At 58.6% G+C, this 56,855-nt stretch carries 56 protein-coding genes, 1 tRNA gene and 3 pseudogenes (2 of these 60 cut by a window edge); 25 read left to right on the top strand and 35 right to left on the bottom strand.

Annotation, left to right across the window (positions count from 1 at the left end; translation table 11 throughout):
- Nucleotides 1–672, top strand: partial view of an alpha/beta hydrolase family protein gene (locus QP981_RS02605; RefSeq protein WP_284857788.1) — the 3' portion only. 96 nt of this gene lie to the left of the window's left edge; only the last 672 of its 768 coding nucleotides appear in the window; its start codon lies beyond the left edge, outside the window; its stop codon occupies nt 670–672.
- A 20-nt stretch (nt 673–692) separates the two neighbouring features.
- Entirely contained in the window at nt 693–1,655 is a 963-nt protein-coding gene (locus QP981_RS02600) for a cation diffusion facilitator family transporter (RefSeq protein WP_070706004.1), read from the top strand.
- Between the two features lie 29 nt (nt 1,656–1,684).
- Here the strand turns inward: QP981_RS02600 and QP981_RS02595 are convergent, their stop codons facing one another.
- Together QP981_RS02595 and QP981_RS02590 are read right to left on the bottom strand one after the other, a co-directional pair.
- A complete protein-coding gene (locus QP981_RS02595) occupies nt 1,685–3,514 on the bottom strand; it encodes an ABC-F family ATP-binding cassette domain-containing protein (protein WP_284857789.1) in 1,830 nt (609 codons plus the stop codon).
- Entirely contained in the window at nt 3,498–4,013 is a 516-nt protein-coding gene (locus tag QP981_RS02590; protein WP_284857790.1) for an NUDIX hydrolase, read from the bottom strand. The genes QP981_RS02595 and QP981_RS02590 overlap by 17 nt, the downstream gene beginning before the upstream one ends.
- A gap of 233 nt (nt 4,014–4,246) precedes the next feature.
- Between QP981_RS02590 and QP981_RS02585 the strand changes: the two genes are divergently transcribed.
- Nucleotides 4,247–6,295 (top strand): acyltransferase family protein, encoded by a 2,049-nt coding sequence (locus QP981_RS02585; RefSeq protein ID WP_284857791.1) that lies wholly within the window; start codon nt 4,247–4,249, stop codon nt 6,293–6,295.
- Between the two features lie 11 nt (nt 6,296–6,306).
- Here QP981_RS02585 and rsmA read toward each other — a convergent pair whose 3' ends face one another.
- From rsmA to metG, 4 genes are all read right to left on the bottom strand, one after another.
- Nucleotides 6,307–7,209, bottom strand: coding sequence for a 16S rRNA (adenine(1518)-N(6)/adenine(1519)-N(6))-dimethyltransferase RsmA (gene rsmA, locus QP981_RS02580; protein WP_284857792.1), 903 nt, complete (start codon nt 7,207–7,209; stop codon nt 6,307–6,309).
- Between the two features lie 65 nt (nt 7,210–7,274).
- On the bottom strand, nt 7,275–8,414 hold the full coding sequence (locus QP981_RS02575) for a resuscitation-promoting factor (protein WP_049193061.1): 1,140 nt from the start codon (nt 8,412–8,414) through the stop codon (nt 7,275–7,277).
- A 178-nt stretch (nt 8,415–8,592) separates the two neighbouring features.
- A complete protein-coding gene (locus QP981_RS02570; RefSeq protein WP_049171274.1) occupies nt 8,593–9,417 on the bottom strand; it encodes a TatD family hydrolase in 825 nt (274 codons plus the stop codon).
- Between the two features lie 15 nt (nt 9,418–9,432).
- Nucleotides 9,433–11,259, bottom strand: a complete 1,827-nt coding sequence (gene metG / locus QP981_RS02565; RefSeq protein WP_048733581.1) for a methionine--tRNA ligase — start codon at nt 11,257–11,259, stop codon at nt 9,433–9,435.
- Between the two features lie 115 nt (nt 11,260–11,374).
- On the opposite strand from metG, the gene QP981_RS02560 reads away from it, so the two are divergent.
- A complete protein-coding gene (locus QP981_RS02560) occupies nt 11,375–12,640 on the top strand; it encodes an aminodeoxychorismate synthase component I (protein ID WP_284797608.1) in 1,266 nt (421 codons plus the stop codon).
- Here the strand turns inward: QP981_RS02560 and QP981_RS02555 are convergent.
- A complete protein-coding gene (locus tag QP981_RS02555) occupies nt 12,637–14,313 on the bottom strand; it encodes a BCCT family transporter (RefSeq protein ID WP_049193060.1) in 1,677 nt (558 codons plus the stop codon). The genes QP981_RS02560 and QP981_RS02555 overlap by 4 nt on opposite strands.
- Before the next feature lie 158 nt (nt 14,314–14,471).
- Entirely contained in the window at nt 14,472–15,383 is a 912-nt protein-coding gene (rsmI, locus tag QP981_RS02550) for a 16S rRNA (cytidine(1402)-2'-O)-methyltransferase (protein ID WP_016423259.1), read from the bottom strand.
- A gap of 85 nt (nt 15,384–15,468) precedes the next feature.
- On the opposite strand from rsmI, the gene QP981_RS02545 reads away from it, so the two are divergent.
- Nucleotides 15,469–16,965 (top strand): dolichyl-phosphate-mannose--protein mannosyltransferase, encoded by a 1,497-nt coding sequence (locus QP981_RS02545; protein WP_502869559.1) that lies wholly within the window; start codon nt 15,469–15,471, stop codon nt 16,963–16,965.
- On the opposite strand, the gene QP981_RS02540 is transcribed toward QP981_RS02545, so the two are convergent.
- The 6 genes from QP981_RS02540 to QP981_RS02515 all read right to left on the bottom strand — a co-directional run bounded on the left by QP981_RS02540 (nt 16,962) and on the right by QP981_RS02515 (nt 22,870).
- A complete protein-coding gene (locus QP981_RS02540; RefSeq protein ID WP_101688063.1) occupies nt 16,962–17,744 on the bottom strand; it encodes a zf-HC2 domain-containing protein in 783 nt (260 codons plus the stop codon). The genes QP981_RS02545 and QP981_RS02540 overlap by 4 nt on opposite strands.
- Nucleotides 17,745–17,795: 51 nt before the next feature.
- A complete protein-coding gene (locus QP981_RS02535) occupies nt 17,796–18,200 on the bottom strand; it encodes a DoxX family protein (RefSeq protein WP_038629133.1) in 405 nt (134 codons plus the stop codon).
- A 236-nt stretch (nt 18,201–18,436) separates the two neighbouring features.
- On the bottom strand, nt 18,437–19,708 hold the full coding sequence (gene sepX, locus QP981_RS02530; RefSeq protein ID WP_070602791.1) for a divisome protein SepX/GlpR: 1,272 nt from the start codon (nt 19,706–19,708) through the stop codon (nt 18,437–18,439).
- 173 nt (nt 19,709–19,881) lie between these two features.
- Entirely contained in the window at nt 19,882–20,514 is a 633-nt protein-coding gene (locus tag QP981_RS02525) for a GNAT family N-acetyltransferase (RefSeq protein WP_048733595.1), read from the bottom strand.
- Nucleotides 20,515–20,544: 30 nt separating this feature from the next.
- Entirely contained in the window at nt 20,545–21,816 is a 1,272-nt protein-coding gene (gene glp / locus QP981_RS02520; RefSeq protein ID WP_005511382.1) for a molybdotransferase-like divisome protein Glp, read from the bottom strand.
- 79 nt (nt 21,817–21,895) lie between these two features.
- The gene (locus QP981_RS02515; protein WP_016423265.1) at nt 21,896–22,870 is read right to left on the bottom strand and encodes a UTP--glucose-1-phosphate uridylyltransferase; all 975 of its coding nucleotides are present in this window, start codon (nt 22,868–22,870) and stop codon (nt 21,896–21,898) included.
- A gap of 132 nt (nt 22,871–23,002) precedes the next feature.
- Here QP981_RS02515 and QP981_RS02510 point away from each other — a divergent pair, with 132 nt between their 5' ends.
- The 3 genes from QP981_RS02510 to mscL all read left to right on the top strand — a co-directional run bounded on the left by QP981_RS02510 (nt 23,003) and on the right by mscL (nt 24,997).
- Complete coding sequence (locus QP981_RS02510) at nt 23,003–23,677, top strand: 5-formyltetrahydrofolate cyclo-ligase (protein WP_284857794.1); 675 nt, start codon at nt 23,003–23,005, stop codon at nt 23,675–23,677.
- Between the two features lie 105 nt (nt 23,678–23,782).
- Nucleotides 23,783–24,328 (top strand): SAF domain-containing protein, encoded by a 546-nt coding sequence (locus QP981_RS02505; protein WP_224433571.1) that lies wholly within the window; start codon nt 23,783–23,785, stop codon nt 24,326–24,328.
- A 252-nt stretch (nt 24,329–24,580) separates the two neighbouring features.
- Nucleotides 24,581–24,997 (top strand): large-conductance mechanosensitive channel protein MscL, encoded by a 417-nt coding sequence (gene mscL, locus QP981_RS02500; protein WP_016423268.1) that lies wholly within the window; start codon nt 24,581–24,583, stop codon nt 24,995–24,997.
- 293 nt (nt 24,998–25,290) lie between these two features.
- Here mscL and QP981_RS02495 read toward each other — a convergent pair whose 3' ends face one another.
- From QP981_RS02495 to QP981_RS02470, 6 genes are all read right to left on the bottom strand, one after another.
- The gene (locus tag QP981_RS02495) at nt 25,291–25,836 is read right to left on the bottom strand and encodes a MogA/MoaB family molybdenum cofactor biosynthesis protein (RefSeq protein ID WP_016423270.1); all 546 of its coding nucleotides are present in this window, start codon (nt 25,834–25,836) and stop codon (nt 25,291–25,293) included.
- Nucleotides 25,837–25,932: 96 nt separating this feature from the next.
- Entirely contained in the window at nt 25,933–27,252 is a 1,320-nt protein-coding gene (locus QP981_RS02490; RefSeq protein WP_016423271.1) for a S1C family serine protease, read from the bottom strand.
- 158 nt (nt 27,253–27,410) lie between these two features.
- Nucleotides 27,411–28,967, bottom strand: coding sequence for a sensor histidine kinase (locus tag QP981_RS02485; RefSeq protein ID WP_070429951.1), 1,557 nt, complete (start codon nt 28,965–28,967; stop codon nt 27,411–27,413).
- Nucleotides 28,967–29,659: a response regulator transcription factor gene (locus QP981_RS02480; protein ID WP_005511429.1), complete on the bottom strand. Its 693-nt coding sequence runs from the start codon at nt 29,657–29,659 to the stop codon at nt 28,967–28,969. The genes QP981_RS02485 and QP981_RS02480 overlap by 1 nt, the downstream gene beginning before the upstream one ends.
- A 241-nt stretch (nt 29,660–29,900) precedes the next feature.
- Nucleotides 29,901–30,074, bottom strand: a complete 174-nt coding sequence (gene rpmF / locus QP981_RS02475) for a 50S ribosomal protein L32 (RefSeq protein ID WP_005511439.1) — start codon at nt 30,072–30,074, stop codon at nt 29,901–29,903.
- 21 nt (nt 30,075–30,095) lie between these two features.
- Nucleotides 30,096–30,362 (bottom strand): type B 50S ribosomal protein L31, encoded by a 267-nt coding sequence (locus QP981_RS02470; RefSeq protein ID WP_005511390.1) that lies wholly within the window; start codon nt 30,360–30,362, stop codon nt 30,096–30,098.
- 455 nt (nt 30,363–30,817) lie between these two features.
- Here QP981_RS02470 and rpmB point away from each other — a divergent pair, with 455 nt between their 5' ends.
- The 7 genes from rpmB to QP981_RS02435 all read left to right on the top strand — a co-directional run bounded on the left by rpmB (nt 30,818) and on the right by QP981_RS02435 (nt 35,335).
- Nucleotides 30,818–31,054 (top strand): 50S ribosomal protein L28, encoded by a 237-nt coding sequence (gene rpmB, locus QP981_RS02465; protein WP_016423274.1) that lies wholly within the window; start codon nt 30,818–30,820, stop codon nt 31,052–31,054.
- Between the two features lie 3 nt (nt 31,055–31,057).
- Complete coding sequence (rpmG, locus tag QP981_RS02460) at nt 31,058–31,222, top strand: 50S ribosomal protein L33 (protein ID WP_005511413.1); 165 nt, start codon at nt 31,058–31,060, stop codon at nt 31,220–31,222.
- A gap of 3 nt (nt 31,223–31,225) precedes the next feature.
- Nucleotides 31,226–31,531 carry a 30S ribosomal protein S14 gene (rpsN, locus tag QP981_RS02455; protein ID WP_005511414.1) on the top strand — a complete coding sequence of 102 codons (306 nt, stop codon included), beginning with the start codon at nt 31,226–31,228 and terminating at the stop codon, nt 31,529–31,531.
- A 14-nt stretch (nt 31,532–31,545) separates the two neighbouring features.
- A complete protein-coding gene (gene rpsR / locus QP981_RS02450) occupies nt 31,546–31,797 on the top strand; it encodes a 30S ribosomal protein S18 (protein WP_005511410.1) in 252 nt (83 codons plus the stop codon).
- 165 nt (nt 31,798–31,962) lie between these two features.
- Nucleotides 31,963–32,898 (top strand): AEC family transporter, encoded by a 936-nt coding sequence (locus QP981_RS02445; protein WP_147718946.1) that lies wholly within the window; start codon nt 31,963–31,965, stop codon nt 32,896–32,898.
- A 47-nt stretch (nt 32,899–32,945) separates the two neighbouring features.
- Entirely contained in the window at nt 32,946–33,671 is a 726-nt protein-coding gene (locus QP981_RS02440) for a TIGR03089 family protein (RefSeq protein ID WP_069359646.1), read from the top strand.
- 53 nt (nt 33,672–33,724) lie between these two features.
- Complete coding sequence (locus QP981_RS02435) at nt 33,725–35,335, top strand: FMN-binding glutamate synthase family protein (protein ID WP_048733621.1); 1,611 nt, start codon at nt 33,725–33,727, stop codon at nt 35,333–35,335.
- Nucleotides 35,336–35,355: 20 nt separating this feature from the next.
- Here QP981_RS02435 and purE read toward each other — a convergent pair whose 3' ends face one another.
- From purE to QP981_RS02415, 4 genes are all read right to left on the bottom strand, one after another.
- Nucleotides 35,356–35,832, bottom strand: coding sequence for a 5-(carboxyamino)imidazole ribonucleotide mutase (purE, locus tag QP981_RS02430; RefSeq protein WP_284857802.1), 477 nt, complete (start codon nt 35,830–35,832; stop codon nt 35,356–35,358).
- 114 nt (nt 35,833–35,946) lie between these two features.
- Nucleotides 35,947–37,236, bottom strand: coding sequence for a 5-(carboxyamino)imidazole ribonucleotide synthase (locus tag QP981_RS02425; RefSeq protein ID WP_284857795.1), 1,290 nt, complete (start codon nt 37,234–37,236; stop codon nt 35,947–35,949).
- Between the two features lie 30 nt (nt 37,237–37,266).
- Complete coding sequence (locus QP981_RS02420) at nt 37,267–37,728, bottom strand: PH domain-containing protein (RefSeq protein ID WP_049171313.1); 462 nt, start codon at nt 37,726–37,728, stop codon at nt 37,267–37,269.
- Between the two features lie 6 nt (nt 37,729–37,734).
- Complete coding sequence (locus QP981_RS02415; RefSeq protein ID WP_016423281.1) at nt 37,735–38,592, bottom strand: biotin--[acetyl-CoA-carboxylase] ligase; 858 nt, start codon at nt 38,590–38,592, stop codon at nt 37,735–37,737.
- A gap of 126 nt (nt 38,593–38,718) precedes the next feature.
- On the opposite strand from QP981_RS02415, the gene QP981_RS02410 reads away from it, so the two are divergent.
- From QP981_RS02410 to QP981_RS02400, 3 genes are all read left to right on the top strand, one after another.
- The gene (locus tag QP981_RS02410) at nt 38,719–40,359 is read left to right on the top strand and encodes an acyl-CoA carboxylase subunit beta (protein WP_284857796.1); all 1,641 of its coding nucleotides are present in this window, start codon (nt 38,719–38,721) and stop codon (nt 40,357–40,359) included.
- A gap of 106 nt (nt 40,360–40,465) precedes the next feature.
- Nucleotides 40,466–42,094, top strand: a complete 1,629-nt coding sequence (locus QP981_RS02405) for an acyl-CoA carboxylase subunit beta (RefSeq protein ID WP_016423283.1) — start codon at nt 40,466–40,468, stop codon at nt 42,092–42,094.
- A complete protein-coding gene (locus tag QP981_RS02400; RefSeq protein ID WP_016423284.1) occupies nt 42,091–42,351 on the top strand; it encodes an acyl-CoA carboxylase epsilon subunit in 261 nt (86 codons plus the stop codon). The genes QP981_RS02405 and QP981_RS02400 overlap by 4 nt, the downstream gene beginning before the upstream one ends.
- A gap of 136 nt (nt 42,352–42,487) precedes the next feature.
- Here the strand turns inward: QP981_RS02400 and QP981_RS02395 are convergent, their stop codons facing one another.
- Entirely contained in the window at nt 42,488–43,030 is a 543-nt protein-coding gene (locus QP981_RS02395; RefSeq protein ID WP_049193052.1) for a hypothetical protein, read from the bottom strand.
- A 2-nt stretch (nt 43,031–43,032) separates the two neighbouring features.
- Nucleotides 43,033–43,245: a helix-turn-helix transcriptional regulator gene (locus QP981_RS02390; protein ID WP_048733637.1), complete on the bottom strand. Its 213-nt coding sequence runs from the start codon at nt 43,243–43,245 to the stop codon at nt 43,033–43,035.
- Nucleotides 43,246–43,403: 158 nt separating this feature from the next.
- Here QP981_RS02390 and QP981_RS02385 point away from each other — a divergent pair, with 158 nt between their 5' ends.
- Entirely contained in the window at nt 43,404–44,006 is a 603-nt protein-coding gene (locus QP981_RS02385; protein ID WP_016423286.1) for a Maf family protein, read from the top strand.
- Between the two features lie 65 nt (nt 44,007–44,071).
- On the opposite strand, the gene QP981_RS02380 is transcribed toward QP981_RS02385, so the two are convergent.
- Nucleotides 44,072–45,130, bottom strand: coding sequence for a Cj0069 family protein (locus tag QP981_RS02380; RefSeq protein WP_016423287.1), 1,059 nt, complete (start codon nt 45,128–45,130; stop codon nt 44,072–44,074).
- Nucleotides 45,131–45,494: 364 nt separating this feature from the next.
- On the opposite strand from QP981_RS02380, the gene QP981_RS02375 reads away from it, so the two are divergent.
- From QP981_RS02375 to QP981_RS02365, 3 genes are all read left to right on the top strand, one after another.
- Entirely contained in the window at nt 45,495–46,379 is an 885-nt protein-coding gene (locus QP981_RS02375; protein WP_069359651.1) for a sulfurtransferase, read from the top strand.
- A 420-nt stretch (nt 46,380–46,799) separates the two neighbouring features.
- A complete protein-coding gene (locus tag QP981_RS02370; RefSeq protein WP_284857797.1) occupies nt 46,800–48,587 on the top strand; it encodes an acetyl/propionyl/methylcrotonyl-CoA carboxylase subunit alpha in 1,788 nt (595 codons plus the stop codon).
- A 117-nt stretch (nt 48,588–48,704) separates the two neighbouring features.
- Nucleotides 48,705–49,106, top strand: coding sequence for a hypothetical protein (locus QP981_RS02365; RefSeq protein WP_284857798.1), 402 nt, complete (start codon nt 48,705–48,707; stop codon nt 49,104–49,106).
- Nucleotides 49,107–49,136: 30 nt separating this feature from the next.
- On the opposite strand, the gene cobF is transcribed toward QP981_RS02365, so the two are convergent.
- Nucleotides 49,137–49,985: a precorrin-6A synthase (deacetylating) gene (gene cobF / locus QP981_RS02360; protein ID WP_284857799.1), complete on the bottom strand. Its 849-nt coding sequence runs from the start codon at nt 49,983–49,985 to the stop codon at nt 49,137–49,139.
- The gene (locus QP981_RS02355) at nt 49,936–50,217 is read right to left on the bottom strand and encodes a cg0963 family protein (RefSeq protein ID WP_016423292.1); all 282 of its coding nucleotides are present in this window, start codon (nt 50,215–50,217) and stop codon (nt 49,936–49,938) included. Before QP981_RS02355 ends, cobF begins: the two co-directional genes overlap by 50 nt.
- A 275-nt stretch (nt 50,218–50,492) precedes the next feature.
- Between QP981_RS02355 and QP981_RS02350 the strand changes: the two genes are divergently transcribed.
- A tRNA-Arg gene (locus tag QP981_RS02350) sits at nt 50,493–50,565 on the top strand.
- Between the two features lie 29 nt (nt 50,566–50,594).
- On the opposite strand, the pseudogene QP981_RS02345 reads toward QP981_RS02350, so the two are convergent.
- Nucleotides 50,595–51,812, bottom strand: a pseudogene (locus tag QP981_RS02345) (IS481 family transposase).
- Between the two features lie 387 nt (nt 51,813–52,199).
- On the opposite strand from QP981_RS02345, the gene QP981_RS02340 reads away from it, so the two are divergent.
- Nucleotides 52,200–53,060 carry a siderophore-interacting protein gene (locus tag QP981_RS02340; protein WP_201813159.1) on the top strand — a complete coding sequence of 287 codons (861 nt, stop codon included), beginning with the start codon at nt 52,200–52,202 and terminating at the stop codon, nt 53,058–53,060.
- Nucleotides 53,061–53,174: 114 nt separating this feature from the next.
- Nucleotides 53,175–53,889 (top strand): annotated as a pseudogene (locus QP981_RS02335) (IS6 family transposase).
- Nucleotides 53,890–54,017: 128 nt separating this feature from the next.
- Here the strand turns inward: QP981_RS02335 and QP981_RS02330 are convergent.
- From QP981_RS02330 to QP981_RS02310, 5 genes and pseudogenes are all read right to left on the bottom strand, one after another.
- Nucleotides 54,018–54,257: a DUF3923 family protein gene (locus QP981_RS02330; protein ID WP_284857800.1), complete on the bottom strand. Its 240-nt coding sequence runs from the start codon at nt 54,255–54,257 to the stop codon at nt 54,018–54,020.
- Between the two features lie 266 nt (nt 54,258–54,523).
- Nucleotides 54,524–55,141: a recombinase family protein gene (locus QP981_RS02325; protein ID WP_284857801.1), complete on the bottom strand. Its 618-nt coding sequence runs from the start codon at nt 55,139–55,141 to the stop codon at nt 54,524–54,526.
- Nucleotides 55,141–55,278: a hypothetical protein gene (locus tag QP981_RS02320; protein ID WP_162488989.1), complete on the bottom strand. Its 138-nt coding sequence runs from the start codon at nt 55,276–55,278 to the stop codon at nt 55,141–55,143. The genes QP981_RS02325 and QP981_RS02320 overlap by 1 nt, the downstream gene beginning before the upstream one ends.
- A gap of 329 nt (nt 55,279–55,607) precedes the next feature.
- Nucleotides 55,608–55,872, bottom strand: a pseudogene (locus QP981_RS02315) (transposase family protein); the annotation flags it as partial.
- Nucleotides 55,873–55,988: 116 nt separating this feature from the next.
- A protein-coding gene (locus tag QP981_RS02310; protein ID WP_070528177.1) for a SulP family inorganic anion transporter crosses the window boundary here: on the bottom strand, nt 55,989–56,855 show its 3' portion. The gene runs 693 nt beyond the window's last position; 867 of the gene's 1,560 nt are visible here — the last part of the coding sequence; its start codon lies off the right edge, out of view; it ends in the stop codon at nt 55,989–55,991.

Raw genomic sequence — 56,855 nt, 5'->3', positions numbered from 1 at the left:
TTTGGTCATTGCTTCACGTGTAATCGGATGGTGCCCGGCGCGTCACGCACCTGCAAGGCGCTGGCGAAGAAGGGCATTGCGGCATTCCGGTTCGACTTCACTGGCCTCGGGCAGTCCACTGGTGATTTCGGTGAGACGACGTTCCAGACCAACATCGATGACCTTAAGGCCGCCTACGAGTTCATGGAGGCAGAATTTGAGGCCCCCTCGCTACTGATTGGGCACTCGCTCGGTGGCGCAGCGGCGCTGAACGCCGGCCACGATATGCCGAAAATCAAGGCGGTAGCGACAATCGGTGCACCCTTCGATCCGGCACACTCGATTGTGCGCATCGCCGGTGACATTTCGACGGTCGATGAGCACGGCACGCAGGTTCTGCAGATTGAAGGTCGTGGCATTCCCATCTCCCGTGAGTTCTTGGAAGTGTTGGCGGACTACAACCCGGAGGTTTATCTCAGCCAGCTGCGCAAGCCACTGCTTATTCTGCACTCCCCGACCGACCAGACTGTTGGTATCGATAGCGCCCAGAAGATTTTCCAGGTCTCTCGCTATCCAAAATCCCTGATGAGCTTGGATCGCGCAGACCACTTGCTCACTCGCGCTAAGTCCGCCGCGCGCGCTGCTGACCTGATTTATGCGTGGGCGGATAGCTATCTTGCGGAGGCTGAATAGCCCTGTTATCATTAGGGGTTATGGACACAACTGAACACTCTGGCCACTCACACGGCCACGGTCATTCACACGGCCATGACCACGCTCATATTGACCCCGCGAATACTCCTGCCCGTCGCCTGCTCGCAGCTGCGGGTCTAACTCTTGTCGTATTTCTCGCCGAGCTCATCGGCGGCTTGGTCTCGGGTTCACTGGCGCTGCTGGCAGATGCCGGCCATATGGTGACGGACTCCGCAGGCCTGCTTATGGCAGTTGCCGGTTTGGCTATCGCCCAGCGCGGAGCCAATCACCGCGCGACGTACGGGTACCGTCGTGTTGAGGTTCTGACTGCTCTCGTCAACGGTCTGACAGTTTTCATCATTGCCGCTGTGATTCTCTGGGGCGCAATCCGGCGATTCGGGTCAGTGGAGCAATCTGAGATTCAAACCACGTCGATGCTCATCATCGCAGTCATCGGCCTGCTCACCAATGTGATTGCGGCGTTTCTGCTCGCCGGCGCTGCCAAGGAAAGCGTCAACGTCCGCGGCGCGTATCTGCACGTGCTTGTCGACGCCGCTGGTTCGGTCGCCGTCATTATCTCCGCTATCGCTATCGCATACACCGGCTGGACTGCCATCGACTCGGTGGTCTCTATCGTGATTGCGCTCTTCATCGTCCCCCGAGCCGCCGTTCTGGTGCGCGACTGTCTCCACGTGTTGCTGGAGTACACCCCGAAGGGCGTCGACACTGAGAGAATCACTGCTGACCTGTCTGACTTGGACGGAGTGGTCGATGTCCACGATCTCCACGTCTGGTCCCTCAACGGCAGCGACCTACTGGCATCTGTCCATCTCGTGCGCTGCGACACGCTCCCCAACGGCGACGAGCACGCATTGCTCGACCGCGCGCAGGCACTGCTTCACGACGTCCACGGGATTGAACACGCCACGGTGCAAATTGAAAGAACCGGGCACGCTGACCACGAGTACCCGGCTCATACCTAAAATGTTCGGCTAGTAGCTGAAGTAAGATGCTAGCCCTCGAGCTGCTCCCCTAGCTCCAGCCACTCCATCTCCAGCTCTGCCTTCTGCTCAACCACCTCCGCAGCACGGCGATCGAGGTCCGCCAGCTTTTGTGTGTCCAAGTTGGCTACATCAGCACTCGCTTCCGCCATCTGCGCATGCAGCTTACTTTCCTGCTCGCTCAGCTTCGCCATCTTCCGTTCCAGGGCGCTCATCTTCTTATGGAGAGCATGAGCCTCCGCCGCCGAGAGCTTCGAGGCATCCTCCTCTGAAGCTGCGCCACGGGTCTGCGGACTACCGGCATTTGCTTGAGAGGCCCCGCCACCTGCACCCCTGTCAGCCAGCTGTGCGCGGCGCTGGAGGTATTGACCAATCCCACCTGGCAGGTTCGTCAGCTCACCATCGCCGAAAAGGGCCCAGGTCGAGTCGGCAATACGCTCAATCAGGTAGCGGTCGTGCGAGATGACCACCAGCGTGCCCGGCCAATTGTCCAGCAGGTCTTCCAATTCCTGCAGCGTGTCAATGTCCAGGTCATTGGTCGGCTCGTCGAGCAGCAGGAAGTTCGGCTCACTCATCAACACACGCGTGAGTTGCAAGCGACGGCGCTCACCACCGGAAAGGTCTGCGATTGGAGTGCGTTGCCGTTTCGGGGAAAATCCCAATCGCTCAGCCAGTTGCGAGGCGCTAATCTGCTTCTTGCCCAGGTCAATATAGGTCGCGACGTCCTCCACAGCGTCGAGCACACGCATATCCAGCGGCAGATCATCGAGCTCCTGTCGCAGCCAGCCCAGGCGCACCGTCTTGCCCTCAATTCGCTTGCCATCGCTTAGGGGGTAGTCTCCCGCCAACGCACGCAACAAAGTCGTCTTACCCGAGCCGTTAACACCGACCAGGCCGATGCGCTCGCCGGGGGCCAGGCGCCACGTGACGTCGTTAAGCAATTCTCTACCGTCGGGCGTTTCCAGGGACGCATGCTCCAGCTCCACGACCACCTTGCCCTGACGACGCTGCGAAAACGCCATCAGCTCCACAGAATCGCGCGGTGCTGGCACATCAGCTATGAGCGCCTCGGCGGCTTCGATGCGGTAGCGAGGCTTCGAGGTGCGGGCCGGCGCACCACGGCGCAACCACGCGAGTTCCTTGCGCGCGAGGTTCTGACGACGCTGCTCGGCGGCATCGGCCTGGCGCGCACGCTCGGCACGCGCGAATGTCCAGTCGTTGTAACCGCCATCGTAAAAATCGACGGTACCGTCGTGGACTTCCCACGTCTTCGTGGCAACGGTATCCAGGAACCAACGATCGTGCGTGACGACGACCAGGGCTGCCCGGCGCGAAAGAACATGATCGGCCAACCACTGCACACCCTCAATATCGAGGTGGTTCGTTGGCTCATCGAGAATGAGCAGATCCAGATCGCGGACCAGTGCGGCCGCCAGGTTAACGCGACGGCGCTCACCACCGGAGAGATTGGCGACATTGGTATCCATACCGAGGTCATTGATACCGATGCCATCGAGGACCTCGCGGATGGAAGCGCTACCCGCCCACTCGTGTTCAGCGAGGCCGAGCGGTGCGATGACGCATTCAAACACGGTGGAGTTCGGGTCGAGCTCCGCGCCCTGGGTAACATGCGCCATGGCCATGTCGTTGGCTCGCGAAATACGTCCGGAGTCCGCCGGCTCCACGCCTGCCAGAATCTTTAGCAGTGTGGACTTGCCGCCACCGTTCAAACCGACAACGCCGATGCGGTCGCCCTCTTGAACGCCGAGGCTGACTCCATCGAGCAGAGTCTTGAGCCCGAAGGACTTAGAAATATTCTCGCAATTAATCAGATTCGCCATGATGAGTATTAATTGTGCCCCATTCGACGTTGCCAAGCACACGCCGGACGTACCAGGCCACCGGCAGCTCATCAAACTGCTCTCGGGTTACCCATCTGAACTCCGGATGCTCGCCACTGAGCTGAACAGTCTGCATGTCATCAGCCTCGCGCACTAGAAAGGTCACCGTGTGGAAGCGGAAGTTCTCCCCGCCCAAATCTGGATTGGAAAAGTGCGCAAACTCGCTGACCTCGGCTGCATCGAGGCCGGCCTCTTCACGCAGTTCGCGCACAGCGGCCTGCGCTGGCTCTTCCCCGGCATCGAGCTTGCCACCGGGCAAATCCCACTGGCCGCCGAGGAAGCCCTCGTATTCACGCAGCAGAAGCAGCAATCGGTCACCGCGGAAAACTATGCAGTTGCACACCCAGCCGTCGTCGTCAGGCCAGAACTTAGTCCAAGCCAAGCCGCGCGGTTCGCGCCGGCCGATCTCGGCCCCACTGGGGTTGTCATCACAGTGCATGAAGGGTGTTCCTGCCTTTGTAAGTGCTGCTTTTTGGCTCTCTTTTAGACGCTTCTTCCCACTTTAGCGGTGAGCTCACCACAAAAGGGTGTACTAGATGGATTCACCAATGAGGCTTGGTGAATGCCAGTAATTTATAATTCACGGATATTCTTTTGCCACTAAATTTTCCTGGTGCAGCGACAACACTTCGTCACGGCGCTTTTAGTTATTGAAAGAACTCCCCTACCTCTATGCCTCGTCCAGTAAAGCATCCCGAGCAGTATGTACCGGCTCTCGACGGAATCCGTACCATCGCCGTCGCACTCGTAGTCCTCTACCACCTGGCAGTGCCGGGCTTCGGCGGTGGTCTACTCGGTGTCGCTGTCTTCTTCACTCTGTCGGGCTACTTGATCACCACAAACCTGGCCAATTCCAAGCTGCGCCACGACACTTTCCGCCTAAAGACCTTCTGGTTCCGACGTTTCCGGCGACTCCTACCCGCCGTAATCACCACGCTGATTTCGGTTATGTTCCTCACCATCGCGTTTCGTCCCGAGGACGCCGCCAAGACTGGTTGGCAGGCACTGTCCGCGCTGTTTTACATGAACAATTGGCATACCATCGCTGCCGGTGAATCCTACTTTGATAAGTTCGCCGGTCTCGGCCCACTGGATCACATGTGGTCACTGTCCATCGAGGAACAGTTCTACATCATCTGGCCCATCATCCTGGTTGTGCTCTTTGCTGTACTGCGCGGTCGCCGTCGTATCGTCGCCGCTACCATCGCACTGACAGTCGCATCGTTCGCGCTGATGTGGGGGCTGGCATCCGCCGGCGCCGACCACACGCGCATCTACGAGGGAACAGACACCCGCGCAGGTGGGCTACTACTCGGCGCGGCACTCGCTATCGCCCTTGCTTTCCGACGTCACGAAGGCGTCACCGCAACCTTGAACCGCGGCCTGTCCGGGCTGCTGGGCTTAATCGGTCTCGCCAGCATTCTTGCGCTGGCCACGCAGACTTCGCAGCGGGGACTCTTCCTCTACCAGGGCGGTCTCATCCTCGTGACCATTGCGAGCGTGCTGGTTATCATGGCCGGATTGAATCGCGAGAGTCTCTTCAGCCGAGTGCTAGGAGCCGCCCCATTGCGTTGGCTGGGTGAGCGTTCCTACGGTATCTACCTCTGGCATATGCCCATCATTGCTTTCCTTCCCCGCCAGTGGCTGCCGGGGACTGCAGAGAGCCCCCTTGTCGCCTGGGCCAGCAGCACACTCGTATTCGGCGGTTCTATCCTGTTGTCCGCCATCAGCTGGGTGGTGCTGGAAGACCCGATTCGTCGTCACGGCATTGTCGAGCCGTTACGTGAACGCCTACAGGCACGCCGTGCACGCCGTGCTGGTAACGAGGACGCCAAGGAGTACGTGCCCCACTACATGGGCGCCATTCCCGCGACCTCGACTATTACGATGCTGGCACTGATTGTCATCGGTGCACCATTGCTTCTCAGCGGTACTGACAACCGTGGCGGTAGCAATGCTGGCGCTAGTGTAGCCATGGAACTGCCGAAGGACGCTTCGGAGAAGTCTAAGGCGGGCAGCAAATCAGCTGGGGGTACGAAGACTTCCGAGGATGCGCGGATGCGCTGCACAACAGTCGTGCATGTCGGCGACTCGACCTCCATTGGGCTGTTCGACCCGTACCAGATTCCGGAGGGAGCCGACACCGGGTTCCAGACTTACCTCGACCGTGGCGCAAACGAAGTGACAGACAGCGTATTTGGTGCCCGCGCGACCAACCAGGGTTACCAGGACTACCCTTCCGCCGTTCAGTCGGTCACCGAATTGCTGAACATGGGCCAGGATGAGGATACCTGCTGGGTCATTGCCACGGGTGTCAACGACGCGGCGAACTACGCTGCGCTGCCAGATTACGGCTACGAACAAAACCCTGAGGAAATCAAGGCAAATATCCGCACCATGCTGGACCTCCTCGAGGGGCAGATGGTCATGTGGAACACGGTCGGCACTTATCAGCCGGCAGACAGCTACTACGACAATGCCAACATGAAGCTGTTTAACAAGCTGTTGAAGGAAGTCGCCAAGGAATACCCGAATGTCGCGATTTGGGATTGGGCCTCGGAGGTATCGGAGCACAACGATTGGTTCATCCCTGGCGATGGCACACACTTCCTGCCGGAGGGTAACGCCGAGCGTGCGAAGCGCTTCGCCAGCGCTTTGGCCCATGCCTTTCCCGCGGACGGCACAGGCCACAAACCAGCTAAGAAGATTGTCAACAGCTAGTTCAGCTAGTTTTAGCGAGTGGCCTCAGCGAGGCGAACGAAGTCGGCAATTTCGAGCTTCTCTCCTCGCTGCTTCGGGTCAATTCCCGCTGCTATAAGCGCCTCTTCGGCTGCGGCACCAGATCCGTAAATCCCCGATAGGGCCGCCCGGAGGGTCTTGCGGCGTTGCGCAAAAGCAGCGTCGATAAGCGGGAAGAGGCGCGCGCGGAACTGCGGCGAGATTTCCCACGGGGCCTCGGGGGCACCGAAGACATCGGGAGTCTCTGGAGCGTCGGAGCGGGCGTAGCAGTCAATGCGCACGAGCCCGGAATCAACCTTGGGGACCGGCCAGAAGACGTGCGGGCCAATGGCGCCGGCGCGACGCACTGTGCCGTAGTAGGCGGCCTTGACACTGGGAACACCGTAAATCTTGGAGCCCGGCTGAGCCGCCAGCCGGTCAGCGACCTCAGACTGAACCATCACAAGCACGCGGCGGATGGTAGGTAGCTCGGCAAGCATGTGCAGCAGCACCGGTACAGAAACGTTGTATGGCAGATTGGCGACCAGAGCATCTGGGGCAGTCTGAAAGTCCTCGCGGCTGACCTTCAGCGCGTCTTTCTCAATGAGCTCAAGTGCGCAGCCTTCGGCGCGCTCATTGACTGTCTGGGGCAGACGCTCCGCCAGCCGCGGATCGATTTCAACAGCCGCGGCGCGGCCGCAGTGTTCGAGCAGCCCGAGTGTCAGCGAGCCCAAGCCGGGGCCAACCTCAACAGGGTAGGAATCCTCCGGCAAGTCCGCCGCAGCGACAATTCGACGCACGGTGTTGGCGTCGTGGACGAAGTTCTGCCCCAATTTCTTCGTCGGGACAATATCCAACTGCGCCGCCAAGTCGCGTACTTCGACCGGCCCCAAGAAAGAAACTTCTGCTTTAGTCACAGTTAGATACTACGGGGTCAACGCAAAAAATAGGTTTAGCTCGTTATGACTAGACGGAACTAGCTTTAACGAAGCCCCATGGAAGCGGTGCAAGCGGGCCAGGCTCCCCAACCCTGACCAGCCTGGACGCGCTCAGCGACAGCAATCTGCTGCTCGCGGGAAGCCTGCGATGCGCGCGGTGCATACTCAGTACCGCCGTAAGCTGCCCAGGTGGAATCGGTGAACTGCAGACCACCGGAGAAACCGTTACCGGTATCGATAGCCCAGTCGCCGCCGGACTCGCACTGAGCCAGCTGATCCCACACACCGTAGCCGGCAGCCGGAGCCGCAATGCGGGACTTAGTGCCCTGGCGGATAGTGGAGATACCCGGAGCCTTTAGCTCCTTTTCTTCCAGGACCTCGCGTCCGAGCTCTTCACCATCGCGAGACGTGACCTTGACCTGACGCTCTACCTGGCCCGGCTCACCCTCCTGCTCAACGATGCGCTCGTCTTCGAACATCGAATCATCTTCAATGATGTTCTCGTGAGCTGGAATCTCCTCAGTCTCGGTGATGGTTTTATCAATCAAACGAGACAGAGCGATGCGCATCCCCTCGGTGACCGGAGCATCCAGACCCGGCTCGACGGTGTCATCTTCACGCAGCTCAATGCCACGCTGAGCCAGCACATCACCGACGGTCATAGCCGGGACAGTAAGGTCGATGTCCTTGGCATCGTCGTGAAGCACAATATTCTTGGCTCGAACGACGTCGAGTTCGACCCCCTTAGCGGAAATCTCGCCCTTTTCGACCTCGACCTTGTCCTTATCGGAGATGAGCCCCTGCTTCTTCAGACCTTCAATCAGCTCATCGGTAGTGATGGCATTGGTCTTGTGCTCCTGCGGCTTGCCATCGACGATCATCGTGACCGGCTTGGCAGAGCGGTAGACCAGCTTGCCACCGTCCGTGAGATCACCCTGACGCTGAACCAGGTCGCCACCGGTGGTTTCAACACCAGCCTTCTGCAGAATGGCCTTGTCATCCTTGGACCAGGTTGCGATTTGCTCAACCTTGCCGTCGATTTCGACGGTGATGGTGTCATAGTTGGACGCTGCGACAGTGCCACCCAGAGCAACAGCAGCGACCAGACCGCCTGCGGCGATCTTGGACGAAGTGGAAACTCCGTCGTTAGCACGATTGAGATGACGCTTCTTCGCAGCACTCACGGGGTTCGTCACAGCCTTTCGGAGGATGGGCAGTTAGCAGATGAAAGAAATACAGTTTGTAACAGTACGGTAAAGATTCAGTGTTGTCTAAAATATATCGATAAAAGTGACGGGAAATACAACAAACCGCCCCGGCTGCATTTCCGCAGCTCAGGGGCGGCAATACGCCAGCACGTGCTTAAATGCCGTACACCCGACGTGCGTTATCCGTCAAAATCTGCGCCATCTCTTCCGCCCCGATTTCTCGGGCCGCAGCCATCGCACGTGCCTGATGACCGATAAAAGTGGACTCGTTGCGCGCACCTCGGAAAGGCTCTGCAGTCATGTACGGGGCATCGGTTTCCACCAGCAGCTGCTCCGCCGGCGCCTCAGCCACAGCCTGCCGCAGGTAATCATTGCGTTTGAAGGTCACGTTGCCGGTAAAACTCAGCAGGTAACCGCGTGCAATGGCTTCGCGGGCAACCTCGATAGGCGAAGAGAAACAGTGCAAAATGACCGTATTGTCGTAGCCGTCCAACGCCGCCATCAGATCTTCATCGGCGTCGCGGTTATGAATCATCAACGGCTTGCCGACGGTTGCTGCGAGCTCCATATGCCACTGCAACGCAGCCAGCTGTTCGCTCTTCGACGCGCAGCCGTCGAGAGAATCCAACCAGTACCAATCCAATCCCGTCTCCCCCACGGCCACGACTCTGGGGTCGGCAGCCATTTCGGTCAGACGGGCCTTGGCGTCGTCGTCAAGCTCGTGTGCGCGCGTCGGATGGATGGCGGCGGCGGCCCAGACGTTGGGGTGCGCGTGCGCGGCGGCAAAGGCCAGTTCGGTTTCCGGCATGCCGTCGCCGACCGTGCAGACTCCGACGACGCCCGCTGCGGCGGCCCGGTCCATGAGAGCCGCAATCTCCTCCGGAGTTTGCGCCCCACAGGACGCGAGATGCGTGTGGGCGTCAAACAGCGGAGTGAGATACTCCGCGGGTTCTGCAATCTTGCGTTTGCGCTTTCCCATACCTCTACTGTGCCCCTACTTCACCTGTGCCCACTCAGGGCCGTGCTCAGCCAACTCAGCGTCGAGCTTGGTGAAAATCGGCTTCGGCTTGGCCAGCGCCGTACCCGGCTCAATGTCGAAGCGACGCCAGGCGGCCTTCTGATTGACGTAGTCACCAGTGATGATTGGGTAGCTCCTGCCCTCTGCCGGCAGGTCAGCGCCGACCGGCTCGACCGGCATGTCGTCCTGGACTTCCTGCACTTCCGGCATTGCGGCCCAGATCCCCTCGCCGCCCAGGGTCTCGAAGACCTTCTGCGCGCTTTCCGGCAGGTACGGGGTCAGCAGCACATTGGCATCGCTGACTACCTGCAGTGCTGTCCACAGCACGGTGGCCAGGCGCTCGCGCTGAGACTCATCCTTGGCTAGCTTCCACGGCTCCTGCGCAGCAATGTAGGCGTTGGCCTCTCCGACCAGGTGCATTGCGGCAGTGATACCAGCGCGGAAGCGGGACAGTGCGAGTGCGTCGCCGACCTCGGCGAAGGAACGCTCAGCCAGGTCGAGCAGTTCACGGTCAGCGTCGGTGAGCTCGCCCGGAGTTGGCACCTCACCGAAGTTCTTGAAAGCCATGGACACGGTGCGGTTGACCAGGTTTCCCCAGGAGTTGGCCAGCTCGTTATTCACGCGGCGGACAAACTCATCCCAGGTGAAGTCGGTGTCCTGGTTTTCCGGACCAGCCATGGCGATGAAGTAGCGCAGCGGATCCGGACCGAACTCCGCCAGGAAATCCTTCACATAGATGACAACGCCCTTGGAAGAGGAGAACTTCGAGCCCGACATGGTCAGGTACTCCGAGGAGACGACCTCCGTCGGCAGGTTCAACTCACCGAGCTCCCCGACCTCGCCTCCGCGGGAGCCTTCGCCACGGTAGCCCAGCAGCTCAGCCGGCCAAATCTGGGAGTGGAAGGTGATGTTGTCCTTGCCCATGAAGTAGTAGGACAGCGCCTCCGGGTCATTCCACCACTTGCGCCACGCTTCCGGGTCACCGATGCGCCAGGCCCACTCGATGGAAGCGGATAGGTAACCGACGACGGCGTCGAACCAAACGTAGAGTTTCTTGGTTCCGTTTTCCGACCAGCCCTCCAGCGGAATCGGCACACCCCAGTCAATATCACGGCTCATTGCACGCGGACGGATGTCCTTCAGGATGTTCAGGGAGAACTTCAGCACGTTCGGGCGCCAGTCCTTGCGCTCCTGCAGCCACTCGGTCAAGGCCTCTGCCAGAGCCGGCAGGTCTAGCAGGAAGTGCTCAGTTTCAACGAATTTCGGGGTCTCGCCGTTGATTTTCGACACCGGATCAATCAGATCGGCCGGGTCAAGCTGGTTACCGCAGTTGTCGCACTGGTCGCCGCGGGCACCGGAAGCGCCACAAATTGGGCAGGTACCTTCGATGTAACGGTCCGGCAGGGTGCGACCGGTCGACGGGGAAATCGCACCCATCGTGGTCTGCTTGACCATGTAGCCGTTTTCGTAGAGTCCGCGGAAGAGCTCCTGGACAACGGCGTAGTGGTTGCGCGTGGTTGTGCGCGTAAACAGGTCGTAGGAAAGCCCCAGACCCGCGAGGTCCTGCACAATCTGGCGGTTGTAACGGTCGGCCAATTCCTGGACAGAAACGCCTTCCTTCTCTGCTTGCACAAGCAGTGGCGTGCCATGCTCATCAGTACCGGAGACCATCAGCACGTCATTGCCAATCATTCGCTGGTAGCGAGCGAAAACGTCCGAGGGGACTCCGAAACCTGCAACATGGCCGATATGTCGCGGACCGTTAGCGTACGGCCACGCAACTGCTGTGAAAATGCGAGACATATCTAACAGGGTAATAGATGACCTACCATCACGATGAACTGTGCCCTCATGAAGTCTTCCAAGAACTGTCCCCTAGCGTCATCGCGCGCTCGCGCAGTCACTACGCTTATGTCCTATGTCCACTCGGTCCACCTCCTCCGACTCGGCCGCTGACTTCACTTCGCGCGCGACCACTGCGCTAGCACGTCTTATCACTGCCGGTCATCGCCCCGCCGCACTCATCGGCTCCTGGTTCGGTTATCGCGCAGTTCTCGCCGCCAACGTCGAGCTCACCGCCTGCGATTCGACAGCGCTTTTCACCAGCCCCGGCTCCGATGCGTGGATATTTGGGTTCCGCCCCTACTCCGGCACCAGCGCGCACGGGGTCGCTGCCTGCGTCGCACTGCTTGCCGACGACGGCACGTGGCATTTCGACGGCCCCGGCGCCGGTGACCCCTTAAATCCGGATTTCCAAGCTCTTCAGGAGGCCATCACTTACTCGCACGAAAACACGCGTGACGACGCGCTCCCCGCGGCCTCACCACTGGAGTGGGATCAGGGCGACCGCGGCCGTCACCAGCGTGCGGTGGAGAACTGTAAGGAGGCAATTGCCGCAGGCGAGGTGTATCAAACCTGCATTTCCACACGCTTTCACGCGGGGCTGAATGCGGAATCGGGCACGGACGTCGATGTGGACAACGCTGCACTAGCCCACGCCGGCGCGTGGTTTTCCTCCCGCGTGGCGCGGTATCAGCCGGCTCGAGCAGCATTCTTGCCCGGCAACCTCGATGCTCGAATTCCAATTTTGGCCTCGCTGAGTCCTGAGGAGTTCCTCATTCGCGCGGGCACAAGCGTGACTGAAACTCCGATCAAAGGCACGATTCCCGCTGACCGGTCCCCGCATGAGCTGTTGCGCAGCGATAAGGATGTCGCCGAGAACATCATGATTGTCGACCTGGTGCGCCACGACCTCGGCCAGGTGGCCAAAACTGGCACTGTGAAGGTCACGGATCTGCTCAGTGTGCGTCCGGCACCGGGCGTGTGGCACCTGTTTTCCACAGTTTCCGCGGAACTTCCCGATCAGCTCAGCCACGCTGAGCTGATCGATGCCTGCTTCCCACCGGCCTCAGTCACCGGTACACCGAAGCTGCGAGCAATTGAGCTTCTGCGCGAGTGGGAACCCGAGCCCCGTGGCGCTCACTGTGGCGCGATTGGTGCGGCCCACGGGGATGCACTTGAGCTCAATGTCGCCATTCGTACCGCTGAGTATGCAAAAGACCCGAACTCGGGGAGAGTTCGGGTCGAAGCTGGCATCGGCGGTGGCATCACCATCGGGTCTACGCCCGAGGGCGAATGGGCCGAGATTGAGGCCAAGGCCGCACCGCTGCTGTTGGAAAGCTAGTTGCGCAATTTACGAGCACGGCGGCGTTCGCGCTGTTCGGCCGCTTCCGCCAAGCGGCGCTCGCGAGCCATGCGCAGGGCAAACTGACGCTGTTCCTTGTCATCGAGGTACATCGGATCGTCGGAAAGCCCCTTAACCAGCGCCACCATCAGCGCCAAGATAACAATGACGAACGGGCTTGCCGCCAAAATGGTGATGTTCTGCAGGTTGGACAGGGCATCGCTGCCGCCGGTGACCAATAGGACAATCGCAATCAGAGCGGTGAAAATACCCCACATAGCAGTGACCGTGCGCGATGCTGTGAGTCGACCGAACTGGCTCATGGTGCCCATCACCGTGGAGGCGGAGTCCGCCGAGGTAATGAAGAAGGTAGCCAGCAGAACCATTGCGATGACGGAAGTAATCGCGCCACCCGGCAGGGATTCCAGCAGGTTGAACAGCTGGCTCTCAGCCGAGCCGTCGCCATAGATGGAAGCACCCTGCTGCTCACGAGTAATGGCGGTGCCGCCAAAGATGGAGAACCATACGGCAGAGACAATCGACGGAACTGCGACGACGGTGAAGACGAACTCACGGATAGTACGGCCGCGAGAAATACGTGCGATGAACATACCGACAAACGGCGACCATGAGATCCACCAGGCCCAGTAGAAAATTGTCCAGGAAGAGAGCCATTCACCGGCGGTGCCGTCAGCGGAAGCACTGGAGCGGGAGGCCATCTCAAAGAAGGAATCCAGGTAGCTGCCAATAGAGGTCGGAATCAGGTTCAGAATCACCACGGTAGGGCCGAGGACCAACACCAGCAGAGCCAGCAGACCTGCGGCAACCATGTTGAAGTTCGAGATGTACTGAATTCCCTTGCCCACGCCCGACAGTGCAGAGACCAAGAAGGCACAGCCCAGAACGAGAATAAGACCAATCCACAAAGGTGCGCCCTTGATGGCGTTGAACCCGTTGATTTCCAAACCGGCGGAAATCTGAAGTACGCCCACACCGAGAGAGGCTGCCGTACCGAAGACGGTGGCAAAAATCGCAAGCGCGTCGATAAGCTTGCCCAACCGCCCCTCAGCGCGACGCGCGCCGATGAGCGGGATGAACGCCGCCGAAATCAGCTGCTTTCGGCCGAGGCGGTAGGTCGAGTAAGCAATTGCGAGACCGACGATGGCGTAGAGCGACCACGGGTGCAGAGTCCAGTGGAACATCGTCGAAGCCATGGCGGTACCGACTTCCTTCGGCTGGTGGCCCGGCACGCCATCGCGATAGAAGGTCAGCGGCTCAGCGACACCGTAGAACATCAGACCGATGCCCATACCGGCGGCGAACATCATCGCAATCCAGCTAGGCGTGGAAAACTCTGGTTTCTCGTTGTCCTTGCCCAAGCGGATGTGACCGAACTTGGAAATCGCGATGGACACAATGAAGAAGACAAAGACGGTACTGGCCAAGATAAACAGCCAGCCGATGTTCTCCACGACCCAGTTCAGAGAGCTAGATGCAAACGTCGAGAAACTATCCGGCCACGCCAGGCCCCAGACGATGATTGCCAGAATTGCGACAACGGCGGGGATGGTAACCCCGAGGTTCACGGGAGCGTGAGAATCGTCGGCCCTGACTTCGCCGACGACTGACTCCCCTACTTCTTGTTGTATTTCATGCTCTGGTGGATTCGTCATTCCTCCACCATGTCCACCATTGACCTGGGATTTCAACTTAGAATGCGGGTTTTCTCAGGTTTTCTTCATTTTTCCCAGCTTGCAAAAACTGCCAATAATGGCGTTTACCCTGTTCACTGTCGTGCGCTGGGCATTTCCTGGCACAAAGTAACAATCGCCTAACGATTTTCCTCGCGAGCAGCCAAAACCGCCTGATAGAGATCACGGTGCTTTGTCATTCCAGCCTCCGCCGCAGCCTGCTTCGCGGCATCCTTCAACCGCATGCCATCAGCCACGAGCTCCTCCACGCGGTCAACTAGGTCCTCCGTGGATACCTCCGTCGCCTGCTGCCCCGCGCCCTCAATCACCACCGTAATTTCTCCGCGGACACCTTCTTCCGCCCACGCAGCCAGCTCTCCCAGCGTCGCGCGGCGAGTCTCTTCAAAGCGCTTGGTCAACTCACGGCTTACCGACGCGCGCCGCTCCTCACCTAAAATCTCCGCGGCATCCGCCAACGTGGCAGCCAATCGATGCGGCGACTCAAAGAAACAACAGGCTCGCTTCTCTGTCTTCAGTGATTCCAACCAGGCCCGGCGCGCCCCCTGTTTACGAGGTGCAAAGCCATCGAAGCAGAAGTGGCCGACACCCAAGCCGCTGAGAGCCAATGCGGTAGTCACCGCGCTCGGTCCCGGTACGCAGGACACCGGCACACCCGCGTCGTGAGCAGCCGCCACCACAGCCAGGCCGGGGTCTGACACCACCGGCATCCCCGCATCGGTCACCACAATGACTTTCTGTCCCGCCTTCGCCGCCTGAATCAGCGACTCAGTGCGGCTCTCTTCGTTGTGATCGAAGTTCGAAACAAACTTCCCCTTGGGGGAAATGCCCAGCGCTGTGGCTAGGTTGCGCGCCCGCCTGGTGTCTTCCGCGGCGATGATATCGGCGTCGATAAGCGCACCGCGCAAGCGGTCGGAGGCATCGGCTATATTGCCCAGCGGCGTTGCCACCAGAGTGATGCCGGGAGCCAGCGTCGTAGCCTCGCTGAGGGGCTCGTTCTCGTGCGGTTGGAAGTTCGATGCCGAATGCGTCATGATTCCATAGCTTAAACTGACATTCGTGACCGATGCCGCTTTAACCCCACCACCGGAAACCGAGCGCCGCGCGAAAAAACGTTTCCTGCGCCCGATTCCCCCGGTTCCCCCGCTGCCGCCACTGCGGCGGTGGGACAAATGGGATACCGCCACTTTTGTGGTTCTCGGAATCGTCGCAGCGCTAACGCGTTTCATCGGGCTTGCTGCCAAGACCGACAATGGCACCCCGCTCTTCGACGAAAAGCACTATGTGCCACAGGCCTGGCAGATTCTGGAGTCCACGCGCGACCCCATCTCATCTGGCATTGAGGACAATCCCGGCTACGGTCTGATTGTGCATCCGCCAGTGGCCAAGCAGGTCATCGCCTTGGGCGAGTGGATCTTCGGTTATTCACCAATGGGCTGGCGATTTATGTCGGCGGTGTGTGGCACGCTGGTCATCCTGCTGCTCATGGACATCGTCCGACGCATCTCTCGCGGCTCGCGGTTGGCGGTGGGTATTGCTGGTCTCTACGCGCTTGCCGACGGAGTGCTGTTTGTCTCCTCTCGGGTCGGCATGCTGGACATGATTCAGACCTTCTTCATCATCGCGGCCGCGTGGGCACTTCTCATTGACCAGGCCGATGCCCGCAAGCGCCTGGAATCCGCCACGGAGCTAGGTAGTTTCGGCCCCTATCTCAGTTATCGCTGGTGGCGACTGCTCGCCGGCATCATGCTGGGGCTTGCCACCGGGGTGAAGTGGTCCGGTCTGTACTACATGGCCGCATTCGGCCTGTGGTCTGTCTTCACGGATCTGGTGTCACGCAAGAATGCCGGTGCGGACAAGCCCATGCTCGGCGCGCTCGCCCGCGATACCGCCCCGGCGTTGCGTGATCTGGTGGTGGTTCCGCTGGGCGTTTACTTCTTAAGTTGGCGTTCCTGGTTCGCCGAAGAAACGTCGGTCTATCGCCATGTCTCGCCCGAAGACCGCGATACGGGACTTCCCGGCACCGGCTGGCTTCCCGAGGCCGTGCAGAACTACCTGCACTACCAAAACAGCGTGCTGAAGTTCCACGCCGAGCTGACCACCTCTAATGGCCACAAACACCCTTGGGAGTCCAAGCCCTGGGAGTGGCTGGTCAGCTGGCGCCCAATGCTCTACTACTCCACCGAAACCACCTGTAGTGGCGGCCAGGAGTGCAAGGGCTGGATGATGCTCTTTGGCACCCCGCCCATCTGGTGGTTGCTGGTCCCCGTGGTCCTGTGGGCCACATGGCGCTGGCTCGGCCGCCGCGACGGCCGCTACGCGCTGCCAGTCATCGGGTTCCTCGCCTCGTGGCTGCCGTGGGTCATCGGCTACGACCGTCAGATGTACTTCTTCTACGCCACCGCGCTGATTCCATTCGTACTCATCGCCTTTGCTCTGCTTGCCGACGATCTCTCACACTGGCGGCCCCGCGATAAGCCGGTGGGGTTGGTAATCGTTGGCACGCACGCCGCACTAGTGGTGGCCGCGTTTGTGTTCTGGCTGCCGATTTTGACCGGCTACCCGCTGCCTCTCAACCACTTTGAATGGCGGTTCTGGTTGCCGTCCTGGAGCTAGTCCCGCTGTGGCGGCACGCCTGTGACCGGCAACCCGGAGGCGGCTCGCCATGCCTGTGCGATTGCCGTCGGCGTATAACCGCCCAGCCACACAACGGCCAGCGTCAAAGCGGAGACAAACATCAAGGCCAGGCCAGCGATCTCTGATGCTCCCTGAGCGCCGATGAGAATGTCACGAATACCAAAACCGATGCTGAACGTGGCGACGGCACCGTAGACCGGCGCCATGCCCATGGCAGCGCGTGGCCGCCAGGCAGCCCAGAACAATCCCACTGCCAATGCAAGCCGAATTGCCGCGAGTTGGATGGCAAGGCGTGCTCCGAGCTCCATTGGGTCAACAGTGGCAGTGGAACCGTCGATAGGCGCTTCCGTGCTTGTTGCGATTCCTGCACCGTCCTGCGGCTGCGTCGAGGAAAGTCCGAGCGTCATCATGCCGGAGGCGTCGACCAGTGTCGCAATCCCCCAGACCGCCCAGCAAAGGCCCAGTGCAATGAGCACCCCGCGGGCGGTGCCGGCCATGAGCAGCCATGCGCGCTCACGCCGGCGGCGCTCCGGTTCGATGGAGACCAAAATGCGCTCCGAGAGATCATCCGTGGAAATCTCCGGCATACCATCGGCAGGCCCAACCGTAAGGGCGCGGTTCAGCCGCACCGCTCGCTCGTACCAAGCTCGGCACTCCTCACAGGCCCCAAGATGGGCATCGATGACTTCATCGGCAATGCTTGCCTGCTCGCCATCGAGGCGAGCTGACAATGCTGCGCGAATTTCCTCGCACTCCACGGGGGATCTCCACCGCCTTTAACTCTTAAGGGGGTTGTACCTAATGAGGTCTTACCTGATGAACTGCCTGTCCAAACTGAAACGGCCAGCCCCGAAAACGAAAATCATCACCAGCCCACCGATGAGTGACATCACAAGCTCTGCACCGTTGTCGCGGATAAACAGGCCATTGCCCAAGTGCATCGACCACCAGGCACCAATCATCTCAATGATGAAGACCATCGCCACCGTCGGTGCCAAGAGTCCCAGAATCAGCAACGCGCCTCCGACCAGTTCGACTAGAGCGACAACCCAGACCGTCAAGTGCGCCTGCGGGATATTCGCGGCGACAAAGTAACCGGTCGTCTTGTCGATACCGGTGATAAAAATCTTGTCCCAGCCATGGCAGATGAAGATAATTCCGAGTATCAGGCGGAGAATCACGAGCGCGATATCGCGCATTACCGGTCGATCCATGAGGGACATGCTACCCGACGGCACGGTCAAAACACGGTAGCACTGCGGCTGCGAGAGGCCAGCGACTTAAACATGCAAAAAGGCTTCTCCCAACCCCTCGGGAGAAGCCTTCCGCCAAACACACCCGGTGTGTCATGTCTTAGGTAGTGACATCGTAACAGGCCGAGTTTCTAACAAAAAATCGCGCTGACGTGCTCAGACAACTTTAAGGTTGTTCTACGGCTCAGTTCACAGGACTAGCTCACACGAGCCTGTGGCATTTCGTCATAATCGTCGTCATCAAAGCGGTAGTCAGTGTAGGCCAGATCTGCGAAATCCGGGTCCTCATCATCAAGCTCGACCACTACCGCGCCCGGACGGCGCAGACGCTGTGGAATTCCCAGCTCATCATCCTCGCGGTTACGCACGCCGAGGCGGGCCATCTTCATACGGCGAATTCGGCGAGCCCGCAGTTCCTGCTCTGCACGCACGGTGCGGCGCAGGTTGACCAGGTACAGGGTCATCAAGCCGACACCGACCAGTGGAATCCACCAGGTCCAACCACCGGCGAAAGCAGCGATGATGACCGTGACCGCGATGAACGCTGCCAGCCCAGCAACCGAACGGCGGCGGCGGGCAAAGCGAGTCTCAGCGTACTGGGCATCCGAAATCGGATCGAACCCACCACGACCACGGCGCTTCTCAGCGAACGCGTAATCATCTTCGGTCAAGGTGTCATCGACAGCGACTGCGTCATCGTTGGACTCGACACTGTGGTCGCTGTCGTCCTCGCCGGTCTCGTCGGGTTCCGCCTGCTCGTCTACGGTGTCTGCTGCCTCTTCAGTCTCAGAGAGAGCCTCAGCGTCCGCGTGCTCAGCGTCAGCCGCGGCACCGGAATCAGCGTCAGATTCAACGGCATCTTCGAACATCAAGTCATCGGCGTCGACAAACTGACGGCGAACGTCAACGCTCACATCGGAAGAGGACTCATCTGCACGAACCACGTCACCTTCGGCGGAGGCAACGGCGGAGTCAGATTCAGCATCCTCGTCATTAACGACAGCCTGCAGCGACTGGTCTGCAGACTCATCATCGGACACGTCCATGTCAGAGCGGTCAGAAGACTCAGCAGTGGCTTCCTCGGTAGCGGAATCATCCGCCTGCGGGGTCTCCTCTTCTGCATCTGCCGCTTCCAGCTCGTAGACGATATCGCCGTCAACGACGGCCGGGTCGGCCGCCTCGTCCACGGTGTCGTCGATAAGCACGTCGCTGACATCGAAGTCATCGTCGACCTGCGCGTCAACGGTTTCGAGAGAATCGTCGACTTCTTCGGCCACGCGCACGTCCGACTCCTTAAAAGACGGACGGCGGCGCGTCGTGGCCAACTCCTCGCCACCACGATGCAGCACGCGGGTCTTACCAAGCGCATCGGAGGTACGACGGATCGGCTTGCGCGTATTGACCACCAGCGGGGCCAGCACAAACAGCCACAGTACAACGATGAGTATCAGCAACAGTGAAGTTGACATATTTTGTGTCTCCTTGCGATTTCGCCCGGGGTTTCGCCGTCTCTCCCCGGCCCAAATACGCCACCCACATGCCCTTCCACAGAGGCATTTGCGAAGGCAGTCAGCGTATCTAGAGCGAATTCGCCCAATAGTAGAGTTGTCATCACCCTATCGGCGTGTGTTACTCAGACTACTCAGGCGCGCCGTTGCGGTGGGTATTTCTCCGCCTCTTCATATTGCGCGCGACCACTCGCCACGATGAGGTCCACTGCACTGTCCTCCCCCACCCGCGCATAGGTCAGATGATCGCGCCACGCGCCATCCATATGGAAGGCTTCCCGCGCCACGCCTTCGTACTCGAACCCACAGTTTTCCAGCACGCGTATCGACGGGACATTGCTGTCCAACACAGTCGCTTCAATTCGGTGGACGCCAACTCTCTTGGCATAATCCGACGCCAACGCCACTGCCGCAGTGGCGACCCCTCCACATGTAAAGCCGCTGCCGACCCAGTAGCCAATCCATGCGTGAGCGACGGGGAAAGGCGTAATACCGCCGAGTGTGAGCATGCCGGCGAACTGGCCGTCTACCTCAATGGTGGAGACAATCATGTCTCCCGCAGCCTCTGAACGACGCCAACTGCGCAGGTTACGGCGGAAAACAGAAGCCCTGTGGGCGTTATCCCAGTCGTCCTCGAGGGTTGGCTCCACGGGGCGCAAAATGGGCTCGTCGCGCAGCCGCAGTGCCCGCCATGCAGAGGCATCAGAGCGCTCTGGCACACGCAGGCGGACTCGGCCGCCACTGGTTACTAGACGAGAAGTACGCACAGCAACAATACTCGCGGTAGTGGAGTGAGGTTAGGCCTGGCGCGCCATGAACAGCACGTCAACTACATCTCCCGGACGCACGTGCAGCACGTCTTCCGGAATCACGATGAGGCTGTTGGCTTCCGACATACCGGCCAAAAGGTGGGCTTGCGCACCGCCGGAACCTCCCAGCGGCTGCACCATGTATTCGCCGGTCTCGCGGTCACGCATGAGCTGGCCACGGATGTAGCCACGGCGCTTCTCCGCCGACTCAATCGGGCCGACAGCACGAGCGGTGACAGCGCGGCGGCGGGGATTGCGCTTACCCAACGCCAGCCGAATGAGGGGACGAACCATGACCTCAAAAACGACCAATGCGCCGACCGGATTCGACGGCAGGAGGAACGTTGGAATCTTGTCATCTCCCAGCAGACCAAAGCCCTGGACTGAACCAGGATGCATAGCGATGCGGGAAACATCAACCTCGCCCAATTCAGCCAGCACACGGCGAATCTGCTCACCCGCGGCACCGCCGACAGCCCCCGTGATGACCAAAAGCTCACTGCGAATGAGCTGGCCTTCGATGATTTCCCGGATGCGACGGGGCTCACCGGTGGCAATACCCACTCGGTGTACCTCAGCCCCAGCATCGCGGCCGGCTGCTGCCAACGCGTAGGAGTTGACGTCGTAGACCTGACCGAGCCCCGGCGTGCGGTCAACATCGACCAACTCATTACCAATGGAAATCACGGACATACGCGGCTTGGGGTGCACCAAAACCTTCGAACGCCCCACCGCTGCCAGCAATCCAACCTGTGACGGCGAAATCACCGAGTCCAAGGACACCGCCACGTCACCCGGCTGCACGTCGTCACCGACCTTGCGCACAAAGTCACCGGAGTAGACCGGATGGAGAACATTAACTCGACGGCCACCGCGGTCGGTCCAGTTTAGGGGCACGACGGCGTCGGCAAGCGATGGCAGCGGCGCACCAGTTTGTACGCGCACGGCCTGCTTCGGCTGTAGCCGCATCGGGTGATGCGAACCCGCTGTCACCTCACCGACAACAGGTAGCTCAACCTCGCGAAAATCAACATCACTCTGACGCGCATCCGGAGGTAAAGAACCAGATTCGCCGACGATATCGACAGCGCGCACCGCATAACCATCGATTGCTGACTGCACGAATCCCGGTAACGGCTGCTCAGCGATGACATCCTCAGCGCACAGCATGCCGAGGGATTCCGAAATAGCAACGCGCACAGGATCAGGCATCACAGCGTGTGCGGTGATTGCCGCCAACTGTTCTTCCACAGAACGCATGTTTTACCTTCCTCGGCACCAACCCGCGGTGCGCTTTATGGCTATTCAGCTTCTCAGTACAAGCCTCTATAAAAAGGCTTTAAGCCTGTTCATCCTGCGCCAGACGCTGCTGCATGTAGTCGCGCAGCCCCTCGCCGTAGTCCGGATGCCTGAGTCCAAAGTCTACGCAAGCACGAATGAAGCCACCAGGATTTCCCAGGTCATGGCGGAACCCCTTGTGAACGACCACATGAACCGGATGCCCCTCTTGAATCAGCAGCTCAATTGCATCGGTGAGCTGGTATTCGCCGCCCTTACCGCGCGGGATGCGACGCAGCGCATCGAAGATGGCGCGATCGAGCAAGTAACGTCCGACTGCAACGAAGTTGGATGGAGCATCCGCAGGGTCCGGCTTTTCCACCATGCCCTTGACTCGCTTCACATCGTCCCAGGCATCAGCGTCGGCCGCGTCAGCACCGAGCTCACCAGACTCCGCCGGGGTGGCGTCCTCAATATCGAAGACACCGTAGTTGTAGACCTCTTCATGAGGAATTTCCAGCGCACACAGCACCGAACCACCAAAGCGCTCGCGCACTTCCGTCATCCGATCCATCACGCCCACTGGGAGCACGAGATCGTCGGGAAGCATGACAGCAACGCTGTCTTCATCGTCTTCGAGCAGCGGCTCTGCGACCAGCACCGCATGCCCCAGGCCCAGCGGTCGATCCTGGACAACGGATTCGACGCGGATAACCTCGGTGGCGCGGCGTACCTTCGCTGCAATTTTGTCCTTGCCGCGCTCGGCGAGAGTCTGCTCAAGGTCCGGGCGCGGGTCGAAGTGCCCAAGCACGCCATCCTTACTCGGCGCTGTGACAATAGCCAGGCGTTGCGCACCAGTGGCGGCGGCCTCTTCAGCAATCATCTCGATGCCCGGCGTATCAACTACGGGCAGCAATTCTTTCGGCACTGTCTTGGTGGCAGGCAAGAATCGCGTACCCATGCCCGCGGCAGGAACGATGACAGTTCGAACCGGAGTAGTCATGTCCGAACCAGACTCTTTAGACGATGAGACCATAATGGCAACGATACCTATATAACTTCCATTTGCTCGGAGGCTGACCCCGCTTTTTCAACGCATTAATCAGAAATTTTCTCCTGCGCTGACGACAGAGGTCGCTCCCCTACCTGACAGAGTAGGTTTGCAGGTATGGCTCCGCTTCCCGAAACCACGTCTGATTTCAAAGCCCGCACACGGCACGAGGTACTCGCCGCACGCGCCGCCAAGGGGCAGCGTGAGCGCATGCTTGACGACGAAGCACTGGTACAGCGGTTGCAAGAATGGTTATCCAACACCGTCGGCGACCTCGCAAAACCTGTCATTGCCGCTTATGTCCCCGCTGGTGACGAACCCGGCGCAAGCGTTTCTAGTTCGACTGGCGGTAAGCCCGGCCAGGGCTTTGTGGAGGCTCTGGCAAACGCGGTTTCTGGAGCACGAATTCTGCTTCCCGTCTGCCCGCCCGGTCCACCACAACCGCTGCACTGGGGTTACTACAACGGCAGCTTCCACAAGGGCCGATTTGGACTCTTGGAACCTGTTTCGGTGGAAAGCGCCGCCGGCCCGGAGGAGCTAGTTGCCGCCGACGCCATTATTCTGCCGGCAGTTGCGGCCGACCCCGCAACCGGGATGCGGTTAGGGCGTGGCGCTGGTTATTACGATCGCAGCTTGGTTTTCGCTCGACGCGACGGTGATACGGGTGGAGCGAGAGCTGCGGTGATCGCTGTTGCGGTTTTCGACACCGAATTGCGCACGGACCTCGCCTACGATGAGCACGACGTTCCCGCCGATTATGTGATCACGCCAGCGAGGATTTCACAGATTTAATGGAACCGATTCCGGGATTTTCGCGCCTAACTTAATATGAGCCCAAAATATTCGTCCCGGTTTCCGCGTCCATTCCGAAAGCTCCGCCCCACAACTATTCGGCGGATGGTTGCCCTCACTGTTTTCCTATGCGCAGTCGGCCTGGCGGCGGTGGAGTCATTGACACCCCGCAGCGGCCATATTCGGGTAGTGGTTAGCGCCAAATCCATTGCCGCTGGCGCATCGGTGGCAGAACAAGATGTGGCTTTCAAGGACATTCCCCGGGAGCTCGTTCCCGGTGGAGCCGTAACGGACATCGCCTCTGTGCGGGGACGCACCCTGGCCACCGGCATGTCACCGAGAGAGATAATTACAGAGCAGCGAATGGTCGGCCCGTCACTTGCCAAGTCGCTGACGGGGACGTCGGAAAGCAAAATTATTGCCATCACGTTGACTGATGCGGGCATTGTGTCCGCTCTTCGCACTGGTGACAGCGTGGATATTGTGTCGACAGCGGATGAGCGCGGGGTGGCGGCGCCGCTTGCACACGGGGCAAGGGTGGTCAACATCGTCGACGATGAGGTGGTCTTGGTCGCTCTGCCCACCGGCGCCGCGGAGGTGGTGGCTGCGACATCGCTAGCATCTCCGCTCACACTGTTACTCGCGGGTTAGTGACCAAAATCTCACTGGTTCAAAGATTTTATGGTCCTGAACAGTGTTTTTCGCAGAAAGTTGACTTGTCCCACAACTTAGTGCGGGGATACAATGGCCAGGCAATTCAAAACTACGATTAGAGCTAAGAAGAGTGGCACTGCCTGATATCGCACTGCCCCGTTTCTCAAAATCGTATGGGCCTGCCATGAGCAACACGATGACTCACAGGTCTCGTTTGGTTTGTTCCGTTTCTACAGAAGGAAATTTCCTATGCTTAAGGGCTTTAAAGAGTTCATCATGCGCGGCAACGTCATCGACCTGGCGGTCGGTGTTGTCATCGGTGCTGCGTTCACCGCAATCGTCACTGCTTTCACCGACAGCCTGCTCGAGCCGCTGCTGAACACCATCGGTGGCGCAGAGGTCACTGGCCTTGGCTTCGAAATCATCAGCGGCAACCCGTCGACCTACCTTGACTTCGCAGCTGTCATCACCGCAGTCATCAACTTCCTGCTGGTCGCAGCGGTTGTCTACTTCGTCATCGTTGCTCCGATGAACAAGTTCAACGCGATGCGTGAGGCTCGTCTGGAGACCTCCGCTGAACCGGAGGTCACCGAGGCTGACCTGCTGACTGAGATTCGTGACCTGCTGGCAGAGCAGAACGGCAAGCCGAAGACGGAGCTGAACTAGCCTCTAGCTGCTAGTTGCGAGCTTCCGATAAGAAGCTAACTAACGCTTTTTACACAGCGCTCATCCCCAATGGGGTGGGCGCTGTTTTGTCCAGTAGTCCGCATCAAAATCACGAGCATCCTCCGGGGATTCATCGTGATAGTGCACTGTGCGCGCAGTTTTCGCACTGCGTGACTGGGCAAAGTTTTTCGCCGGTGCACCTGCGCGACGACGTTGCCTACGGCTGCCACTGCGCGGCGCGGCTTGCTCTTGCTCTTGCTCGGGCTGATTGGGATGTTTGGCGTCGCCCATTCCTAGACGCTCCAGCGGCAGAGGTCATCAAGCACATGTGAGACCAGCGGGAGAATTGTCGCCATGCCATCGCGCACTGCAGCGCGAGACTCCGCGAGATTGACAATCACTGTCTGACCGGACACACCGGCCAAACCGCGGGACAGCCCCGCATCCAAGGCGCCAGCTCCCATACCGGAGTTACGAATAGCCTGCTCGATGCCCTGCAGCCGCACATCAAGAACCTTGCGAGTGGCATCCGGAGTCTTCGCACGAGGACCAACTCCAACACCGCCCACCGTGACGACCAAATCTGCGCCACCGACAACAGCGGTATCTAGAGCCTTCCGGATCTCACGCTTGACTGCACCAGTGCTGACCACGGCATCGACCGAGTAGCCGTCTTCTTCCAACAGCTCAACCATGAGCGAAGCCGCACCATCCGGGTTCTCGAAATGGTCCCCCACGAGGACAACGAACGCATTTCGGACCTGGCCGTCGTCGTTGATAAGACGCTCCATCTCAGCGAGGTTGACGTCACTTGGCTCAGTACTCACGGTTTCGCTCATCTGCTCTATCTCGCTTTCTCCCACAGCTTTTCACTCGAAGTTTCACTCGAAAACTCTTCTACAGATGGTGAGGTACTCACTCCACCACGCTGCCTATCAATCCTGGGCTTCTGCCAAGGTGACATCGACCGTTCGCTCGTTGCCGCCTCGCTCATCTGTAACTGTAAGTGTGACAGAATCCCCGATCCGATGCGACCGAATAGCCGCAATTAGTGCAACGCCGTTGTCAAGTGTGCGGTCATCAACCTTGGTAATCAGGTCACCATCTTTCAGACCCGCCTTATCAGCTGGGCCACCTGGCGTTACTTCTCGCACCAGTGCACCACGTGCAATCGGACGCGAATCGATCTGGGCACCAATGACAGGCATCCGCGCCTTGCCGGAATCGATCAGGTCTTCCGCTATGCGACGAGCCTGATTAACCGGAATTGCGAAACCAAGGCCAATGCTGCCCGCCTGTTCCGATGCCTCACTGTTAGAGGCAATCACGCTGGGCACACCGATGAGGTTGCCTTCCATGTCCACTAGCGCTCCGCCGGAGTTACCCGGATTAATCGCCGCATCGGTCTGGATTGCATCAATGACCGAGGACTGACCGTCTTCACCAGCGGCGGTCACCGGACGGTTCTTAGCGGAGACAATGCCCTGCGTAACAGTGGAGGTCAGCCCCAGTGGCGAACCAACGGCCACCACTTCCTGGCCAACCTGAACCTGCGAGGAGTTGCCCAGCGAGATTGGGCGCAGCCCGTTAACACCTTCAATTCGAATAACGGCAATATCCGTAGCCGCATCCCCTGCAACCAGAGTTGCCGGGTGCGTGGTGCCGTCGGAAAGCAGGACTTCCATATGTGCGTCCGGACCCGCGCCTGCGACGACGTGATTATTCGTCAGCACCAGACCGTCGGACGACAGAATGGAACCTGACCCCGACGCCGTGCCCCGCTCCGAGGCAGTGGTGATGGACACGACACTGGGAAGGACCTTCTGCGCGACCTTCTCCACGGACCCCTCAGCTGCTGCTACCTGACGGGTTTCCGCAGGCTTATCCAGCGCGTTATCCGCGGGGGCCGACGACTGCGAGTTGTGAACTACCCATGCGCCGACACCGCCACCGATACCGGCCGAGCACAGCATCAGGGCAGCGACTGCCAGCGCCCCCATGCCCTTAGCCCCCTGGGCACCCTTGGTCTTCTGCTGATTGGCCGCAACGTCCCACTCTGAACCGCCTCCGTAAGCGCCGTTCGGCTGAGACGGGATGGTGTTGTAGTGGGAATTCTCCCAGCCGCGCTCATTGACAGAAAACTGGTTTGTCTCACCAGCATCCCCCATGGCACGGTTCTCGCTGAAGTTGTGAGATTGCGAGGAGTAGTGTCCCCGCTCATCTCCCCGCGAGGAATCGTTGAAAGAGTTGCTCATACGTAATACCTTGCACTGTCTGTCTAACAATTGGCTGAGAGCAGTCTGCGGTCTCGCCGATAATTCCCCGAATGAAACACCGAATCCCCGCCACGCACTTCCTTAAAAGGCCGCGTGCAGCGGGGATTACATCAGCTTTGACGTGGGGTTATGCGTTTCTAGCTAGGCTCTTGAGCTGAATCGGAGTCGTCACCTTTTCCGCTGTGCGGACTGCCCGGCAGCGTTACTCGCATCAAGGCACCGCCATCATCGGACTCATCGGCAGTAATCGTACCCCCGTGGCGGACGATGACCGACTTCACAATGGCCAAGCCCAGGCCGGATCCAGGCATCGACCGCGACTGAATGGAACGGTAGAAACGCTCGAAGACCTTGTCTCGATCTTCCTTCGGGATACCTGGCCCCGAGTCCGCCACCGTGAATTCAGCAACAACCTCGCTGAGCGGCGTCAGACGAACCCGCACGGTGCCATTTTCTGGCGACCACTTTGCAGCATTGTCCATCAAGTTCAAAACTGCGCGACCAAGACCCGCCGAATCCCCGTAGACATACCACGGAGCTGTCTGCACATCGAAGGTAATATCCGGACGACGACGCTCAACACGCGCCAGCGACGTGGAAATGATTTCGTCGACATCGACATGCTCAATAACCTGTTGCGGGCCATCTTCGCGTGCCAGATCAACCAAGTCACCGACCAACGTCGACAACTCTTCCAACTGTGCGATGACGTCAGCTTCCAGATCCGCGCGATCTTCATCCGAGATTGCCGCTCCCGAACGGGAGGCCATCATCAGCAGTTCAATATTTGTGCGTAACGACGTCAGCGGAGTCTTCAACTCATGACCAGCATCTGCAACCAGCTCCGCCTGCTTAATGCGCGACGCTTGAAGTGCAGCCAACATCTCATTGAAGCTGCGGGTAAAGCGTGCAAGCTCATCGTCGCCCTCCACAGGGATTGGGCGCAGCTCGTCGGTTTCCGTCACTCGCTCCGCAGCAATGCGCAGCCGAGTGACCGGGCGCAGACCCGTTGTTGCCACCGTAATACCTGATCCGATTGCGAAGAGGATTCCGATAGCAGAGATACTCAGCAGCACTGCACTGAGCGCTTTCAAGACCGACTGCGTCGAGCTCAGATCCTGAGAAAGGATCAGCGTCGCACCGTCTTCGGAGCGGACGGCGTATACACGACGGCCGTTGTACTCATCGGTGCGAATCGATTCCTGTCGATTCCCCCGCAACACCGCAAGTTCGGGGCCACCAATAGAGATTGAGCCACCGCCTTTGCCCGCCACACTGCCGTGGGCAAAGTACACCGCGTCCAAATCGGGGTTCAGAATCCTGTTCGAGTCCGCTTCAAAGGAGGGGCCAATGGCAAACTCCGAAGCGTACGGTGACATCAGCAGCTTTTCCGCCTGGCTACGGAGGTTACTGTCCACCTCGCGGTATAGCGCTGCCTGCACAGTAAAAAATGCAGCCAGCGTCATCAGCCCCACCGACATCGCCACAATGAGCGCTGTCAGAATAGTCAGCCGCCAACGCAGCGAAGGGATACGCGAGCTCCGCGGCAGGCCGGGAAGCGATTCCCCTGCCATCGTCTCAGTATTCGCGGACTTCTCTTGCTTACCGACGGTACCTTGCCCCGGATTGGCCTCCGTGGCAGAACGCTGATTTGATTGCACGCCACCGCCGGTCGAACGACGACGGCGCAACATCACGGTGCGGTCTCCCGCATCACATAACCGACACCACGAACGGTGTGAATCAGACGCGGCTCTCCCTCTGCCTCCGTCTTGCGACGCAGGTAGCCAATGTAGACCTCCAGCGCATTGCCGGACGTCGGGAAGTCATAGCCCCAGACATCCTCCAAAATGGCGGTACGGGAGAGCACACGCCGCGGGTTGCTCATCAGCAATTCCAGCAGCGCAAATTCTGTACGAGTGAGGCTAATGCGGCGTTCACCGCGGAAGACCTCACGAGTTTCCGGGTCCAGGGAGAGATCCTCAAACTGCAGAGTTGCGGCATCCTCCATCGCAGGCACTTCCAGAGCAGAACGACGAAGTAGCGAACGGACACGAGCGAGCAGCTCTTCCAATGCGAAAGGCTTGGGCAGGTAGTCATCTGCACCGGCATCAAGACCAGCTACGCGCTCGGAGACCGAATCACGTGCAGTCAACATCATGACCGGCAAATCATCGCCTTCGCTGCGAAGCCGACGGCAAACATCGAGGCCGTCGAGCTTCGGCATCATGACATCCAGAATGGCTAAATCCGGACGATCCTTGGCGATCTTTTCCAAGGCCTCTGCGCCATCCTCAGCGAGCTCGACCGTGTAGCCATTAAAAGTCAACGATCGCCGCAACGCTTCGCGTACCGCTTGATCGTCATCAACTACCAAAATCTTCATACTGCCCATTGTGCCTTGAAAATATAAGGTGAGTGTAAATGTGACACAGATTCTTCGTGAGAGAGCTCGCAAAAACTGGGCCATACAACTGAAAAACCTCACCCCATCGCCGAGTACAAGCGATGGGGTGAGGTTTAAAAAGCTCTTTATCAACTGTTCCTTACGCACTGAACGCACTCTGGGCTCGCGAAGCGCTTCGCGGTTCAGCGAGGAACGTTGTCAGCATCCTAAAAGACGCGTGTTAGAACTTCTCGACGTCAACCAGGCCGAGCTGAACAGCCTTGGCGATGCGACGAGGAACGTTGTAGACGCGGCCGTTTACCTTGACTTCCTGGAGAGCGACGTTGTTGCTCTTCCACTGGGAACGGCGAGCGCGGGTGTTAGCACGCGACATGCGACGCTTTGGTACTGCCATTTTCTTATTCCCCTCCTATTCTTAGTTCTTCTTCGCGCGGCGAATGCGGTTACCGTAACGGCGCTGGAACTTCTCGACGCGACCAGCGGTGTCCATGACACGCTGAGCACCGGTCCAGAACGGGTGCGACTCGCTGGTGACGTCAACGACAATCAGCGGGTACTCGTTACCGTCTTCCCACTCGACAGTGCGGTCGGAGGTGGCGGTGGAACGGGTAAGGAAAGAGTGACCCGTGCCTGCGTCCTTGAAAACCACCGGGTGGTAATCAGGATGGATGTCCTTCTTCATTAATTCTCGTTTCCCTCAGGATTGAACTTCAGGTCGCTTTCCCCCAGCTAAGAGTGAGAGAATCGTGCCTGAGTTGGGTACGAACACGACTTACAATGACACGCACCGGGTCAATATTTCTATAAACCGGCATGTGACACTCGAGGGATTTTACAGGCTCGAGCCCGAAAATTAAAAAAGGGCCCTGCACTAACGCCCGTCGACAAGCACGAACTCTATGACGACACTCGAGAGTCGCACCGAGAAAACCACAGTGGAACAGCGATTAGGTTATCCCGCAACTCGTGTGTAAACTATTCTCTCGCTGTTGTCTAGTTATTCGTTTACGCGCTCAGCGTCGAGTGTCAGTGGGCAGCGCCCCGGAAAAGGCCAGGTGGATTCCTCGGTTATTCAATAGTCCGGCGTGGCGCACCAGTGATGTCGGCATTGGGCGGCAAGGAAGCAAAGGAATCCCTATGTCGGCGATTTGCCAGGTTACGGGACGCAAGCCGTCTTTCGGCAAGACCGTGTCCCACTCCCACCGGCGCACTTCGCGCCGTTGGAACCCCAACGTGCAGCGTAAGAAGTTCTACCTCGCCTCTGAGGGGCGTCACATCACTCTGAATGTGTCCCCGAAGGGTCTGAAGACCATCGACAAGTACGGTATCGAGGCTGTTGTTGCTCAGATTCGTGCACGTGGGGAGAAGATCTAAAAAATGGCACGTAATGACATTCGTCCAATCATCAAGCTGAAGTCCACTGCGGGCACCGGTTACACCTACGTGACCCGTAAGAACAAGCGCAATACCCCGGACCGTATCACCATTAAGAAGTACGATCCGGTTGTCCGCAAGCACGTCGAATTCCGCGAGGAGCGCTAATTCATGGCTAAGAAGTCCAAGATTGCCAAGAACGAGCAGCGCAAGGAAATCGTCGCTCGTTATGCAGAACGTCGCGCTGAACTGAAGCGCATCATCAAGTCCCCGCACTCCACTGACGAAGAGCGCATGGACGCACAGTACGAGCTGAACCGTCAGCCGCGTGACGCGTCCCCGATTCGCGTCCGCAACCGTGACGCTGCAGATGGTCGCCCGCGCGGCTACCTCCGCAAGTTCGGTCTGTCCCGTGTCCGCGTTCGTGAGATGGCCCACCGTGGCGAACTCCCGGGCGTCCGTAAGTCCAGCTGGTAAGTCGAGGAGCACCAATGAAGCGCAATCACTCTAACAAGAAGGCGCGGATGGAGCAGTCCCGCCGCCCGAAGAAGAACCCGCTCAAGGCCGCAGGCGTTGAGAAGGTTGATTACAAGGACATTAACCTGCTCCGCCAGTTCATCTCTGACCGTGGCAAGATTCGTTCCCGCCGCGTCACCGGTCTGACTCCGCAGCAGCAGCGCCAGGTCGCTACCGCTGTGAAGAACGCCCGCGAGATGGCACTCCTGCCGTTCACCAGCCGCTAAAGATGGCTGGTCGGCGGGAGCCGATCATTCGAACACCCGCCGAAAGGCCTTATTTACGCGCTGGCCGCATGACGATACATGCGATAACAGCGTAAAACGGACTCAGTCCTTCCCCACCGAGGGGATTGGATTGGGTCCGTTTTTTATTGTCTAAAATATGCACTTATGCCCGCTCTCACCGAAATATTCACCGGCTTTGGTTCCGTCGCAGTACTGATCATTGTTGGCTGGTTGTTTGGGCGCAGTGAGATCGTCGATAAGCGGGCATCTTTTACCCTGAACATGGTCGTGTTCTGGATCGCGATGCCGTGCATGCTCGCGCACACTCTCGCAACGGCGGATTCGGCGAGCGTCTTCGGTTCGGCGTTTGGTGTCGCGGCACTGTCGGCGCTTGGCACGGCGGCGTTCTACCGGATTTTTGTGGCGCCCATGTTCAAACAGCGCGGCGCCGATGCTGTGGTCGGCGCGATGTCGTCGAGTTACAACAACGTCGCTAATCTCGGCGTGCCGATCGCTGTCGCAGTGCTTCACGACGCTACCGCCGTCGTCCCTGCCCTTATCTTTCAGATTGCCTTCTATGCGCCCGCTTCCATGACCGTGCTGGAAATCCTCACTAACCGCGGTCATTTCCGACCGCGCAATGTCATCATGGCACCGCTGAAGAACCCTATTTTTCTGGCGGCGGTGGCGGGGCTTGCGATTAATGCGTTTGCTATCGACGTACCTCAGTTCGTAGCGCATCCAGTGGGGCTATTGGGGCAGGCCGCGGTGCCAATGGCACTTCTGGCCTTCGGTATCAGCCTGCATGGCATGCCTTTTATGGAAGCCGGCCGCTCCCCTCGTCGCGCTGTCGTGGTGGCGTCTACGCTGAAGCTTTTCCTCCACCCCGCGCTCGCTCTACTGTTCGGCCATTTCGTCTTCGGTCTCAGCGGGCATGCGCTGCTGGCAGCTGTGATTATCGCCGGCCTGCCGACAGCCCAAAACGTCTACACCTTCGCCTCCCGCTTCGGCCGGAACCTTGAGCAGGCGCGCGACTGCGGCGTGATTACAACAATCGCCTGCTTGCCGACGGTCCTGTTGTTCACCCTGCTGTTGAGTTAGGGGACTCTTCCCGACGGCCTGGAGAGAATCTCGTTACCCTTGGAGGCGTGGAGATTCTGAAGACACTTCTCGAGGCCGACCCGTCCGTGCCTCGTTTGACCTGTTATGACGAAACTACCGGCGGTCGTACCGATTTATCGGCCCAAACCCTGGACAACTGGGCCAGCAAGATCGCCAACATGCTGCACGATGAGTTCGACCTCGTCGCCGGAGACCAAGCATGGATTGACTTGCCGTTGATCTGGCAGTCCGCCTGCATCATCCTCGGCTGCGAACGCGCTGGTGTCACAGTTAGCGACGAGGAGCCTCTGGTCGTTTTCACCACGGTCGCCAATGTCAGCACGTGGGAGGAGAAGTTTCCGGACGCCTATATCGCAGTGCTTACCGACGATCCCTTTGGCCGCGGTGTCGTGGAATGCGGTGATGATATTCCACCGGGAGTCATTGACTTTGGTCCGGAAGTTCGTTTCCACCCAGACGCATATCTAGGCGCAGGCCCGGACTCCGACCAAACCCCCGTTATTGGGGAGAAGTCGGCTGCAGAACTGCTTTCATCTGCTGGCGATTATGCGGACGAGATGCAGCTCACGACCGGTTCCCGCGTTGTTTCCGACGGCTGGCTGGTGCCTGATTCTTCACAGGTCACCGCAGATAAATGGGCACGTAATGTGCTGTCGGCTTGGGTTCGTGGAGGTGCTGCCGTCGTCGTGCGCGGTGGCGATAGCGAGCGTGTCACTGCTATTTCTACGGCCGAAAAAGCCCGTGTGATTTAGTCGCAGCTGTCCCGTCGAGAAGCGCTCTAAGTAGTCGCGATAACCTGGAAACCGTGATTACCCGACCATATATTCTTGCGATTCTCGCCCTCATCAACGTCTTGGGTGCACTGGCTGTATGGGATTTGAGCCCGTGGTGGTGGATTCTGATGGCCTTCATCCTCTTCCTGGATGTTGTGGCTATCTATGACATGCTTCAAAAGAAGCACTCCATCTTGCGGAACTTCCCGGTCATCGGCCATCTGCGCTACATGGGTGAGACCATTCGCCCTGAGATGCAGCAGTACTTCATCGAGCGCAACTTCGACGGCGCTCCGTTCGACCGCGATACTCGTACCGTGGTCTACGAGCGCGCGAAGGGGCTGTCCTCGAAGAAGTCATTCGGTACTGAGCGAAAGATTAATGCGCCCGGCTACGAATACGTCCGCCACTCGATGGCGCCGAGCCAGCACGTCATCGAGGATCCGCGCGTAGATATTGGCGGTCCGGACTGCGCCCAGCCGTACTCAGCGTCTATCTTCAACATCTCAGCCATGAGTTTCGGCTCTCTGTCCCCTAACGCTGTCATGGCAATGAATAAGGGCGCGAAGCTGGGCAACTTCGTACAGGACACCGGCGAGGGCGCTATCAGCCCTTACCATTTGAAGTATGGTGCCGACCTCTATTGGCAGCTGGGTTCCGGTTACTTCGGTGCGCGTACCGAGGATGGCGACTTCGATCCGGAGCTCTTCCGTGAAAAGGCTAAGATTCCGCAGGTCAAGGCAACCTATCTGAAGGTTAGCCAGGGCGCAAAGCCGGGACTCGGCGGCATGCTGCCAGGTCACAAGGTCAATGAGGAAATCGCGGCTACTCGCCACGTACCAGTTGGCAAGGGTGTGATGAGCCCGCCGTACCACCGCGTCTACTCCACCCCGCGTGAACTTGTTCGGTTTATGGGCACCATGCGCGAGCTCAACGGTGGCAAGCCGGTCGGTTTCAAGCTGTGTGTTGGCTCCCAGCTTGAGTTCCTCGCCGTGTGCAAGGCCATGCTGGAAGAGAACATCACCCCGGACTTCATCATCGTCGACGGCGCTGAAGGCGGCACCGGCGCTGCACCGCTGGAATACTCCGACCGCGTTGGCCTGCCGCTTACCGACGGCCTGATTCTCGTCCATAACGCGCTCGTAGGTGCCGGTCTGCGAGATCGCATTAAGCTCGGTGCGTCCGGGAAGGTCATTACTGGCTTCGACATTGTGAAGCGCATGTGCATCGGCGCTGACTTTGTGAACTCGGCTCGCGGCATGATGATGGCCACCGGCTGTATTCAGTCTCAGCTGTGCCACACCAACACCTGCCCGGTGGGTGTGGCTACCCAGGACCCGAGTCTGTGGAAGGCCCTCGATGTCGATGACAAGGGTCAGCGTGTGGCCAACTATCACAATGCCACGGTCGCGGAAGCAGCTAGCCTATTGGCATCGATGGGCCTGAATAGCTTCTCTGAGCTGGGGCCGTCCCACCTGCTGCGGCGCACCAATGAGCAGGTCGGTGAGACCTACGCGGAGCTCTACAACTGGCTGCAGCCAGGCGAGCTGCTGAGCGGAACTCGCTTCCACAACTGGGCCGAAGCCTGGGAGACTGCCGACCCGGACACGTTCCACTACCCCGCAGTTCACATGCGCGGGTAGTTCGGGGCTGGTTGCGCGCCCTACTCGCCCATCAGCTTCTTGCGCAGGCGCTCGTCCTTCGCCAGAACTTCATCGCGCATGTTGGCCTGGTAGTTCTCCATCGCCACAATGAGCTCCGGGTAACCGGCCGAGAGAATACGCGCAGCCAGCAGGCCAGCGTTCTTAGCGCCGCCCACACCGACGGTTGCCACCGGAACGCCGCCCGGCATCTGAACGATTGACAGCAGGGAATCGACACCCTCCAGGTTCTCCAACGCGCGTGGCACGCCGATAACCGGCAGCGGAGTGGCAGACGCCACCATGCCCGGCAGGTGCGCAGCACCACCGGCACCAGCGATAATGCAGCGCAGTCCCTTGTCAGCCGCCGACTTTGCGTAGTCAATCATGCGTTCCGGGGTACGGTGCGCAGAGACCACGCCTACCTCAAACGGAATTCCGAACTCAGCCAGCACTTCAGCTGCCGGCTCCATGGTCGGCCAATCCGAGTCCGACCCCATAATCAGGCCAACCAACGGACCGGTTGCGTTGGCCAGCTTCGGGCTTGCCACCTGGTTTGCTTCAGCCAATGTTGTCTCCTTGAGATAGCAATCTAGTTTTTAACAGCGCTGGTTTTATGCCGTGTAGCCGTCTGCCCACGCACCATCAACGATGTAGTCGGCAGCCAAGTTGGCAATTCGACGGGTCTCCGCGATGCCTTCCGGGCTCGCGTCGTAACCACACAGGTTGACGTGACCCAGCTTACGTCCTGGGCGCCAATCCTTGCCGTACCAGTGAATCTTCACCGATGGGAAGCGGCGCCATACCTCAGCAAAGCGCTGCGAGATCGGCACGTCCGAGGCCTCATCGCCACCGAGCGTATTGACCATTACCGTCACCGGCGCAGTCGGTCGCGTGGAGCCCAGCGGCATGTCAGCGACTGCACGCAGGTGCTGCTCAAACTGGCTGGTCTCGCAGCCGTCCTGCGACCAGTGCCCAGTGTTGTGTGGGCGCATAGCCAACTCGTTGACGTAAATCTCCGGATTGCCGTCAGCATCGACGGTTTCGAACAGCTCAACTGCCAGCGCGCCGGTTACTCCCAGCTCGGAAGCGATAGCCACACTGAGCTTTTCGGCCGCGCTCGCAAGCTCGTCGGAAAGCCCTGGTGCCGGGCAGATTGCCTCAACACAGATGCCGTCACGCTGCACAGACTCGAGGACCGGCCAGGCATTGACCTCACCCGACGGTGTGCGCGCACACATGGCTGACAACTCACGAACCAGCGCGACCTTCCGCTCGGCCATCAGCGGCACGTCCTTGCCCAACAGTTCGTCGACAAGCGCGCGCAGATCCTCGCGGTCCTTCGGGAACCACACGCCGTGACCGTCGTAACCGCCACGTCGGGCCTTCAGGCAGACGGCACCGTCAACGCGGTCGAAGAATGCTTCGGCATCCTCGGCGGACTCAATTGCAGCGTAGGCAGGTACCGGAGCGCCCAGTTCCTCCAGGCGCTGGCGCATCAGTAGCTTGTCCTGCGCGTACAGCAGCGCCGACGGCTGCGGCTGAACGGAGTAGCCCATCTCGGTCAGCTTGTTGAGGAATTCGGTGGGAACGTGCTCATGGTCGAAAGTCACGGCCTGCGCACCGGCGACAGCGCGTTCAACATCTTCCCAGACGTGGTAGTCGCCGATGATAACGTCCGCACACACCTGCGCCGCGGAAGCATCCGGCGAACCGGCGAGCAAACGGATGGACTGTCCCAGCTCAATGGCCTCAGTCTGCATCATACGAGCCAGCTGACCGTCACCAATCACCGCTACAACCGGCACGCCATCAGCATGCGCGGGATGCTGCGCAGCGGTTAGCGCTGCAGCGGAATCAGAAGTGGAATTAGTGGGGTTTTCAGGGGTATCCGAAGCAATCACACCCCTGATTGTAGGTTATGACCCAAAATTCTAAGTCAACCGGGAGACCAACTTAGCCACCTTGCGGGAGCTGGGAATATCTTCTACAGCCAGCGGCGGGCCGAAACTGCGGGTGTGCAGATACAGCACGCCGCCCTTGCGATTGACCGCACGTACCGAACGCAGATCAATCGAGACCACCTGCGGGCGCAGAATGCCACGGCGCAGAATAATTCGCCTATCAGTCAGTACAAACCGCTCCCCCAGCCAACTTAGTACCGGACGAACGACGCGCCAGAGAATAAGCCCCAGCCACGCGAAGAGCAGCAGCTGACGCACACCTTGCAAATCTCCCGGAGCAATCGCAGGGCCGTCGATAAAACCAATCAGCAACCAGCAGACGCCCGTGATAACCATGAGTTCCAAGAGCGGCCACACCAGCCGACCAAAAGTTGGATTGGTGTCCAGCAGAATTGCCTCGCGCGTGTCCAACTCATCATCGGGAAAGGTCATACAGCACTACCCCCGCTCCGAATCAGCCTGCGGGGACGCATAGCCGCCGTCAGTGGCACGAACATGGAACACGTCACCGGCCGCAACAAAGTGACTTGTGCCAGCTTCATCGGTGACGATCAATTCGCCGTCGGCACGCACGCCAACCGCCTTGCCCACCAGCACGCGATCCCCCGGCAACTCCACGCGCACGTTCGAACCGATGGTCGCGCACACCGCCTCGTAGTCCCGCAGCAGCTCCGCATCGCCCTTTCGCCACTGCGCTTGACGACGTCCCAGCGCACGCAGCACACCAGCGGAGATGTCGTCGCGGTCGAGGTTTTCCGCTCCCGCCAGGTATAGCGAAATGGCGTGTGGCACCGGCAGCTCATCTTCCTGCAGGGAAACATTGATGCCGATTCCCGGAATGAGAATTGGCGGTGTCAGCGACGCGGCCTCCACCAGAATTCCGCAGAGCTTACGACCGTCAACCAGGACATCGTTCGGCCACTTCAGGGAAACGCGTTCAGGCGCAAGACCCGCAACTTCCACAACAGCATCGACAACTGCGAGGCCCGCGACTAACGGCAACAGACCCAGTTGCTCGGGTGCGAGCCCTTCCGGGCGCAGCAGCGCGCTGAGTGCAATGGACGCACCCTTCGGGGCCGTCCAACTACGACTCAGTCGACCGCGACCTGCGGTCTGCTCCGAGGCGATAAGCGCACTGAGATCTGCCACCTGCCCCAGTGCCGCCTGTTTCCGAAGATCAGCGTTGGTCGAACCAGTGGTTTCGACAACCTCAATGGAATTCCAGCCCGGCGCGGCTGCGCGCACACGCGTGGCGTCAAGAGGCTTGCGGGAAGCAACAATCCTGGGGTTGGTCATGCACAGCAGTCTAGCGCCATGGCCGGATTCACTGAGTCGTGACCTTTCTCAAGAGCTCGACAGCGTGAGAATCATCACAGCTCGCCTGCTTTACTATTTTCCTTCCCAAACACTACATTCCATAACATGACTATTTCCTCACGTTTAGCGGCGGAGCAACACACCACCGCTTTTCTCAATGAAGACCTTTTACGCCGACGCACTGCTGCACTGACTCCGATGGGGTCGCGAGGCTACGACAAGCTCAAACTGACTGAGCGAATGAATGCCCGCGAGCGCATTGACTACCTGCTGGACGAAGGATCTTTTGTCGAATTTGATGCGCTAGCCCGCCACCGCACTACCACATTTGGGATGGAAGCCAAACGCCCCGTGACCGACGGAATCATCACCGGCTGGGGAACCATAGACGGCCGTGAGGTCTGCATCTTCTCTCAGGACGGCACAATCTTCGGTGGTGCACTCGGAGAGGTCTACGGCGAAAAGATGGTCAAGATTCAGGAACTTGCCATCACTACCGGCCGCCCCCTTATTGGCATGTACGAAGGCGCCGGCGCCCGTATCCAAGATGGCGCAGTCTCACTGGACTTTATTGCCCAGACGTTCCACCACAACGTTCGCGCCAGCGGCGTCATTCCGCAGATTTCAGTCATTTTTGGTGCCTGTGCGGGCGGAAATGCCTACTCCCCAGCACTGACGGACTTCGTTGTCATGGTGGAGGAAAACTCCCGTATGTTCGTCACCGGCCCTGACGTAATCGAAACAGTCACTGGCGAAAAAATCAGCCAACACGAGCTCGGCGGCGCCGACACCCATATGGAGATCGCCGGAAACTCCCACTACACCGCCACTAGCGAGCAGGATGGACTCGACTGGGTCTGCGATTTGCTGGACTACCTCCCCAACAACACAACCTCCCCCGCGCCCAGCTGGGATTCCGATGCCAGTGACGAAATCACCGACCTCGATCGCACCCTCGACAGTCTCATTCCCGACAGCCCATCCACGCCGTACGACGTGCATGAAGTCATCTACGCGCTTTGCGACGATGCGGAGTTCCTGGAAATCCAGGAAAACCGGGCAGCCAATGTCGTGATTGGCCTTGGCCGTCTCAACGGTCAATCTGTTGGGTTTGTCGCTAATCAGCCCATGGAATTCGCGGGCTGCCTAGATATCGATGCAGCGGAGAAGGCCGCGCGATTCGTCCGAACCTGCGATTGTTTCAACATTCCACTCGTCTTTCTCGTAGACGTACCCGGCTTTCTCCCCGGTTCAAATCAAGAACACCAGGGAATTCTGCGCCGTGGCGCTAAATTGCTCTATGCGTATGCAGAAGCAACCGTTCCTAAAATCACCGTCACCATGCGCAAAGCCTATGGCGGCGCGTATTGCGTGATGGGATCAAAGGGGCTCGGCGCGGATGTAAATCTGGCTTGGCCGACGGCACAGATCGCCGTGATGGGCGCCTCAGGCGCAGTACGCTTCCTCCATCGTGCCGAGATTCGAACCGCCACCGAAGCAGCTCTCGCAGCAGACCCAGCGGCCGATAGATTTGGCACTCCCGAGAGTGTGAAAGAACTCATTGCTGAACTGGAAATGGGATACGAGCAACACATGCTCACGCCTTATCGCGCCGCCGAACGGGGGTTAATTGATGAAGTCATCCTCCCCTCCGAGACACGAACTCGGGTGATAAAAAATCTGCGCCTTCTAACTTCAAAGAAAGTACCGTGGCCTGCGCGCAAGCACGGCAATATTCCACTGTAAGAGCAGGCTTTTTGCTGTACAACGAGCTAGTCATTACCCCTACTTTTGTTAACAGCGATTGCCCCCCAACTACCTCCCCCCGTTTTCGAAACGTAAACTAGTTGGTATGACGACTGCCGCAAATACATCAACCGGTGAAACCCCGGATTTGACCACTACTGCTGGAAAGCTGGCCGATCTGCGAGCCCGTCTCGCAGAGACCCAGGCTCCAATGGGCCAGGCCAGCATTGACCGCGTCCACGACAAGGGCAAGATGACCGCTCGTGAGCGCATCGAGTTCCTCTTGGACGAGGGCTCGTTCGTGGAGGTTGACGCTCTCGCACGTCACCGCTCCAAGAACTTCGGCCTCGATGCCAAGCGCCCTGTCACTGACGGTGTTGTGACAGGCTACGGCACCATCGATGGCCGCCAGGTCTGTGTCTTCTCGCAGGACGGCGCCATCTTCGGTGGCGCGCTCGGTGAAGTCTACGGTGAAAAGATTGTCAAGATCATGGATTTGGCCATCAAGACCGGTGTCCCAATTATCGGCATCAACGAGGGTGCTGGTGCCCGCATCCAAGAGGGCGTTGTTTCCCTCGGCCTCTACTCCCAGATCTTCTTCCGAAACACCCAGGCTTCTGGTGTTATCCCACAGATTTCCCTGATCATGGGCGCCTGCGCTGGTGGCCACGTCTACTCCCCGGCTCTGACCGACTTCATTGTCATGGTCGATGGCACTTCCAAGATGTTCATCACCGGCCCGGACGTTATTAAGACCGTCACTGGCGAAGAGGTCACACAGGAAGAGCTGGGTGGCGCTGGTACTCACATGAGCACCTCCGGTACTTCGCACTACACCGCCGCTGATGACGAAGACGCTCTGACTTTCGTTCAGGAATTGGTCAGCTACCTGCCGTCCAACAACCGCGCTGAGGCTCCTCGCATGGAGGCTGAGCCGTTCGAGGGCTCCATCGCTGACAACATCACTGAGACTGACCTCGAGCTCGACACGCTGATTCCGGACTCCCCAAACCAGCCGTACGACATCAAGGACGTCATCACCCGTCTGGTCGACGACGAGGACTTCCTGGAAATTCAGGAGGACTACGCACAGAACGTGGTCATCGGCTTCGGTCGCGTGGAAGGTCGCTCGGTCGGTTTCGTCGCCAACCAGCCGATTCAGTTCGCTGGCTGCCTCGACATCAAGGCATCCGAGAAGGCGGCTCGCTTCGTCCGCACCTGTGACGCCTTCAACATTCCGATCATCATGCTGGTTGACGTTCCAGGCTTCCTGCCGGGCACCAACCAAGAGTTCGACGGCATCATCCGCCGTGGCGCCAAGCTGCTGTACGCATATGCTGAGGCCACCGTCCCGAAGATTACCGTCATCACCCGTAAGGCCTACGGCGGAGCTTACTGTGTGATGGGCTCCAAGGACATGGGCGCTGACATCAACCTGGCATGGCCGACCGCTCAGATTGCGGTCATGGGTGCTTCCGGCGCTGTCGGCTTCATCTACCGCAAGGAGCTCAAGGCTGCTGCAGCCGAGGGCAAGGACGTCGTCGCACTGCAGAAGGAGTACGAGGCAGAGTACGAGGCCACCCTGGTCAACCCGTACATGGCTGCTGAGCGCGGCTTCATCGACGCCGTTATCCCGCCGAGCGAGACCCGCGGTCAGATCATCGAGGGTCTGCGTCTGCTGGATCGCAAGGTTGTTAACGTACCCGCCAAGAAGCATGGGAACATTCCGCTGTGACCGATTCCAAAAACACCCCAGCAACCGAAGACAAGGACGCCGCTACAGCCCCGGCTGCACCGTTCATGTCCGTCCTCAAGGGCAACCCGTCAGACGCTGAAACCGCCACGCTCGCGCTTTTGTTCGCAGGTATGGCAGCAGCCGGCGGTGCCCCAGAGGACCGCGGCCCGCGCAACAACTGGGGTCGGCTGGAAGAGGGTTTCCACCAGCCGCACCAGCACGTACCGGGCACGTTCCGCAACGTCCATTTCTACTAGTACAGCTACCGCTTACCGCGTAGTCGTTACCGCACGCTAGCTGCGTCGATTCGCTAGCACAAAGCGCCACCATCGGGTTTTCCGATGGTGGCGCTTTGGTTTTTGTTACTGCCTTAGCCTTGACCACTGCTTATTACTAGCGCTGTTCACCCAGCGACTCGCCATCAAACTCGTCATCGAGCTCCCGGTCCAGCCGACGCTGATCACGGTTGCGAGCTACCGGCCACACCACCTTGAACAGGAAATACACAAACGCCAGACCGATGGCAGCACCCACCACAGCGCCGGCAATGAATCCCCACGATTCCGATAGTGCCCCACCAGCGCTTGCCTCAGAGAGCATTTGCACTCTGATAAAACCAATCAGCCACAGCCCAATGACGGCTACGAGTGCTGCAATCTCGCCTTTTGTAAGACCATTAATCTTCGGCATTGGCACTTGACGTCGCAACCACCGCTGCGAAAACAGGAGTCCAACCAGCGGCATCAAGATGATTGCCACTGTCACGCCCACCATCTTTGGCTCTGGAATGAGCCAAATCAGTACCGTTGCAAGCACGTAATTAGCCCACATCATCATTGTGAACCCGTACGTGTAGGACTTATGCAGCAACATCTGCTGATACTCATCGTCCACCGTGGCGCTGTTGCGTTCAATTACGACATCCGCATAGGACATTGTCAGTATCCTTCCTCACCAAAAATTTCTTCGACTGTTTTTCCCAGGACCTTGCAGATACGCAACGCCAAATACACCGAAGGCGAGTAATTTCCCCGCTCGATATTTGCAATGGTTTGCCGCGAGACCTCCACCTTCGCGGCTAAATCCGCTTGGCTCAGCTCCAACCAGCGTCGGTATCTCCTGACCTGGTTCGAACGTTCTTCCCCACTCATCTGTGTACTTTCTTTAACTTGATGTCCACTTTACTTTACATCACTAGAAGGCAGCCGCCATCTAAAAAATCTGCCTGTTCTTACAATCGGGCCAACCCCACGCATGTTTGCCACAAAAATTAGGCTTTACGATTCCGCCCTCACTAAAATCACTAACTATGAGCAGCCCCCGAATCGTCTTGGCTTCCACTTCCCCTTCGCGACTGCACATTCTGCGCTCTGCAGGCATCGAGCCCATCACAGTAGCGCCCAACGTCGACGAGGATGCCGTAATCACAGCCCTTCCGGACGCATCGCCGGTACGCATCGTCGAGGAACTCGCGCAGGCCAAGGCACACGCTGCCTCTCCGGCCTACCCCAATGACATTGTCATTGGCGGGGATTCAATGCTGCTTCTCGACGGGCAGTTGCAGGGCAAGCCCCACACGGAAGAAAAGACCATTGAGCGCTGGCACCAACAGAGCGGCCGGACGGCTGAGCTGATTACTGGTCACTGTGTCGTGACACCAAAGGGCGAGCACCTTGAGGTGGCGATTACTTCCCTCGATTTCGCTGAAGTCCCAGAAGAGGACATCCGTGCCTACGCTGCGACGGGCGAGCCACTGAAGTGCGCTGGCGCGTTTACCTTGGAGGCTCTAGGCGGCTGGTTTGTCGATGGCATCAATGGCGACTCATCCAGTGTGATCGGACTGTCGCTACCTGTCGTGCGCCGAGCTCTGTATCGCTACGGCTATTCGGTCTCCCAGTTCTGGAATCGGTAGGCATCGCAAGGACGTCGTAAAGCAAAAACCGCACCAAATTGGTGCGGTTTTCCTAGCTGTTGAGACTACTTGTTAGCAGCCTCAACGCGCTTGATGGCCTCCTGAGCAACAAGCTCCTGGATACCCATATCCAGCTCGGAGGTGAAGCCAACACAGGAGCAGTTGATCTCGCCGAGAACGTAGGTGTCCTCGCCGTTCTCGCCGTCTGCCAGCATGAAATCAGCGGTCCAGATCAGCGGGATATTGTCGCCACCGAGGTTCTCGGCAATGACCGGGCGAGCCTCAGCAAACATGTCGATGAGGTCCTGCCACTCTTCCGGCTTGTTGTAGGTGTACTTCGCGCCAGAGAACAAGGTTGCGGAGAAAGCGTCGCCGCCCTCGGCCGGCTTCTTGTGAACCACGAAGACCGGGTGCGGACCGACCAGCAGAATGCGAATTTCGCCTTCGGTGATGCGCGGCATGAAGCGCATGTCCACGAGCATGCCGTTATCGCCGATGATGTACTGGTCGCAGAAATCCATGAACTCGCCGAGCTCGCGAGTCTCGGTGTGATTGTCCACGGCCTCGGTGCACTTCAGCTTGGTGTTTAGCGGCAGCGGGGTGCCCGGCTCAACGTTCTTAGCAACCTCTTCGTCAGCGATGCGCACGCGCCAGATGCCGGATCCGGTGGAGCCACGGTTCTGCTTAAGGACGCGCTCGCCGTAGGACAGGGAGGTCGGGAAAGTGCTGTGGAATGCCTCGACGTCGTAGTAAGCAGCGGTGTCAGACGGAACCAGGTCAGTGTCCTTGAGCTTGACCAGTGCGTCCTTTGCGCCGTAGGCCATCATCTCGCCCGGGGTGGACATACCAACCAAACCAGCGACCGAGAGACTGGTCAGAAGCTCGAAGTAGCCCCTCTCGCCACCCGGGATGTTGCCCGGGTTTACGCGGGAGATGTAGCCGTCGAAGTTCTGAGAGACATAGTCGTACAGGTCGTCCTTCCACTCCGGTCGGTAGTAGACGACCTCAGCGGACCAACCGGCTTCGCGGATAGCGTTGACGATTGGCATGGTGTCCTTGCGGTGTCCGTCGAAGTACTTGTCCGAGCCGCCCTCGATCTCGAATACAACAATGTTCTTGTGCACAGGCACTCCTTTTAAGAAAATACATGGACTTCCGGCACTCAATTGTCTCCGTAACGCAGCGAATACCCAGGCAGATAGCCTATTTCAGCCCATTTTCCGGTGATACGAATCAACACAGTTTTTGCGCTAACTCTCAGCTAAATTTTAGGGCACTACCTGGACTCCAAGCGCGCTGAAAACACTCCTTTTACCCCCAACTGTGAGGCGTATCCCAGGGGTGGCCGCGGACGCAATTGTGACCGTCGGAAAGCGCTCACACCGGGGACTATTCCGCCGTTCGCCACGCGACCCGTAAACTAGATATGCAATTGACGATAAACGTCAGAAAGTCCCACCCACCCAACTTGCGCCAAGGGAGTATCCGATGGCTGTTCCGCACGACCCGCACCCCCAGTTCCAGCAGTACGCCCACCCTGAGCGCCTCGTCTCTAGCTCCTGGCTTGCTGCCCGACTGGGCTCTCCCGGTCTGCGCGTTGTTGAATCCGATGAGGACTCACTGCTCTACGACATTGGACATATTCCGGGCGCGGTTCGCATCGACTGGCATCACGACCTTAACGATTCCGTGCGCCGCGACTATATCGACGCCGAAGGCTTTGCCGAGCTCATGCGCGAGAAGGGCATCTCGCGCGATGACACCGTCGTAATCTACGGCGACAAGTCCAACTGGTGGGCCGCCTACACACTCTGGGTCTTCGAGCTTTTTGGGCATCCCGACGTGCGCCTGCTTAACGGTGGCCGCGATGCCTGGATGACTGAAGAACGAGACACGAGCTTCGAGGTCCCCAATTACCCACGCACTGACTACCCTGTCGTCGAGCGCGACGACAAGACACTGCGCGCCTACTTCAGCGATACACGTGAGCTCATTGGAAAGGCTCCGATTATCGACGTGCGCACTCCGGAGGAGTATGCCGGTGCACGAACCCACATGGTCGATTACCCACAGGAAGGCGTCCTGCGTGGTGGCCACATTCCAACCGCGGTAAACATTCCATGGAATCAGTCCGTTCACCCGAACTCGCGTTTCCGCGATCGCGAAGAGCTCGAGCAGATTTACGCGCACGTCCAATTTGAAGATGAGGCGATTGTCTACTGCCGCATCGGCGAGCGCTCCGCGCACACCTGGTTTGTACTGCACCACCTGCTCGGCCACGAGAATGTTCGCAACTACGACGGCTCGTGGGTTGAGTGGGGCAATATGATTGGCATGCCCATTGCCCACGGTTCGGAGCCGGGAAGCCTGTAGGCGATCGACGCAACCGGTGGGCGCTTCCCCCACCGTTTTTCCAGCGTCAGCGGCTGACGCTACACCGGAGATTTAGTTTCCCCCTGCCGCCCCCAATCAAGGGGGCGGCTCTTGCACTCTTGGGTGATAATTTTAACCACAAACCTAGGTTTTTGGGCGGAAAATAGCCACTTCAGCTGCCCCCATGACCACTTGAACGCTGCTCAAGACCACAATCCCTACCCCCTTATGTAGCGAGCAAAAAGAGGTTGCTTACCGCACCTGTGACACAATGGAGACATTGGGTCACACGCTGTTAGCTACCGCGTGGTGAACCGCATTGCGGTTCACCACTCAGTTAACTGCAGTGCTGCTTGTGATTCCTACAAATGACTGTCGCAACCTTGCCCCGAGGGCCAATTCTCGGGGTGCCCACGAAAAATGGAGGATTTCGTGTCCGAGCAGACCACTGAAAAAATCACGAAGGTTCTCGTCGCCAACCGTGGCGAGATTGCCGTTCGCGTTATTCGCGCTGCGAAGGACGCCGGCATTCCTTCCGTCGCCGTTTACGCTGAGCCGGATGCGGACGCTCCTTTCGTGACCATGGCGGATGAAGCTTTTGCTCTCGGTGGCACCACTTCCGCTGAGTCCTACCTAGTTTTCGACAAGATTCTGGACGCCGCAAAGAAGTCCGGCGCTAATGCCATCCACCCGGGATACGGCTTCCTGTCGGAGAACGGCGACTTCGCTGAGGCTGTTGAGAACGCTGGCCTGATCTGGATTGGCCCGTCACCAGAGTCCATCCGCGCCCTGGGCGACAAGGTCACCGCTCGTCACATCGCGCTGAAGGCTGACGCTCCAATGGCTCCAGGCACCAAGGAGCCAGTTAAGGATGCAGACGAGGTCGTCGCGTTCGCTAAGGAGCACGGTCTGCCAATCGCCATTAAGGCCGCTTTCGGTGGCGGTGGCCGCGGCATGAAGGTCGCACACAAGATGGAAGAGGTCGCCGACCTCTACGAGTCCGCTACCCGTGAGGCCGTTGCGGCCTTCGGTCGCGGTGAGTGCTTCGTAGAGCGCTACCTGGAAAAGGCACGCCACGTCGAGTGCCAGGTTCTCGCTGATAAGCACGGCAACGTCGTTGTCGCCTCCACCCGTGACTGCTCGCTACAGCGTCGTTTCCAGAAGCTCGTCGAGGAAGCACCCGCTCCGTTCCTGACCCCAGAGCAGGATGAGCGCCTGCGCCAGTCCGCTAAGGACATCTGCCGCGAGGCTGGCTACTACGGTGCGGGCACCGTTGAGTACCTGGTTGGCGCTGACGGTCTGATTAACTTCCTCGAGGTCAACACTCGTCTACAGGTGGAGCACCCGGTCACCGAGGAAATTACCGGCCTCGATCTGGTCCGCGAGCAGTTCCGCATTGCTGAAGGCAAGGAACTGTCCATCAAGGAAGACCCGGAGATGCGCGGTCACGCTTTCGAGTTCCGCATCAACGGCGAGGACGCCGGCAGCAACTTCATGCCGGCTCCGGGCACCATCACCAAGTACGTCGAACCGTCCGGCCCGGGTGTCCGCATGGACACCGGCATCAAGGAGGGCGACGTCATCGGCGGCCAGTTCGACTCCATGCTGGCCAAGCTGATTGTTTGGGGCGAGACCCGCGAAGAGGCCCTACGCCGCTCCGCTCGTGCTCTGTCCGAGTACCAGGTTGAGGGCCTGGCAACGGTCATTCCGTTCCACCGCCACATTGTGGAGAACCCGGCGTTTGTCGGCGATGGCGAGAAGTTTGACGTCTACACCAAGTGGATTGAAGAGGAATGGGACAACCCGATTGCTCCGTACGACGGTGACTCCGACGCTGACACCGACACCGTTCCGGCTCAGAAGGTTGTCGTCGAGATCGACGGTCGCCGCGTCGAGGTAGCCCTGCCGGGCGACCTGGCTCTGGGCGGCGGCAACGCTGGTGCCAAGAAGAAGAGCAAGAAGAAGCGCGCTGGCGGTTCCAAGAAGGCCGCTTCCGGTGACGCTGTGGTTGCTCCGATGCAGGGCACCGTCATCAAGGTCAACGTCGAAGAGGGCCAGGAAGTCTCCGAGGGTGACACCGTGGTTGTCCTTGAGGCCATGAAGATGGAAAACCCAGTCAAGGCTCACAAGGACGGCGTTGTCACGGGTCTGGCTACCGAGGCTGGCTCAGGTGTCGGCAAGGGCGATGTCCTGATGGAACTGAAGTAGTTCTAAAGCTCTAAGCGGGGCTGGTTGCGATGGGATTCGCAGCCAGCCCCGCTTGATTCTTTTCAGCCCCTCCCCCGGCGCCCTTAAACACTGTTCAGGACGTCTAGAGTGGACGGTATGGAACCCATGGAAGTAAATGCCGGCCGCTTCTACTGCCGTCCGCTGCGCCACGATTCCCGCGTCGATGACGCCCCGGTCGCAACCCAATTACTCACAGAATTGGTCCCTGACTCCGTCGCCGAGTTCCTTCGGAACTCCACCACCGAGTGGGAAAACGACACCGCCTACCGCTTTGCGGTTGCTGAGCAGACGAACGTCGAGATGCTCGCATTAGCGACGGTCGAGGTCATCGATGCCGACCATGTCAGCATCACCGTCCGCCCCGCCGGCGATCCCGCGCGCGTGTTGCCTAACGACGATCAGGTCCTCACCAAGGTAACCGTCGCCGACGGCGTCGAAGCCGCCGAAAAAGCCCTCCACCGATGGGCAGAGGGCTTCTTGGGTAAGAAAGTCAGCTAGCCGAACTAGCGCGGCTGCGACTGCTCAGTCCTAGGCGCCGGAGCGCAGCAGGTAGATATCCATAATCCAACCGTGCTCCGCACGTAGCTCCTTTTTCAGCTCCGCAATCTCTTCGCCGACATCGCCAACACGACCACGGCGGAGCGTTTCCAGCTCCGTTCCCAGGAATGCACCCCAGAGAATCTCTTCCTCCGGGTCCGCGTGCTCGAGCCAGGCTGCCCCACCATCGAGCATTACCACCGCATCCGTACCAGGCGCGCGCTCCCCCAGGCGCCGACCAGTGGTAATCAACACCGGCTTACCAATCTGGTTCAGGCACTCTCCATGCGCTGCGGTCAGCGCGGAAATCGCTGTCACACTGGGGATAACTCGCGAACGCACGTCCACTCCAAGGTCGCGGACGCGCTGCAAAATCCGCAACGTTGAGTCGTACAAGGAGGGGTCCCCCCAGACCAAGAACGCACCGCGGCGCTTGCCCTCTCGTCCGAGGTGAGCGACGAAGGCGTCGGCAAGCAACTCTGCACGGCGCTGATGCCAGTCACGGACGACTGCGCCGTAGTTATCGGGCGTGCGGTCACGTGGCGGGTCGGGAACGGCAACGAGTTCGACATGCGGCGCATGCTTATCGACGATCGCCTGTCGCGCAGCCAACAAGTCCGCTTTGGCATCGCCCTTGTCGAGAGCAAAAACTACGTCGACATCAGCAAGAGCACCGATAGCCTCGAGCGTAATGTGGCTCGGACTACCGGCGCCGATTCCGATGACGTCTACATCGACATACCCGCTGTATACAGGGCTCTCAGCCTGAGTGCGGGTGGCGTCGTTTCGACTAGTGATTGGTCGGATCTCCCTCGTAACCGAACTGTTCAGCCATCTCATCCGGAGACAGGCCAGCCATCGAACCCTGGAGGTTAGCCGAAGCGGCCTGCTTCAGGTAGATCTCGCAAGCGTTGGCCATGTACTTGGAGTCGTACACGTTCATCTCCAGAATCGGAGTCAAAGAGCCATCATCTTCCATGCGCGAAACCAGAAGGTGCGGCTTGTCTGAGTCCGTGGTCATGGAGCACTTAATCTTGACACCGTTGACATCCGTGAAAGTTGGCTTAATCATATTGTCATCCTCCTCCAAAACAGCGACCGGAAAATAAGTAGCGCTGTTGCGACCGCAAGCGCAAGAAAGTCGCTCGTTATAAACCATGTTAGCCGGATTTTCAACGGCACCGCCGGGCGCAAAAACGCATGGGGGTAATAGGGGGCTTCCTGCATGTTTGCATGTCAGGCCGAGGACCCAATTGCCACTAGAGCTCGCAGATGCGTTAAGGTTATGAGGTAATTTTTCCGGGAGCTGTTGATAGAATTTTGCCGCTACTTCCCCGGAAGATGTTTGCCCTAGTAGCTCAGTGGATAGAGCACGGCTCTCCTAAAGCCGGTGTCGGAGGTTCGATTCCTCTCTGGGGCACAATGTGAAGTCTCGAGACATCGTTCCGGTTATGTCTCGAGGCTTCCTTTATTTTTGTTGCCCGGGGTGGGGTTTAGTTCGTTGTCTTTTTGGTTGTAGTAGATCTTGTCTGAGGTCAGTGTGTAGTGGGCTATGTGTTGCCCCGTGGCGGTGATTTTGATGTCTGCTGTGTTGTCTACGCACATGATGGTGATGGGCTCTCCGGCCCATCGGCGTCCGATATAGAGGCGTCTGAGTTGTCCGCCCCACCGCAGTGTCGTTTTGCCGTTTTTGGCGACTTTGTCGGTGCGCAGGCGGTAGTCATGAGTCTTGTTTCCTGGGCGGGGGTGCGCTTTGGGTAAAGCGTTGTAAGCCTCCGCAGGGGTACATCGGTTGAGTGCTCGGTGGGGGCGTTTGTTGTTGTAGTAGTCGATGATGTCATCGAGTTGTTCGTTGAGGTTGTCGATGTCTCTAGCTTGGGGTCTGTTACGTAGTGCCAGTTTGAGTGTGTAGTGGAATCGTTCAACTTTCCCTTGGGTTTGCGGGTGGTAGGGTTTGCCGTTTTTCTGTTCAATTCCTAGGTCTAGGAGGAGTTGTTCGAAGCCATTGCGTGCTGGGTTGGTGCGGTCGTTGCTGGTTGTGAATGCTCGTCCGTTGTCGGTCAGGGTTGATTGTGGGTAACCGTGGATGGTGGCTGTGTAGGTGAAGGCTTCGATGACGTGGGTATCGGTTGCGCTGTTAAAGGCTTGGCAGTGAAGTACATAGCGTGAGTGGTCGTCGAGGATTGTAAGGATGACGACGCGTTAGTGGCCTGCGATGGTCCAGTCGCTGTAGTCCATTTGCCATGTTTCGTTGGGTTGGTCTGCTTGGAATCGTATCCATGAGCTGCGGGGACGTTTTTGTGGTTGGGGTGTGATGTGTCCGTTGTTTTTGAGGATGCGATGGATCGTTGCTGTTGCTGGCAGTGGGGTTGTGTCTTCTTGCTCGAGGTGCCAGCGGATGGTGTGGGCTCCCGCGTCGGTGCCGCGGTTGGTTAGTTCGTAGCGTAATTGGAGGATGCGGTCGACTACGTCCGGGGCGGTAGCGCGTGGATTTGTATGAGGGCGTTTTGATTTAGGGGTCAGTGCCTCGATGCCGCCTTCGGTGTAGCGCTTTTGTAATGTTCGGATCCAACGCGTTGTCACTCCGAAGTGTTGGGCTGCTTCGGTTTGGGTCATGCCGGTGGCGAGCATGGTTTCGATGATGATTTTCGGAGCTGGTTTCTCCATGGTTTCAGCATGGAGGAACGATGTCGCGAGACATCAGTTTCGGCGTGTTTGGGGCAACTGTGGTGTGTTGCCGGGCACATCGTTTCTCGCCGGAACGATGTGACGAGACATGATGGTTCTCGGCACCGGAACGATCTCATGAGACATGCGGAACGATGTCACCGAACCAGACACTCTCTGGGGCACAAATACCCTCGCGACCTTTTACATATAGGGCGCGAGGGTTCTTTGTTTTTCTGACGCCCGACCACTACGCCCGCGCCCTCTCCTGAGAACACATCGCCCAACATCCTCCAGCAACACTTGTGTTAGGCTTACCTAATCGTATGGCGTGTAGATTCCGCCAGTACAAAACAGCCCAAGACTTGTTGAAGGACAGTGACAACTATGGCTGGCCTAGCTAAAGCAGCAGCACCGAAGCGTAAGCCCCGCAAGGCACACGAGGCAACCGTTACTGGCCGTCGCCAGATCTCTCCAGACCTTGTTCGTTTGAGCATGAACTCGCCTGCATTTGTGGGCAAGGAGCTGCAGTTTACGGACCATTACATCAAGTTGCTGTTTGTGCCAGAAGACGCTGATTACTCTTGGCCTTTCGATATTGAGCAAATTCGCGCCGAACAGCCGCGAAATAAGCTGCCGATTACCCGCACCTACACTCTGATTAATCTGGACTCCGAAACCGGCGACTTCGATGTCGACTTCGTCACCCACGGCGATTCCGGCCTGGCTGGGCCTTGGGCACGGGTAGCTGAAGTCGGAGACAAGCTTGGCTTCTTAGGGCCAGGTGGCGCGTGGGGGCCTGCGGCAGAATATGAACACTTTGTACTCGCCGGCGATGAGTCCGCAGCACCAGCTATCAGCGCCGGACTGAAGCACCTCCCAGAAGGCACGACTGCAACCGCATACATCGAAATCGAAGCCGAAGATCGCAAGTTTGAGCTACCAACCCGAGAAGGCGTGGAAATCCATTGGGTTCTCCGCGACGGTGCAACCCACGGCACAGAGCTATCCCACGCGGTGCGCGAGGGGGGTATTCCAGAGGGTAAGAAAACTAGCTGGTTCATCCACGGTGTCGCCGAGATGATTAAGGAACTGCGTCGCTTCCTCTTCGTTGAATCTGAGGTCCCGAAGAAGAACGTTTCAATCTCTGGCTATTGGCGTATCGGCATGACTGAAGACCAGTGGCAGTCCTCTAAACGAGAATTCAACGCTGAGGTTGAGGCCGAGGAAGAAAAGGCCAGGGCCTGACGTTTGCCCGCGCGCGACAGTACTCACCAACTGTTCTTGGGAGGGCGAGCGGCTTCGAAGGGTGCTGTTGCAAAGTTGGGGCAGTAGGAAGAGCGACGTGAAATAGTCACAGCCATGGGTATTTTCTCCGGTCGTCATTTCCCCCCCCGTGACATCATTCTGTGGGCAGTGCGGTGGTACTGCCGCTACGGGGTGAGCTACCGCGATCTGGAGGAAATGATGACTTCAGCGGGGCGTGCCGGTCGATCACACCACGATCTACCGCTGGGTCCAGAAATACGCCCCTGAGCTGGACAAGCAAACACGGTGGTCCCGACAGGTAACTGACTGGCAGGCCAGTTCCTGGCGGGTCGATGAGACCTATATCCGGGTCGGCGGCAGGTGGTGCTATCTCTATCGGGCGATCACCGCCGGTGGTCAGACTCTGGACTTTTACCTCTCTCCGAAGCGGAACGTGGCCGCAGCGAAGCGTTTCCTGGCCAAGGCCCTCAGATCCAATGCGTCAGCCGGGTATCCCAGAGTGATCAACACCGATAAAGCACCCTCCCTAGCCAGGGCAATCGCCGAGTTGAAGTCAGAGGGAATCTGCCCGCCAACAGTGGAACACCGGCAGGTGAAATACCTCAACAACATCCTGGAAGGCGACCATGGTCGGCTGAAGCGGATCCTCGGTCCGAAAGGCGCGTTTAAGAACCGGACATCTGTATATCGGACGTTGAAAGGGATGGAGGCGATGCACTCATTGTGGAAAGGGCAAGGCGCGATGTTTGCCAACAGGCAACCGAACCCGGACGCGGTGATCGTCAACCGGGTCTTCGAGACGGCCTAACAACGCCCACACGCAGCGGCCATCAGGGAATGAGAAACTGAGTCTTCGCTGCTCTCCGCCCAACTTTGCAACAACACCCAGATTTTCCGGAAAGCGGAGCTTACTTTCCCGGTTTAAGGTGTAAATATTTAAGGGCGGCGTGTAGTCTTCTTCTCTGCTCGCTTATTCAAAATGAACCACACGACCTGAATAGCAAAGGGGATAAGGTAGGCAAATACTAAGATGACGACATTTAATAACCTCAACTCAGTGGTTTGCTGAGCTCCTGCCGCATCCTCTGCTCGCACCAACAGCAAGGCGGAAAGTGCTATAAAGCTCAATACCTCCATGAGGGTAACCGTCCACCACAGAGCCCATGACAGTTTCACAAGTTTCTACCTTTCCCGCTCAAAAATCCTAGTAGGCGTGGGGGTAAAGTGAAGTTATTCCCCAAACGACAATCTAAGAAAAAAATTTTTCCTATAAAAAGATTGCAGGGGGAATTGTAGTAAAATACCGTGCCCCATCAGGGATGGTTCAAGCGCTCTGACTACACGACAGGTATAAATGTCACTTACACTTTGGCGTGCGTTTACCGCGTGTGGAAGATAACGCAGAGTCGTTAAAAGACAATCCTTCCCTAGTTCAGGCCACGCTATTTACTCTTATCCCACGCTGCTTTAGGAGTTTTCAGCGCCCGATACACCGTAGGCCGGGTGACTCCGAATTCCCGCGCCAAGGCTGCTTTCGACTCCCCCGCCAATGTACGCTGCTTAATCTCCGCCACCTGCTGCGGACTAAGAGCGGGTTTGCGGCCTTTGTACTTGCCTGCCTTTTTCGCCAGCGCAATCCCTTCCGCCTGGCGCTCGCGGATAATGGCCCGCTCAAACTCCGCAAACGAACCCAAAATACCCAGCATTAAATCCGCGCGCGGATCCGTGGCGTCTTTCGCAAAGATAAGATTCTCATGCAGGAAAGTAACGGTCACACCCTTGTCGGTAAGTTCATCAACAATGCCGCGCAGATCTGTAAGCGAACGGGCGAGACGGTCAATCGACGAGACGACGAGTTCGTCGCCGTCGCGCACATACGCCATACACTCGACAAGCCCAGGGCGGGCAGTCTTAGTGCGGCCGGAAATCTTATCTTCAAAGAACCGGTCAATCCTGCCGGAAGCATTGAGTAGTTCTTTCTGACGCTGATTATTCTGCTCCACCGTGGAAACACGGATATAGCCCACCCGCTGCCCATGCGAACCAGAGTCATTGGCCATTAGTCTTCGCCCCGCGAGGGTGTAAAGGCAGCATTCTCCTGGGCGATGACCGCATCACGATACGACTCAACCACTCGCGCCAAGTCAGACAACTGTGCCCCGTCGAGACCATCAGCGTCAGCAAGCAAGGATTGCACAATCCTGCCCAACGCCTGCTGCCCCGAGACAACCCACCATGCAGATCTTTCACGCGCGCCAACGCGGGCACAGAGTCAATATGACTTTCAATATGGAAACCGTCAGACGATAACACCGCACTCCCCACTTTCTGTAAACATAAGTCCTAGACCCCACTAGACACGTGTAAAACAATGCTAGAAACGGCCCTATTTTACAGGCAACATTCCGCCACGGACACGTGTAACAATAGGGTGTACCCCAGAGCGCGAATCAGCATGGACCTATAAAGCGACTATCCTATACCGGTCTGGCCACCGGCGGTGATCGCCCGATAGAGGTAGCATCACCTGCCGCCGACTCGGATATAGGTCTCATCGACCCGCCAGGAACTGGCCTGCCAGTCAGTTACCTGTCGGGACCACCGTGTTTGCTTGTCCAGCTCACGGGCGTATTTCTGGACCCAGCGGTAGATCGTGGTGTGATCGACCGGCACGCCCCGCTGAAGTCATCATTTCCTCCAGATCGCGGTAGCTCACCCCGTAGCGGCAGTACCACCCACTGCCCACAGAATGATGTCACGGGGAGAAATGACGACCGGAGAAAATACCCATGGCTGTGACTATTTCACGTCACTCTTCCTACTGCCCCAACTTTGCAACAGCACCAATAAACTGGCGCCCCGGTTATAAGTTGGGGCGCCAAGTCGATGTGCTCGAGTCGGGGGATGTTAGTGGCCGGTGTCAAGCCGGCCAGACAGTCGGTTCAGCCGGTCCTGACTGGGGCCGTCGAGCCCGATAATGGACACGGTTTTGCCTCTGTCCTGGAACTTCTGCGTAATCGCGTCAAAGGTCGCGACCGTGGAGGCATCCCAGATCTCCGCCTCAGTGAGATCAATAGTGATATGACGGGCAGAATCGGTGTAATCAAAGCGATAAACCAGGTCATTGCTTGATGCCCAAAACAACTGGCCATGCACCCGGTAGGTACGAGTATCAATCTCGCCATCGCCGTCGCCGTCGATATCGGAGACCTTTTCAATGGAAACGATATGTGCCACCCGACGGGCGAACATGATCATCGCGGTGACCACACCCAGCACCACACCAATGGCCAGGTTGCTGGTGGCTAGGGTCGCAATAATCGTCACGGCCATAACAATGGTCTCAGAGACCGGCATGAGTTTAAGGGTGCGTGGATGCACCGAGTGCCAGTCGATGGTGCCGACCGAGACCATGATCATGATTGCCACCAGCGCAGCCATCGGGATCATGCCAACGATGTCGCCCAGTGCCAGGACCAGGACCAGCAGGAACACACCGGCTAACAGGGTGGATAGGCGGGTACGTGCCCCGGATTCGCGGACGTTGATCATGGTTTGACCGATCATCGCGCAGCCGCCCATGCCGCCGAAGAAACCGGAGGCAATATTAGCCACCCCCTGTCCCCAGGATTCGCGAGTTTTATCGGAATGAGTGTCGGTGATGTCATCGACGAGCTTGGCGGTCATCAACGATTCCATGAGACCGACCACGGCCATGGCCAGGGCATAAGGCGCGATGATCTGCAGGGTCTCCAACGTCCACGGCACGTTCGG

The sequence above is a fragment of the Corynebacterium sp. MSK047 genome (assembly GCF_030232285.1).
GTDB lineage: Bacteria > Actinomycetota > Actinomycetes > Mycobacteriales > Mycobacteriaceae > Corynebacterium > Corynebacterium jeikeium_D.
The sequence above is the reverse complement of the archived record's forward strand: the minus strand, read 5'-3'. Positions and strand labels throughout refer to the sequence as shown.

What these genes read in the sequence shown, in the direction of transcription:
- QP981_RS02390 (WP_048733637.1), bottom strand. Translation starts at nt 43,245, where the DNA reads ATGAGTGGGGAAGAACGTTCGAACCAGGTCAGGAGATACCGACGCTGG.
- QP981_RS02495 (WP_016423270.1), bottom strand. Translation starts at nt 25,836, where the DNA reads ATGAGCGAAACCGTGAGTACTGAGCCAAGTGACGTCAACCTCGCTGAG.
- QP981_RS02600 (WP_070706004.1), top strand. Translation starts at nt 693, where the DNA reads ATGGACACAACTGAACACTCTGGCCACTCACACGGCCACGGTCATTCA.
- QP981_RS02515 (WP_016423265.1), bottom strand. Translation starts at nt 22,870, where the DNA reads ATGGTCTCATCGTCTAAAGAGTCTGGTTCGGACATGACTACTCCGGTT.
- rpsR (WP_005511410.1), top strand. Translation starts at nt 31,546, where the DNA reads ATGAAGCGCAATCACTCTAACAAGAAGGCGCGGATGGAGCAGTCCCGC.
- rsmI (WP_016423259.1), bottom strand. Translation starts at nt 15,383, where the DNA reads ATGACGCATTCGGCATCGAACTTCCAACCGCACGAGAACGAGCCCCTC.
- QP981_RS02405 (WP_016423283.1), top strand. Translation starts at nt 40,466, where the DNA reads ATGACGACTGCCGCAAATACATCAACCGGTGAAACCCCGGATTTGACC.
- cobF (WP_284857799.1), bottom strand. Translation starts at nt 49,985, where the DNA reads ATGAGATGGCTGAACAGTTCGGTTACGAGGGAGATCCGACCAATCACT.
- rpmG (WP_005511413.1), top strand. Translation starts at nt 31,058, where the DNA reads ATGGCACGTAATGACATTCGTCCAATCATCAAGCTGAAGTCCACTGCG.
- glp (WP_005511382.1), bottom strand. Translation starts at nt 21,816, where the DNA reads ATGCGTTCTGTGGAAGAACAGTTGGCGGCAATCACCGCACACGCTGTG.
- QP981_RS02370 (WP_284857797.1), top strand. Translation starts at nt 46,800, where the DNA reads ATGGAGGATTTCGTGTCCGAGCAGACCACTGAAAAAATCACGAAGGTT.
- metG (WP_048733581.1), bottom strand. Translation starts at nt 11,259, where the DNA reads ATGTCTCGCATTTTCACAGCAGTTGCGTGGCCGTACGCTAACGGTCCG.
- QP981_RS02480 (WP_005511429.1), bottom strand. Translation starts at nt 29,659, where the DNA reads ATGAAGATTTTGGTAGTTGATGACGATCAAGCGGTACGCGAAGCGTTG.
- QP981_RS02490 (WP_016423271.1), bottom strand. Translation starts at nt 27,252, where the DNA reads ATGAGCAACTCTTTCAACGATTCCTCGCGGGGAGATGAGCGGGGACAC.
- QP981_RS02585 (WP_284857791.1), top strand. Translation starts at nt 4,247, where the DNA reads ATGCCTCGTCCAGTAAAGCATCCCGAGCAGTATGTACCGGCTCTCGAC.
- QP981_RS02560 (WP_284797608.1), top strand. Translation starts at nt 11,375, where the DNA reads ATGTCCACTCGGTCCACCTCCTCCGACTCGGCCGCTGACTTCACTTCG.
- QP981_RS02375 (WP_069359651.1), top strand. Translation starts at nt 45,495, where the DNA reads ATGGCTGTTCCGCACGACCCGCACCCCCAGTTCCAGCAGTACGCCCAC.
- mscL (WP_016423268.1), top strand. Translation starts at nt 24,581, where the DNA reads ATGCTTAAGGGCTTTAAAGAGTTCATCATGCGCGGCAACGTCATCGAC.
- QP981_RS02535 (WP_038629133.1), bottom strand. Translation starts at nt 18,200, where the DNA reads ATGGATCGACCGGTAATGCGCGATATCGCGCTCGTGATTCTCCGCCTG.
- rpsN (WP_005511414.1), top strand. Translation starts at nt 31,226, where the DNA reads ATGGCTAAGAAGTCCAAGATTGCCAAGAACGAGCAGCGCAAGGAAATC.
- QP981_RS02365 (WP_284857798.1), top strand. Translation starts at nt 48,705, where the DNA reads ATGGAACCCATGGAAGTAAATGCCGGCCGCTTCTACTGCCGTCCGCTG.
- QP981_RS02355 (WP_016423292.1), bottom strand. Translation starts at nt 50,217, where the DNA reads ATGATTAAGCCAACTTTCACGGATGTCAACGGTGTCAAGATTAAGTGC.
- QP981_RS02510 (WP_284857794.1), top strand. Translation starts at nt 23,003, where the DNA reads ATGGCTCCGCTTCCCGAAACCACGTCTGATTTCAAAGCCCGCACACGG.
- QP981_RS02395 (WP_049193052.1), bottom strand. Translation starts at nt 43,030, where the DNA reads ATGTCCTATGCGGATGTCGTAATTGAACGCAACAGCGCCACGGTGGAC.
- QP981_RS02385 (WP_016423286.1), top strand. Translation starts at nt 43,404, where the DNA reads ATGAGCAGCCCCCGAATCGTCTTGGCTTCCACTTCCCCTTCGCGACTG.
- QP981_RS02470 (WP_005511390.1), bottom strand. Translation starts at nt 30,362, where the DNA reads ATGAAGAAGGACATCCATCCTGATTACCACCCGGTGGTTTTCAAGGAC.
- purE (WP_284857802.1), bottom strand. Translation starts at nt 35,832, where the DNA reads ATGGGGTCGGACTCGGATTGGCCGACCATGGAGCCGGCAGCTGAAGTG.
- QP981_RS02590 (WP_284857790.1), bottom strand. Translation starts at nt 4,013, where the DNA reads ATGCACTGTGATGACAACCCCAGTGGGGCCGAGATCGGCCGGCGCGAA.
- sepX (WP_070602791.1), bottom strand. Translation starts at nt 19,708, where the DNA reads ATGTCAACTTCACTGTTGCTGATACTCATCGTTGTACTGTGGCTGTTT.
- QP981_RS02555 (WP_049193060.1), bottom strand. Translation starts at nt 14,313, where the DNA reads ATGACGAATCCACCAGAGCATGAAATACAACAAGAAGTAGGGGAGTCA.
- QP981_RS02420 (WP_049171313.1), bottom strand. Translation starts at nt 37,728, where the DNA reads ATGACCTTTCCCGATGATGAGTTGGACACGCGCGAGGCAATTCTGCTG.
- QP981_RS02415 (WP_016423281.1), bottom strand. Translation starts at nt 38,592, where the DNA reads ATGACCAACCCCAGGATTGTTGCTTCCCGCAAGCCTCTTGACGCCACG.
- QP981_RS02325 (WP_284857801.1), bottom strand. Translation starts at nt 55,141, where the DNA reads ATGGCCAATGACTCTGGTTCGCATGGGCAGCGGGTGGGCTATATCCGT.
- QP981_RS02570 (WP_049171274.1), bottom strand. Translation starts at nt 9,417, where the DNA reads ATGGGAAAGCGCAAACGCAAGATTGCAGAACCCGCGGAGTATCTCACT.
- QP981_RS02445 (WP_147718946.1), top strand. Translation starts at nt 31,963, where the DNA reads ATGCCCGCTCTCACCGAAATATTCACCGGCTTTGGTTCCGTCGCAGTA.
- QP981_RS02505 (WP_224433571.1), top strand. Translation starts at nt 23,783, where the DNA reads ATGGTTGCCCTCACTGTTTTCCTATGCGCAGTCGGCCTGGCGGCGGTG.
- QP981_RS02340 (WP_201813159.1), top strand. Translation starts at nt 52,200, where the DNA reads ATGGCTGGCCTAGCTAAAGCAGCAGCACCGAAGCGTAAGCCCCGCAAG.
- rpmB (WP_016423274.1), top strand. Translation starts at nt 30,818, where the DNA reads ATGTCGGCGATTTGCCAGGTTACGGGACGCAAGCCGTCTTTCGGCAAG.
- rpmF (WP_005511439.1), bottom strand. Translation starts at nt 30,074, where the DNA reads ATGGCAGTACCAAAGCGTCGCATGTCGCGTGCTAACACCCGCGCTCGC.
- QP981_RS02410 (WP_284857796.1), top strand. Translation starts at nt 38,719, where the DNA reads ATGACTATTTCCTCACGTTTAGCGGCGGAGCAACACACCACCGCTTTT.
- QP981_RS02595 (WP_284857789.1), bottom strand. Translation starts at nt 3,514, where the DNA reads ATGGCGAATCTGATTAATTGCGAGAATATTTCTAAGTCCTTCGGGCTC.
- QP981_RS02485 (WP_070429951.1), bottom strand. Translation starts at nt 28,967, where the DNA reads ATGTTGCGCCGTCGTCGTTCGACCGGCGGTGGCGTGCAATCAAATCAG.